General features: G+C 63.7%; 53 protein-coding genes, 1 tRNA gene and 1 pseudogene (2 of these 55 running past the window's edge). 39 read left to right on the forward strand and 16 right to left on the reverse strand.

Annotated features, from left to right (window positions below):
• The 4 genes from BM031_RS00510 to glmS form a co-directional block, all read right to left on the reverse strand.
• Positions 1-1,145: the 5' portion of a DUF7125 family protein gene (locus BM031_RS00510; protein ID WP_091869618.1), read on the reverse strand. The gene continues 409 nt to the left of window position 1, outside the view; only the first 1,145 of its 1,554 coding nucleotides appear in the window; it begins with the start codon at positions 1,143-1,145; the stop codon falls past the left edge of the window.
• Positions 1,146-1,183: 38 nt separating this feature from the next.
• Positions 1,184-2,863 (reverse strand): response regulator, encoded by a 1,680-nt coding sequence (locus BM031_RS00515; protein ID WP_177207606.1) that lies wholly within the window; start codon positions 2,861-2,863, stop codon positions 1,184-1,186.
• Between the two features lie 13 nt (positions 2,864-2,876).
• The gene (locus BM031_RS00520; protein ID WP_091869624.1) at positions 2,877-4,322 is read right to left on the reverse strand and encodes an ATPase domain-containing protein; all 1,446 of its coding nucleotides are present in this window, start codon (positions 4,320-4,322) and stop codon (positions 2,877-2,879) included.
• Between the two features lie 252 nt (positions 4,323-4,574).
• Positions 4,575-6,404 (reverse strand): glutamine--fructose-6-phosphate transaminase (isomerizing), encoded by a 1,830-nt coding sequence (glmS, locus tag BM031_RS00525; RefSeq protein WP_091869627.1) that lies wholly within the window; start codon positions 6,402-6,404, stop codon positions 4,575-4,577.
• Between the two features lie 160 nt (positions 6,405-6,564).
• Here glmS and BM031_RS00530 point away from each other — a divergent pair, with 160 nt between their 5' ends.
• Complete coding sequence (locus BM031_RS00530) at positions 6,565-7,035, forward strand: Lrp/AsnC family transcriptional regulator (RefSeq protein WP_091870351.1); 471 nt, start codon at positions 6,565-6,567, stop codon at positions 7,033-7,035.
• 123 nt (positions 7,036-7,158) lie between these two features.
• Here the strand turns inward: BM031_RS00530 and glmU are convergent, their stop codons facing one another.
• A complete protein-coding gene (glmU, locus tag BM031_RS00535) occupies positions 7,159-8,535 on the reverse strand; it encodes a bifunctional UDP-N-acetylglucosamine diphosphorylase/glucosamine-1-phosphate N-acetyltransferase GlmU (RefSeq protein ID WP_091869629.1) in 1,377 nt (458 codons plus the stop codon).
• Positions 8,536-8,560: 25 nt separating this feature from the next.
• Here glmU and BM031_RS00540 point away from each other — a divergent pair, with 25 nt between their 5' ends.
• The 5 genes from BM031_RS00540 (at position 8,561) to BM031_RS00560 (ending at position 11,752) form a co-directional block, all read left to right on the forward strand.
• Positions 8,561-9,454: a DUF6279 family lipoprotein gene (locus BM031_RS00540; protein WP_091869632.1), complete on the forward strand. Its 894-nt coding sequence runs from the start codon at positions 8,561-8,563 to the stop codon at positions 9,452-9,454.
• Between the two features lie 54 nt (positions 9,455-9,508).
• Entirely contained in the window at positions 9,509-10,174 is a 666-nt protein-coding gene (rsmD, locus tag BM031_RS00545; RefSeq protein WP_091869634.1) for a 16S rRNA (guanine(966)-N(2))-methyltransferase RsmD, read from the forward strand.
• A gap of 121 nt (positions 10,175-10,295) precedes the next feature.
• The gene (gene coaD, locus BM031_RS00550) at positions 10,296-10,796 is read left to right on the forward strand and encodes a pantetheine-phosphate adenylyltransferase (protein WP_091869638.1); all 501 of its coding nucleotides are present in this window, start codon (positions 10,296-10,298) and stop codon (positions 10,794-10,796) included.
• A gap of 24 nt (positions 10,797-10,820) precedes the next feature.
• Positions 10,821-11,081, forward strand: a complete 261-nt coding sequence (locus BM031_RS00555; RefSeq protein ID WP_091869641.1) for a YfhL family 4Fe-4S dicluster ferredoxin — start codon at positions 10,821-10,823, stop codon at positions 11,079-11,081.
• Between the two features lie 119 nt (positions 11,082-11,200).
• Positions 11,201-11,752 carry a DUF1003 domain-containing protein gene (locus BM031_RS00560; RefSeq protein ID WP_091869644.1) on the forward strand — a complete coding sequence of 184 codons (552 nt, stop codon included), beginning with the start codon at positions 11,201-11,203 and terminating at the stop codon, positions 11,750-11,752.
• Positions 11,753-12,219: 467 nt separating this feature from the next.
• Here the strand turns inward: BM031_RS00560 and BM031_RS00565 are convergent, their stop codons facing one another.
• Positions 12,220-12,420 carry a hypothetical protein gene (locus BM031_RS00565; protein ID WP_091869647.1) on the reverse strand — a complete coding sequence of 67 codons (201 nt, stop codon included), beginning with the start codon at positions 12,418-12,420 and terminating at the stop codon, positions 12,220-12,222.
• Between the two features lie 140 nt (positions 12,421-12,560).
• Between BM031_RS00565 and BM031_RS00570 the strand changes: the two genes are divergently transcribed.
• Complete coding sequence (locus BM031_RS00570; protein WP_091869650.1) at positions 12,561-13,517, forward strand: LysR family transcriptional regulator; 957 nt, start codon at positions 12,561-12,563, stop codon at positions 13,515-13,517.
• Positions 13,518-13,521: 4 nt separating this feature from the next.
• Here the strand turns inward: BM031_RS00570 and BM031_RS00575 are convergent, their stop codons facing one another.
• On the reverse strand, positions 13,522-13,977 hold the full coding sequence (locus BM031_RS00575) for an Lrp/AsnC ligand binding domain-containing protein (RefSeq protein ID WP_005664065.1): 456 nt from the start codon (positions 13,975-13,977) through the stop codon (positions 13,522-13,524).
• A gap of 218 nt (positions 13,978-14,195) precedes the next feature.
• On the opposite strand from BM031_RS00575, the gene putA reads away from it, so the two are divergent.
• Positions 14,196-17,852 (forward strand): trifunctional transcriptional regulator/proline dehydrogenase/L-glutamate gamma-semialdehyde dehydrogenase, encoded by a 3,657-nt coding sequence (putA, locus tag BM031_RS00580; RefSeq protein ID WP_091869653.1) that lies wholly within the window; start codon positions 14,196-14,198, stop codon positions 17,850-17,852.
• A gap of 127 nt (positions 17,853-17,979) precedes the next feature.
• Positions 17,980-19,095 (forward strand): alanine dehydrogenase, encoded by a 1,116-nt coding sequence (gene ald / locus BM031_RS00585; RefSeq protein ID WP_091869656.1) that lies wholly within the window; start codon positions 17,980-17,982, stop codon positions 19,093-19,095.
• On the opposite strand, the gene BM031_RS00590 is transcribed toward ald, so the two are convergent.
• Positions 19,065-19,859: a 5'-methylthioadenosine/adenosylhomocysteine nucleosidase gene (locus tag BM031_RS00590; protein WP_091869660.1), complete on the reverse strand. Its 795-nt coding sequence runs from the start codon at positions 19,857-19,859 to the stop codon at positions 19,065-19,067. The two genes, ald and BM031_RS00590, sit on opposite strands and share 31 nt — an antisense overlap.
• 1,600 nt (positions 19,860-21,459) lie before the next feature.
• On the opposite strand from BM031_RS00590, the gene BM031_RS00595 reads away from it, so the two are divergent.
• The 7 genes from BM031_RS00595 (at position 21,460) to BM031_RS00625 (ending at position 28,923) form a co-directional block, all read left to right on the forward strand.
• A complete protein-coding gene (locus BM031_RS00595; RefSeq protein WP_091869663.1) occupies positions 21,460-23,085 on the forward strand; it encodes a GMC family oxidoreductase in 1,626 nt (541 codons plus the stop codon).
• A 159-nt stretch (positions 23,086-23,244) separates the two neighbouring features.
• Positions 23,245-24,018, forward strand: a complete 774-nt coding sequence (locus BM031_RS00600) for an ABC transporter ATP-binding protein (protein ID WP_091869666.1) — start codon at positions 23,245-23,247, stop codon at positions 24,016-24,018.
• Positions 24,015-24,722: an ABC transporter ATP-binding protein gene (locus tag BM031_RS00605; RefSeq protein ID WP_091869669.1), complete on the forward strand. Its 708-nt coding sequence runs from the start codon at positions 24,015-24,017 to the stop codon at positions 24,720-24,722. Before BM031_RS00600 ends, BM031_RS00605 begins: the two co-directional genes overlap by 4 nt.
• 40 nt (positions 24,723-24,762) lie before the next feature.
• Positions 24,763-25,962 (forward strand): ABC transporter substrate-binding protein, encoded by a 1,200-nt coding sequence (locus BM031_RS00610; RefSeq protein WP_091869672.1) that lies wholly within the window; start codon positions 24,763-24,765, stop codon positions 25,960-25,962.
• 241 nt (positions 25,963-26,203) lie between these two features.
• Positions 26,204-27,088: a branched-chain amino acid ABC transporter permease gene (locus tag BM031_RS00615; RefSeq protein ID WP_091869675.1), complete on the forward strand. Its 885-nt coding sequence runs from the start codon at positions 26,204-26,206 to the stop codon at positions 27,086-27,088.
• 2 nt (positions 27,089-27,090) lie between these two features.
• Positions 27,091-28,068 carry a branched-chain amino acid ABC transporter permease gene (locus BM031_RS00620; protein ID WP_091869677.1) on the forward strand — a complete coding sequence of 326 codons (978 nt, stop codon included), beginning with the start codon at positions 27,091-27,093 and terminating at the stop codon, positions 28,066-28,068.
• A gap of 33 nt (positions 28,069-28,101) precedes the next feature.
• Positions 28,102-28,923, forward strand: coding sequence for an alpha/beta fold hydrolase (locus BM031_RS00625; protein WP_091869680.1), 822 nt, complete (start codon positions 28,102-28,104; stop codon positions 28,921-28,923).
• On the opposite strand, the pseudogene BM031_RS00630 reads toward BM031_RS00625, so the two are convergent.
• Positions 28,918-29,884, reverse strand: a pseudogene (locus BM031_RS00630) (iron-containing alcohol dehydrogenase). The gene BM031_RS00625 and the pseudogene BM031_RS00630 overlap by 6 nt on opposite strands.
• A 75-nt stretch (positions 29,885-29,959) precedes the next feature.
• Between BM031_RS00630 and BM031_RS00635 the strand changes: the two are divergent.
• From BM031_RS00635 to BM031_RS00715, 17 genes are all read left to right on the forward strand, one after another.
• Positions 29,960-30,730, forward strand: coding sequence for a sulfite exporter TauE/SafE family protein (locus BM031_RS00635; protein WP_091869683.1), 771 nt, complete (start codon positions 29,960-29,962; stop codon positions 30,728-30,730).
• Between the two features lie 188 nt (positions 30,731-30,918).
• Positions 30,919-32,862, forward strand: coding sequence for a tRNA uridine-5-carboxymethylaminomethyl(34) synthesis enzyme MnmG (mnmG, locus tag BM031_RS00640; RefSeq protein WP_091869686.1), 1,944 nt, complete (start codon positions 30,919-30,921; stop codon positions 32,860-32,862).
• Positions 32,859-33,506 (forward strand): 16S rRNA (guanine(527)-N(7))-methyltransferase RsmG, encoded by a 648-nt coding sequence (rsmG, locus tag BM031_RS00645; RefSeq protein ID WP_091869689.1) that lies wholly within the window; start codon positions 32,859-32,861, stop codon positions 33,504-33,506. Before mnmG ends, rsmG begins: the two co-directional genes overlap by 4 nt.
• 127 nt (positions 33,507-33,633) lie before the next feature.
• Positions 33,634-34,404, forward strand: coding sequence for a ParA family protein (locus tag BM031_RS00650; RefSeq protein ID WP_091869691.1), 771 nt, complete (start codon positions 33,634-33,636; stop codon positions 34,402-34,404).
• Positions 34,405-34,425: 21 nt separating this feature from the next.
• Positions 34,426-35,298 carry a ParB/RepB/Spo0J family partition protein gene (locus BM031_RS00655; RefSeq protein WP_091869694.1) on the forward strand — a complete coding sequence of 291 codons (873 nt, stop codon included), beginning with the start codon at positions 34,426-34,428 and terminating at the stop codon, positions 35,296-35,298.
• A 328-nt stretch (positions 35,299-35,626) separates the two neighbouring features.
• Entirely contained in the window at positions 35,627-35,965 is a 339-nt protein-coding gene (locus BM031_RS00660) for an ATP synthase subunit I (protein ID WP_091869697.1), read from the forward strand.
• A 1-nt stretch (position 35,966) separates the two neighbouring features.
• Positions 35,967-36,815 (forward strand): F0F1 ATP synthase subunit A, encoded by an 849-nt coding sequence (gene atpB, locus BM031_RS00665; protein ID WP_091869700.1) that lies wholly within the window; start codon positions 35,967-35,969, stop codon positions 36,813-36,815.
• 86 nt (positions 36,816-36,901) lie between these two features.
• Complete coding sequence (atpE, locus tag BM031_RS00670) at positions 36,902-37,141, forward strand: F0F1 ATP synthase subunit C (RefSeq protein WP_091869703.1); 240 nt, start codon at positions 36,902-36,904, stop codon at positions 37,139-37,141.
• 71 nt (positions 37,142-37,212) lie between these two features.
• Positions 37,213-37,683 carry a F0F1 ATP synthase subunit B gene (locus BM031_RS00675; protein ID WP_091869706.1) on the forward strand — a complete coding sequence of 157 codons (471 nt, stop codon included), beginning with the start codon at positions 37,213-37,215 and terminating at the stop codon, positions 37,681-37,683.
• Between the two features lie 2 nt (positions 37,684-37,685).
• Positions 37,686-38,219 carry a F0F1 ATP synthase subunit delta gene (locus BM031_RS00680; RefSeq protein WP_091869709.1) on the forward strand — a complete coding sequence of 178 codons (534 nt, stop codon included), beginning with the start codon at positions 37,686-37,688 and terminating at the stop codon, positions 38,217-38,219.
• A 72-nt stretch (positions 38,220-38,291) separates the two neighbouring features.
• Positions 38,292-39,833: a F0F1 ATP synthase subunit alpha gene (atpA, locus tag BM031_RS00685; protein ID WP_091869712.1), complete on the forward strand. Its 1,542-nt coding sequence runs from the start codon at positions 38,292-38,294 to the stop codon at positions 39,831-39,833.
• Positions 39,834-39,889: 56 nt separating this feature from the next.
• Positions 39,890-40,765, forward strand: coding sequence for a F0F1 ATP synthase subunit gamma (gene atpG / locus BM031_RS00690; RefSeq protein ID WP_091869715.1), 876 nt, complete (start codon positions 39,890-39,892; stop codon positions 40,763-40,765).
• Between the two features lie 47 nt (positions 40,766-40,812).
• The gene (gene atpD / locus BM031_RS00695; RefSeq protein WP_091869718.1) at positions 40,813-42,219 is read left to right on the forward strand and encodes a F0F1 ATP synthase subunit beta; all 1,407 of its coding nucleotides are present in this window, start codon (positions 40,813-40,815) and stop codon (positions 42,217-42,219) included.
• Between the two features lie 27 nt (positions 42,220-42,246).
• Positions 42,247-42,669 (forward strand): F0F1 ATP synthase subunit epsilon, encoded by a 423-nt coding sequence (locus BM031_RS00700; RefSeq protein WP_091869721.1) that lies wholly within the window; start codon positions 42,247-42,249, stop codon positions 42,667-42,669.
• A 331-nt stretch (positions 42,670-43,000) separates the two neighbouring features.
• Complete coding sequence (locus BM031_RS00705) at positions 43,001-43,297, forward strand: hypothetical protein (RefSeq protein WP_091869724.1); 297 nt, start codon at positions 43,001-43,003, stop codon at positions 43,295-43,297.
• A 141-nt stretch (positions 43,298-43,438) separates the two neighbouring features.
• Positions 43,439-45,100 (forward strand): serine hydrolase, encoded by a 1,662-nt coding sequence (locus BM031_RS00710; RefSeq protein ID WP_177207607.1) that lies wholly within the window; start codon positions 43,439-43,441, stop codon positions 45,098-45,100.
• Between the two features lie 103 nt (positions 45,101-45,203).
• Complete coding sequence (locus BM031_RS00715; RefSeq protein WP_091869730.1) at positions 45,204-46,865, forward strand: serine hydrolase; 1,662 nt, start codon at positions 45,204-45,206, stop codon at positions 46,863-46,865.
• Between the two features lie 8 nt (positions 46,866-46,873).
• On the opposite strand, the gene BM031_RS00720 is transcribed toward BM031_RS00715, so the two are convergent.
• The gene (locus BM031_RS00720) at positions 46,874-47,485 is read right to left on the reverse strand and encodes a peptidoglycan recognition protein family protein (RefSeq protein WP_091869733.1); all 612 of its coding nucleotides are present in this window, start codon (positions 47,483-47,485) and stop codon (positions 46,874-46,876) included.
• 121 nt (positions 47,486-47,606) lie between these two features.
• Here BM031_RS00720 and BM031_RS00725 point away from each other — a divergent pair, with 121 nt between their 5' ends.
• Both BM031_RS00725 and BM031_RS00730 read left to right on the forward strand, forming a co-directional pair.
• Positions 47,607-48,029: a CoA-binding protein gene (locus BM031_RS00725; protein ID WP_091869735.1), complete on the forward strand. Its 423-nt coding sequence runs from the start codon at positions 47,607-47,609 to the stop codon at positions 48,027-48,029.
• Between the two features lie 78 nt (positions 48,030-48,107).
• A complete protein-coding gene (locus BM031_RS00730; protein WP_091869738.1) occupies positions 48,108-48,698 on the forward strand; it encodes a glutathione peroxidase in 591 nt (196 codons plus the stop codon).
• On the opposite strand, the gene BM031_RS00735 is transcribed toward BM031_RS00730, so the two are convergent.
• The 3 genes from BM031_RS00735 to BM031_RS00745 are packed head-to-tail and all read right to left on the reverse strand — an operon-like array spanning position 48,699 to position 51,894.
• Positions 48,699-50,543, reverse strand: a complete 1,845-nt coding sequence (locus BM031_RS00735) for a chorismate-binding protein (protein WP_091869740.1) — start codon at positions 50,541-50,543, stop codon at positions 48,699-48,701.
• Between the two features lie 18 nt (positions 50,544-50,561).
• A complete protein-coding gene (gene slmA, locus BM031_RS00740; protein WP_091869743.1) occupies positions 50,562-51,140 on the reverse strand; it encodes a nucleoid occlusion factor SlmA in 579 nt (192 codons plus the stop codon).
• Between the two features lie 25 nt (positions 51,141-51,165).
• Entirely contained in the window at positions 51,166-51,894 is a 729-nt protein-coding gene (locus BM031_RS00745; RefSeq protein ID WP_229408341.1) for an HAD-IA family hydrolase, read from the reverse strand.
• Between the two features lie 28 nt (positions 51,895-51,922).
• Between BM031_RS00745 and BM031_RS00750 the strand changes: the two genes are divergently transcribed.
• Positions 51,923-52,819, forward strand: a complete 897-nt coding sequence (locus tag BM031_RS00750) for a TraB/GumN family protein (RefSeq protein WP_229408342.1) — start codon at positions 51,923-51,925, stop codon at positions 52,817-52,819.
• Between the two features lie 26 nt (positions 52,820-52,845).
• Here the strand turns inward: BM031_RS00750 and BM031_RS00755 are convergent.
• Positions 52,846-52,920: transfer RNA gene (locus tag BM031_RS00755), tRNA-Thr, on the reverse strand.
• A 61-nt stretch (positions 52,921-52,981) separates the two neighbouring features.
• Positions 52,982-53,911 carry an acetylglutamate kinase gene (gene argB, locus BM031_RS00760; protein WP_091869748.1) on the reverse strand — a complete coding sequence of 310 codons (930 nt, stop codon included), beginning with the start codon at positions 53,909-53,911 and terminating at the stop codon, positions 52,982-52,984.
• Between the two features lie 139 nt (positions 53,912-54,050).
• Here argB and BM031_RS00765 point away from each other — a divergent pair, with 139 nt between their 5' ends.
• A complete protein-coding gene (locus BM031_RS00765) occupies positions 54,051-54,233 on the forward strand; it encodes a cysteine-rich CWC family protein (RefSeq protein ID WP_091869751.1) in 183 nt (60 codons plus the stop codon).
• 8 nt (positions 54,234-54,241) lie between these two features.
• Here the strand turns inward: BM031_RS00765 and BM031_RS00770 are convergent, their stop codons facing one another.
• Positions 54,242-55,288 (reverse strand): extracellular catalytic domain type 1 short-chain-length polyhydroxyalkanoate depolymerase, encoded by a 1,047-nt coding sequence (locus tag BM031_RS00770; protein ID WP_091869754.1) that lies wholly within the window; start codon positions 55,286-55,288, stop codon positions 54,242-54,244.
• Positions 55,289-55,409: 121 nt separating this feature from the next.
• On the opposite strand from BM031_RS00770, the gene BM031_RS00775 reads away from it, so the two are divergent.
• Positions 55,410-55,856, forward strand: a complete 447-nt coding sequence (locus BM031_RS00775) for a thioesterase family protein (RefSeq protein WP_091869758.1) — start codon at positions 55,410-55,412, stop codon at positions 55,854-55,856.
• Between the two features lie 52 nt (positions 55,857-55,908).
• Positions 55,909-56,347, forward strand: the 5' end (the start) of a protein-coding gene (locus tag BM031_RS00780) for a UbiA family prenyltransferase (RefSeq protein WP_091869761.1). It continues 1,031 nt past the right edge of the window; 439 of the gene's 1,470 nt are visible here — the first part of the coding sequence; the start codon lies at positions 55,909-55,911; the stop codon falls past the right edge of the window.

Genomic DNA, 56,347 nt, shown 5'->3' on the forward strand with positions numbered 1-56,347 from the left:
CTGGCCAATGCATACAGGTAATCGGCGATCTCTTCGCGGCTGGTCATTTCGTAGACGGCGATCGAGTCGAAGACCACGCAATCGATCCCTTCTTCCTCGACCAGCTTGACGATGCGGTCGAAGTGCACGTCGAGTTCGAGTTCCAGCGGCGACTCATAATGGATGAACAAGTCTTTGGCGTCGACCAGCGACTGCAGGTCGAAACCGAGCGACTTGGCGTTGCGGATCAGCTGGCGGGGATGTTCGTCCAGGCTCACCAGGAGCGTCTTGCGGCCGGTCTTGATGGCGTTGGTCAGGAACTGCACCGAGAGCACGGTCTTGCCGGTGCCGGAAATGCCGCTCACCAGGGTGACCGAGCCCTTGTAGATGCCGCCGTCCATCATGCGGTCGATGGCGGGCGAGCCGGTCGACAGGCGTTCTTCCGAGGTTGGCTGGTCGGGGGATGCGACCGGGCGCGACTGGGCGCGGCGATACACGTGCACGCCCACCTGCGGCTCGATGCGCATGGTGTGGCTGCCGCCGATGAAATCCTGGCCACGCGACTTCATCACGTTCAGGCGGCGGCTCACACGGCGCCGGTGCTCCTCGCGGGTGAGCGAAATGATGGTGTCGAACACGAAGCGCTCGTGCGCGAACACACCGCCCAGCGTCTCGTCTTTTTCAGCGGTGACCATGGTGGTCACACCCAGGCGCGTCAAGCCTTCGATCAGCAGGTGCACGTCTTCGCGGAAGGGCATGTCGTTGGCCTCGGCGTACAGGCGCAGCGGCGTCAAGCCGTCGATCAGGAGGCGCTTGGCGCCCATCGCCACCAGCGCGGCGGCGAAGGCGCCATCGTCGCTGCGGAACTCGCTCAGCAGCACGGCCGGGCTGGTCTGGATGATCTTGATCTTGCCGGCATCGATCTTGCCCTGCAGGTCCCAGTCGAAACCGGCGGCGTCGCGCAGCAGTTTGGCGGGATCGAGTTCGAACGAGACGATGGCGCCCGGCTCGTCATGGTCGACGGCGCCGTGGTAGATGAAACCCAGCCCGAGGGTGGTCTTGCCCGAGCCGGGAGGCCCTTCCACGATCAGGTTGTTATTGCGGGGAATCCCACCGTGCAGTACTTCATCGAGGCCGGCAATACCGGTCTTCACCAACTCGTTCATCGCCCCACCCTTTTCAAATGTGTGTCCAGCTTAACATGCTAATCCGCAACAGTTCTGCGCGACCCTCTCCAGGCTCGCCAGATTGCTTCCCTGATCTCTTGCAGCGTATACGGTTTACGGATGAATTCCAGCGCCAGTCCCTGCAGCCTTTCCGGCTCCAGCACATAGCCGCTGGCCAGCACCACGGGCAGCCCCGGATCGCGCGCGCGCAGCGCTGCGGCCAGGCCGATACCGTCGAGCGAACCCGGCATCATCACGTCCGACAGCACCACGTCGATGGCGCTGCTGTCCAGCGCCAGCGCGGCGTCGCCGGTGGCGGCCTCCACCACCTCGCAGCCGATCGCCCGCAGCAGCGCCACGGCCTGCTCGCGCACCATTGCATCGTCTTCGACGCACAGGACGCGCAGCCCTGGCGGCAGCGCGGCGACCGGATCGGCCTCCTCAGCGGCAACAGGTGCCGCTGCGTCGTCCCGGGCGCGCGGCAGCAGGATGCCAACCGCCAGGCCGCGAGGCCTGTGGGCCAGCCAGGCATGGCCACCGCTCTGGCGCGCGAAGCCCTGCACCTGGGACAGGCCCAGACCGGTACCCTGGCCAACTGGCTTGGTAGTGAAAAAGGGTTCGAAAGCACTGGCCGCGGTTTCAGCACTCATGCCGCCGCCTTCGTCGGCCAGTTCCAGGGACACATACTGGCCGGGCGCCAGCGCGGCATCCGGGTGGCGCGGGTCGGGCAGGGTGCGGTTGTCCAGCGTGAGGGTCGCCGTTCCTCCTTCCGGCATGGCGTCGCGCGCATTGATCACCAGGTTCAGCAGGGCCACTTCCAGCTGGGTCGGATCGGCGCGCATGGGCCATAGATCGCTGTCGACGTGAATCTCGAGCGTGATCGCACTGCCCAGGGAATGGCGCAGCAGGTCGCCCAGTTCACCGACCTGGCTGCGCAGGTCGATGACGGTCGTGGCCAGGGTCTGGCGGCGGCCGTAGGCCAGGAGCTGCTGGGTCAGCTTGGAGCCCTTGTCCGTGGCGCGGCCGATGCTGTTGAGCGCGCGCTCGATACGTGCATCGCCGCCGCTTCGGGTGAGCATGCGCAGCAGTTCCACCGCGCCCGAGACCACCTGCAGCAGGTTGTTGAAATCATGCGCGACGCCGCCCGTCAGGCGTCCCAGCGACTCCATGCGGCGGGCCTCGAGCAGGGCCGCTTCAGCTCGCTTGCGCTCCTCGATTTCCCTGGCCAGGGCCTTGCTGCGCTCGTCGACGCGCTGCTCCAGTTCTTCGGCATGGACGGCCAGGGCGGCCAGCTGGTCGCGCACCTGGTATTGCAGGGAGCGGGCGCGGCGGGCCGCGCCGAAGGCCATGCGCAGCGCCTCGCGCGACAAGGGCCGGTGGATCATCGTGACATTCCCCAATTCGGCCAGCGCGGCCAGGCGGCTGCCGGCACTGGGCACGCCCTTGCTGCCGGTCAGTGCGATGATAGGGATGTCGGACCACAGGGGCTGGCTGCGCAGGCGTGCGCCGAGATCGGCGTTGCTGCAGGCCGCCAGGCCCTCTTCGGTAATCACCAGCAGCAAGGCGTGTTCGTCGATGCGCGCATACAGCTCGGCCGCGCTGGCGCACACCTTGCTGGCCACCCCATCCTCGTCGAGCACCGAGCGCACGGCGTCGGCGTCGGCGCCGAACGGCGCCAGTACCGGCACCGTGTAGGGCCCCGTGGATACGAAAGACAAGCCAGCCATGGGATCAGACGGCGCCAATCACGCCGGCCATCAGGTTATGCACCGACGTGATCTTGTCGCCGACTTCCACGCCGGCCTCGGTCAGGCGGAATTCGCAGATGTGGTGGCTGTGCTCGCCATGACGCTTCTTGAGCACGGCGATGGCCTTGCGCACGTCGCCGTGGCGCTCGTAGAAACGCAGCGAGATCATATTGTCGGTCATCAGGCTCAAGGCATCGGGCTCGCGCGAGGTGTCCAGGTTGGCCGAATGGGCGCCGATGACGATCGACATCACGCCCATGTTGGCCAGGTAGGAGAACAGCTCGTTCATCTGCAGCAGCATGGCGCGCTCTTCGCGAATCACATCCAGGTAGGAATTGATACTGTCGATGATGACCAGGCGCACCCCATGGTCTTCCACGTGGCGCCGCACCTTCCAAATGAAGGCGCCGGGAGAAATCCGTGAAGGGTTGATGCGGTTGATCAGGAAACCGGGCGGATCCTCCAGGCCCTGGTCGCTGCCCATGTGGTTGATCATGCGCGAGCGCAAGGTCATTTCGGTTTCATCGAAGGTGAAGTAGGCCGCCTTTCCGCCGGAGTCGATCATCGACATTGCGTACTGCAGCGCCAGCGTCGACTTTCCCACGCCGGACGGGCCGACGATCATGGTCGAGGTGCCCGACACCAGGCCGCCGCCGAGCAGCGCATCGAGCCCAGGGGCGCGGCTGAGCAATTCGGTCCGCTCGTGGGGCTGGGAGTGCTCTTCGGCGATCAGGCTCGGAAAGACCAGTATTTCGCCCGCGGTGATGGCGAAGTCGTGCCATCCGCTCTGGAAGTCGCCGCCGCGCAGCTTGGTCACCCGCAGGGTGCGTCGCGCCGACCCGAAGGTGCGCTCGCGCACTTCCAGGCACAGGGCGCCATGGACCGCACTTTGCAGCTCGTATTCGCGCCCTTCCGAGGTCAGGTCGTCGAGTAGCAGGATGGTGGCATCCAGGGTCGACAGCTGGTGGCGCAGCTGGATGATCTGGCGCCGGTAGTGCGAGCTGTCCTGGGCCAGCAGGCGGATTTCCGCCATGGAATCGATGACCACCCGGTCGGGACGGTGCTCGCGCACGGTGCCGGCGATCGCATCGACCAGCTTCGACAGTTCGCTGTCGGTAGGTAGCAGCACGCTCTGCTCGCGGCCCGGTGCATCGTCGACCGGCATGCGTTCGCTGATATGGACGCCGTCGAGCGACCAGTGATGGTTGCGTGCCGTTGAAAGCAGCTCCTGGCGCGTCTCCGACAAGGTGATGTACAGGCTTTTCTGGCCCGCCTTGACGCCTTCGATCAGGTAGCGCAGGCCGATGGTCGTCTTGCCTGTACCGGGACGGCCTTCCACCAGGTGAATCCGGCCGGGAAGCAGGCCTCCGCGCAGTACGGCGTCGAGCTCGGGAATGCCGGTAGGCAGGCGGGTAACGCATTGATCCATAGCTTGCCTCGATGAACTTTCCTGCAAACAGGCTCTGCTTGCAATTGGATGGACGCTTCAGCGTCAATATGTATCTGATTGTATCCCTATGCACGTTGAATTGTTGACACGATTGAAACATCACGTTCAGCACAAGGCGCCCGCACCGGACGCTCCCGTGGCCGTTGCTGACTCAAAAAGAAAACGACCCGAAGGGTCGTTTTCTGGAGCACTTGCGCTCTGACATACGCGGCGGCGTGGCGCCACCCGTATTTATTCCACCGTCACCGATTTCGCCAGGTTGCGCGGCTTGTCCACATCGGTGCCGCGGGCCAGCGCGGTGTGGTAAGCGAGCAGTTGCAGCGCGGCCACGTGCAGGATCGGCGACAGGTCGCCATAGTGCTCCGGCAGGCGGATCACATGCACGCCGTCACCCGAAGTGATGCGCGAGTCAACGTCGGCGAAGACGTAGAGCTGGCCGCCGCGGGCGCGCACTTCCTGCATGTTCGACTTCAGCTTTTCCAGCAGCGCATCGTTCGGGGCGATCGTGACCACCGGCATCTCTTCCGTCACCAGCGCCAGCGGGCCGTGCTTCAGCTCGCCTGCCGGATAGGCTTCGGCGTGGATGTACGAGATTTCCTTGAGCTTCAGCGCGCCCTCCAGCGCGATCGGGTAGTGCATGCCGCGGCCCAGGAACAGCGCGTTTTCCTTGCGGGCGAATTCTTCGGCCCAGGCGATGATCTGCGGCTCCAGCGCCAGCACCGAGCTCAGCGCGACCGGCAGGTGGCGCATCTGCTTGAGGTGGGCGGCTTCTTCTTCTTCGGTGAGGCGGCCATTGACTTGCGCCAGCGTCAGCGTGAGCAGGAACAGCGCGGCCAGCTGGGTGGTGAAGGCCTTGGTGGAAGCCACGCCCACTTCGACGCCGGCGCGGGTGATGTAGGCCAGCTTGCACTCGCGCACCATGGCGCTGGTGGACACGTTGCAGATGGTGAGCGTATGCGGCATGCCGAGGCTGCGCGCGTGCTTGAGCGCGGCCAGGGTGTCGGCCGTTTCGCCGCTCTGGGTGATGGTGACGACCAGAGTTTGCGGGTTGGGCACGCTGTCGCGGTAGCGGTATTCGCTCGCGATCTCGACGCTGACCGGGACCTTGGCGATCGATTCGATCCAGTATTTCGCGGTCAGGCCGGCGTAGTAGCTGGTGCCGCAGGCCAGGATCAGCACGCGGTCGATTTCCTTGAACACGCCATAGGCGCCGTCGCCGAACAGTTCCGGCATGATGCCTGTCACGCCCTCGAGGGTGTCGCCGATGACGCGCGGCTGCTCGAAGATTTCCTTTTGCATGTAGTGGCGGTACGGGCCGAGCTCGGCCGCGCCGGTGTGGGCGTGCACGGTCTTCACTTCGCGCTCGGCCGGACGGCCTTCGGCATCGACGATCCAGTAGCGCGCCAGCTGCAGGTCAACGACGTCGCCTTCTTCCAGGTAGATGATCTGGTTGGTGGTGCCGGCCAGCGCCATCGCGTCCGAGGCGACGAAATTCTCGCCTTCGCCCACGCCGAGGATCAGCGGCGAGCCCTGGCGGGCCGCGACGACGCGGTGCGGCTCTTCGCGCGCGAACACGGCGATGGCGTAGGCGCCATGCAGGCGCTTGACGGCTTGCTGGACGGTCTCGAACAGGTCGCCCGTATACATGTGGTCGACCAGGTGGGCGATGACTTCGGTATCGGTCTGGCTGGTGAACACGTAGCCGAGGCCTTTCAGCTCGGCGCGCAGCTCGTCGTGGTTTTCGATGATGCCGTTGTGGACAAGTGCGATGCGGGCATTGTCTTCGGTGGGCGAGAAGTGCGGGTGGGCATTGTGCGAGGCCGGGGCGCCGTGGGTGGCCCAGCGGGTGTGGGCGATGCCGGTGAAGCCGTCCAGGCGCGCTTCGCGCACCTGCGATTCGAGGTCGGTCACGCGCGAGGTGCTGCGCGAGCGGGTCAGTTTGCCATCGAGGTGCACGGCGACGCCGCAGGAGTCATAACCACGGTATTCGAGGCGTTTGAGGCCTTCGATCAGGACTGGGGTGATGTTGCGCTTGGCGACTGCACCGACGATACCGCACATAGTAGACCTCGTTTAAAGTTTGACAATAAATACTATCCTAGAGCAACTAGCGTGAAATAAGCTTTCATTTTCACGCAGTTTTTGTTAGATTATTTCATTGATTACGAGTGATGAAATATTCTTTCATATAGAGCGATTTTATTAACTATTATTTCATATGATGTCAGAACAACCATCCCTTGACGACCTCGATCGTCGCATCCTGAATGTATTGCAGGCTGATGCATCGCATACGAATACCGAATTGGCCGAGCTGGTCCATGTCTCGCCGCCCACCTGTTTGCGCCGGGTGAAACAGCTCACGGACAATGGCGTGATCGAACGCCAGGTCGCCATCGTGGCGCCCGACAAGGTCGGGGCCGGCCTGAGCGCCATCGTGGAGATCACGCTGGACGTGCAGGCCGCCGAGCGCATGGAGGAGTTCGAGCGCCTGGTAGCCACCGAAGCGGCCGCCCTGCAGTGCTACCGCGTGACCCCTGGGCCGGATTTCGTGCTGGTGGTACAGGTGGCGGACATGCCCGCCTACCACGCGCTCGCCCACCGCCTGTTCACCGCGCATGCGAATGTGCGCAACGTGAAAGCCTACTTTTCCACGCACCGCTCCAAATTCGATACGCGGATCGCCGTCTAGCCGACCCGCGGCAGCTGTGGATAACTTTGTGGATGAGCACTGGAAGAAGCACAGGACAAGCACGGTATTACCCTGTGGTTTTCTTGTGTTCTTCCTGTGATTAGCCTGTCAGTATCCAGTGGATTACTTTTTCACTTTCACTGGGCGGGTCCAGCCATCGAGGGTCATTTGCTTCGGACGCGAGATGGTCAGCTTGCCGGCCGGCGCGTCCTTGGTGAGGGTCGTGCCCGCACCCAGGGTCGCACCCTTGCCGACGGTCACCGGCGCCACCAGCTGGCTGTCGCTGCCGATGAAGGCGTCGTCTTCGATCACGGTGCGGAATTTATTGGCGCCATCGTAGTTGCAGGTAATGGTGCCTGCGCCAATGTTGACGCGTGAGCCGATGGTAGCGTCGCCAATATAGGCCAGGTGGTTGGCCTTGCTGTGCGCGGCCACCGTGGCGTTCTTGATTTCCACAAAGTTACCCACATGGACGTCTTCGCCCAGTTCGGTGCCCGGACGCAGGCGCGCATACGGGCCGATCTGCGACTTGTCGCCCACTACTGCGTCTTCGATATGGCAGAACGGCTTGATGGTGGCGCCGGCGCCAACCGTCGCATTGACCAGCACGCAGTGCGGCCCGACCGTCACGCCGTCGGCCAGCTCGACCCGGCCTTCGAACACGCAGCCGACGTCGATCACGACATCGCGCCCGCAAACCAGCTCGCCGCGCACATCGATGCGGGCCGGGTCCATCAGGGTCACGCCGCGTTCCAGCAGGGCGTGGGCGATGTTCAGCTGGTGGCGGCGTTCCAGTTCGGCCAGCTGCACCTTGCTGTTGACGCCAGCCACTTCCCATTCGGCCGAGGGCTGGGCCGACACCACCGGCACGCCATCGGCGACCGCCTGGGCCACGATGTCGGTCAGGTAGTACTCGCCCTGCGCGTTATTGTTCGACAGGGCCGCCAGCCACTTTTTCAGGTGAACGGTCGGCACGACCATGATGCCGCTGTTGATTTCGCGGATCGCGCGCTCGGCTTCGCTCGCATCTTTCTCTTCGACGATGCGCACGATGCTGCCGTTCTCGCGCACGATGCGGCCCAGGCCGAATGGGTTGGCCTGCTCGACGGTGAGGATGGCCAGCTTGTCGCTACCGGCGGCCTCGACCAGGCGGGCCAGCGAGGCGGCGGTGGTCAGCGGCACGTCGCCGTACAGCACCAGGGTCGGCACGCCTTCATCGAGCTGGGGCACGCCCTGCATCACCGCGTGGCCGGTGCCGAGCTGCGGCTGCTGCAGCGCGGTCTCGATCGCGACGCCGGTTTCCAGCGTCAACTTGCCGACCATCTCAGGCACCGCTGCGCCCCCGTGTCCGTAAATCACGCATAATTTACTCGGCGATAAGCTGCGGGCGGTATCGATGACGTGCCGCAGCAGCGGTTTCCCCGCCAACGGATGCAAGACTTTCGGCAATGCAGACTGCATGCGCTTTCCCATGCCGGCGGCGAGGATCACAACGTTCATAAGCCGTTCTCAAAAAGTTGATAATATGAAAAAGTTTAACACGCCAAGTAACGTTTTCCAGCGCACTATTGCGCTCTTCATGGTGCTGGTGCTGGCGCTCGCCGCTGGCTGCAGCTCGGTACGTTTCACGTACAACCAGGGCGATACCTTGCTGTACTGGTGGTTGGATTCCTATGCCGACCTGGAAGGTTCCCAAGCCGACATCGCCAAGCGCGACATCGACAAACTGTTCCGCTGGCACCGCCAGACCCAGCTGCGCGACTATGCGGCGCTGCTCGGCAACATGCAGCGCCAGCTGGCGGGCAACCCCACCCAGGCCGACCTGATCAACACCTACAAGGAAATCCGCGTGCGCGGCGAGCGCCTGGCTGCCCATGCCGTGCCGGAGTTGACCACGCTGGCACTGTCCATCAAACCAGACCAGATTGCCGATATCGAAAGCAAATTTAATTCAAAAAACGCCGACTACCGCAAAAAATTCCTCGATGGCTCGCTTGAAAAGCGCCAGAAAGCCCGTTTCAAGAAGTCGATGGATCAGTTCGAACTCTGGTTCGGCAATTTCAGCAGCGAACAGGAAACCACCCTGCGCCGCGCCTCGGATGCGCGCCCGCTCGACAACGATGCCTGGCTGGAAGAGCGGGTCTGGCGCCAGCGCCGCATCCTGGCCCTGCTGCGCAAGTTCCAGCAGGAAAAGCCGAACCGCGAACAGGCGGCGGCGCAGATCCAGGCCATGCAGCGCGAGCTGTTCGGCCGCATGGAATCGCCCGAGCGCAAGGCTTTCTATGACAGCAGCGTCGACCAGACCACGAAGTACATCATGACCGCCATCCGCATCGCCACCCCGGCGCAGAAGAAGCACGCGCAAGACCGCATGCAGGGCTGGATCAACGACTTCCAGACCCTGGCGACCGGTAAATAACGAGGGCAGGGCGGCCCCCATAATGATGCAAATGCCCATGCTATAGTGCCGCCCATGCAAAAGAAGTCCTCCTCATTCCAGCCCAACCGGACGCCAAATAAGCCGTCCCACGGCACTCCCCGCCTGGCCCCGCGCCAGGTCCGCATCATCGGCGGCGCCTGGAAGCGCATGCTGCTGCCGGTCCTCGACGCCGAAGGCCTGCGCCCCACCCCCGACCGCGTGCGCGAGACCGTGTTCAACTGGATCAACCACCAGCTCGGCAGCGACTGGGCCGGCGCCCATTTCCTCGACCTGTTCGCCGGTTCCGGCGCCCTCGGCTTCGAAGCGGCCAGCCGCGGCGCCGCGTCGGTCACCATGGTGGACAACCACGGCCCCGCGGCACGCCAGCTCGAGGACAACCGCGAGAAGCTCAAGGCCGGCAACGTCAAGGTGCTGCGCGCCGACGCCCTGGCCCTGGTGCGCGACCTGGCCGCGCGTGGCCAGCGTTTCGACCTGATCTTCCTCGACCCGCCCTACCAGCTGGGCCTGCTCAGCCAGATCCTGCCGCTGTGTCCGGCCGTCCTGAACGACGGCGGCCTGGTCTATGCCGAGACCGGCGAGCCGCTGCCCGCCCAGGGTGATGAGGTCCCCGACTGGCTGTCCGGCTGGGATGCGATCCGCGAAGACAAGGCAGGCATGGTCTATTACTACCTGCTGAAACCGCACACGGACGGTGCTTGACCCGTCCAGGCCCATCGAAGCTGCACAAAGATTGGGCAAGAAGCGCCCCTTACTGGGGCGGCTGCCGGATTTTCAGGCATAATGCGCGTTCTGACAGGGTGATTTCTCCAAGGGAGCCGCAATGGTTGTAGCCGTTTATCCAGGTACTTTCGATCCGCTTACGCGTGGCCACGAGGATCTCGTCCGCCGTGCTTCGGGCCTGTTCGACCGCCTGGTAGTGGGTGTAGCCGACAGCAAGAACAAGAAACCCTTCTTCTCGCTCGAAGATCGCCTGGAAATCGCCAACGAAGTGCTGGGCCATTACCCGAACGTGCAAGTCGAGAGTTTCTCCGGCCTGCTCAAGGATTTCGTGCGCAAGCACGATGCGCGCGTGATCGTGCGCGGCCTGCGCGCCGTCTCCGATTTCGAATACGAGTTCCAGATGGCCGGCATGAACCGCTATTTGCTCCCGGATGTCGAAACCCTGTTCCTGACCCCGTCCGACCAGTACCAGTTCATTTCCGGCACCATCGTGCGCGAGATCGCTATGCTGGGCGGCGACGTATCGAAATTTGTCTTCCCGTCGGTGGACCGCTGGCTGCAAAAGAAAATCGCAGCCAACAAAGCGGCGCCGGCGGCGTAACAGCAGCAAGGAACGAGTCCGGCCATGGCACTGATGATTACCGACGATTGCATCAACTGCGACGTCTGCGAACCCGAATGCCCGAACGACGCCATCTACATGGGCGCCGAGATCTACGAGATCAACCCGAGCAAGTGCACCGAATGCGTCGGCCATTTCGAAGAGCCGACCTGCGCCGTGCTGTGCCCGGTTTCCTGCATTCCGCTCGATCCGGCCTGGCGCGAATCGCGCGAACAGCTGCAGGCGAAGTACGAACGCCTCACTGCGGAAAAGGCAAACGCCTGACCTGATCCACCAACCGGCTCCCAGGCCGGTTTTTTTTCGCCTTCATCCGGCAGCGCGGACGTCCCGCATGTGTGTGCGCCCGCGCATAACGCGCATTTTCAGCGTGCTATCCTGAATTCATGGATGCGGCAGACGACCCGAAAGAAGCCATTCCCTCCGCCATGCACGAGCACCTCGGCATGGTGTCGGAATTCTATGCGCGCCATAACGAAGAAGTCACGCCTGCCCAGCGCGCGGTCGAACAAATCAGCCTGTTCCTCGGCAGTCCCGGCTATGTTGTCGGCAATCTGATCTTCGTCGTGACCTGGATCGCCCTCAATCTGCTGGCGCCGAGCCTCGATTTGCCGCAATGGGACGAGCCGCCATTCTTCTGGCTACAGGGCATCATCGCGCTGAATGCCTTCGTGATCTCTACCACCGTGCTCATCCGCCAAAACCGGATGTCCACACTCTCCACCCAGCATGCCCATCTCGACTTGCAGGTCAACCTGCTCGCCGAGGAAAAGAGCAGCAAGATCATCCAGATGCTGGAAGACCTGCGGCGCGACCTGCCCAATGTCCGGGACAAGATCGACCATGAGGCGGAAGAGTTGTCGAAACCGACCGATACCGAAGCGGTCCTGTCCCTCATCGAAGCGTCGTCCGAACAGCTCAACTGCGAGCGCAAGTAATTCACTGCAGAGGGCTCCGGAAACCTCCGTTGGCAAACTCATGGCCTTGCTTTGCCCCTCGTTCTACCAATAATCACGAACGACACATAATAGAACGTAAATTATGTGAAACAGATCGTATAACCCATCAATATGCGCGATTTTTCCATCAAATGCGTGTTAAGTACATTTGTCCGCATAAAACCCGGGAGTAACGGCGGCCAGGAACAACTGCCGATATCAACGCTTTACTGCACTTTTTACTGACTCAACAGTTCGTATCATGTCGTCTTCTGGAAATCCGGCAAACAGGGGCGTGCAGCATTCAATGTAACTCTTCGTGAACATTGTTAAATCAAGGTGGCGAGAAAAGCCGGATGACGAAGAGTCACCAACCTGAAGCAGCGCATTGGTCTCAAACGGGAAGGACGGACGAAAAAAAACGCGGCGTCCAGGTCGGAGGCCGCGTTCAATGGAAGAGGAAAGAATCAGTGGCGTTCAGCCAGGCGCTGGGCCTTCGGTGGGCGTGGGCGCACGGTCAGGACGGCGGCGCGGCCAATGCCGACCAGCAGCGGGCGGAAGAACAGGCCGAGACCGCCCAGCAGCGCAAGGCCGGTGGCGGTACGAAGGACTTGGCCGAGCGAAATGGCGTCGGCGGCGGTCTGGAGGAGGGTCAGCGTGGTAGACATGGCGTGGGAAATGTTCAGTTGTTCACAATATAGTGCGATGCAACATATAAATCTAATTCCGTTCACTGATAGCGCTTATGCATTCTGTGAATAGTTGATGTACACTCATAGCAATCCTGCACTGCCATTCGACCGTTCCCATGAGCTTCCTGACGCTTGACCTGAACCTGCTGCGCGTCTTCGACGCAGTGATGACCGAGCAAAACCTCACCCGCGCCGCCGGTCATCTCGCGATGACCCAGCCGGCCGTCTCGAACGCGATCAAGCGCCTGCGCGAAAGCCTGGGCGACGAACTCCTGATCCGCACCGCCTACGGCGTGAAGCCAACGCCACGCGCCGAGGCGCTGTGGCCGGCCGTGCGCCAGGCGCTGGCGGCGCTGGAAGCGGCGGTGATGCCGGAAACCTTCGATGTGTCGAAGGCGCAGGCGACCTTCCGCATGGCGATGGCCGACGCGACCGCCGCCTTGTGGCTGCCCTCGCTGATGCGCTCGATCGAACGCGAAGCGCCGGGCGTGAACATCCGCATGGTGCCGCTCACCACGCGCGAACCGCGGCCGATGCTGCTGCGCGGCGATATCGACCTGGCGGTCGGTTTCTTCCCGGGCGTGGCGGCGCAGTTATCGTATGAAACGGGTTCACCGATCCGCCACGAGCGCCTGTATTCGGGGGTGTATGTGTGCGTGATGCGCAAGGACCATCCGCTGGCCAAGGAAAAGCTCGACCTCGATACCTATTGCAAGGCCAATCACCTGCTGGTGAGCTTCTCCGGCCGCGCCCACGGCCTGGTCGACGAGGCGCTGGGCCAGATCGGGCGCGAACGGCGCATCCTGCTGACGGTGAACCAGTTCTTCACGGCGGGGCGGGTGGTGGCGAATTCGGACCTGATCACGGTGCTGCCGAAGCACCTGATCGCCTCGACCGGCTCGACCGATGCGCTGATCTGGCGCGAGCTGCCGTTCCAGCTGCCGGCCGTCCACCTCGACATGCTCTGGCACGAGCGCGATGGCCGCAGCCCGGCGCACCGCTGGCTGCGCAACAACCTCGAAGGCATGGCCGAAAGCGCGTCGCCGAAGGCCGGCGCGCGCAAGGTGGTGTGACGCGCTAGCGGATCGGCAGCTTGGTCGTGTTCTTGACCTCTTCCATCACCGCATAGGTGTGCGTCTCGCGCACGCCTTTCTGCAGCAGGGTCTTGCCAAGGAATTCGCGGTAGGCCGCCATGTCTTTCACGCGCGCCTTGACCAGGTAGTCGAAGCCGCCCGCCACCATATGGCATTCGAGCACTTCCGGAATCATCTGGACGCTCTGCTTGAATGCATCGAAGACCTCGGGAGTGGTACGATCGAGCACCACCTCGATAAAGACGAGCAGCGAGACGTCGAGCAACTGGGGATTGAGCTGGGCCGTATAGCCCATGATGTAGCCGGATTCGTGCAGCTTGCGCACGCGCTCCAGGCAGGCTGCAGGAGAAAGGTTGACTCGCGCCGCAAGCTCGACGTTGCTGATGCGCCCGTCGTTCTGCAGTTCCGCCAGGATTTTCTTGCTGATCTTGTCGAGCATGCTCTGCCTCCCGCGATGTAAATATTATTTGGTCAGATTGTCTCACCAAAAACTATCTATTGCTAGTCTGTCGTAAAAACAGAATTAATCCAGAAGATTTCCTTCTACAATCGAATCATTCCATCGTGTCCCCGGAGCACGCCGGCCGCCTCGTTCGCGGTGCGGCGTTTTGTGCTGCGTGGCGGCCGATGCCTGTATTCCTTTTTAGAAGAGTCACCATGCAGATTGCCGCCGCCCCGAGCTCCACCACGGCCACCCCCTTCGTTGCTTTCGATGCGCTCGCGCTCGAGGTCAAGCGCGAGCAGTCGCCGCTGCGCGCCGCCATCACCAGCGCCTACCGCCGCGAAGAAACCGAAGCCGTGCAATGGCTGCTGGCGCAGGGCGCCAGCGCCAACGGCGACGCCTACATGCTGGCCCACCGCCTGGTCTCGAGCGTGCGCGAAAAGCGCACCCGCGCCTCGGGCGTGGACGCGCTGATGCACGAATTCTCGCTGTCGTCGGAAGAAGGCGTGGCGCTCATGTGCCTGGCCGAAGCGCTGCTGCGCATCCCGGACAGCGAAACCGCCGACCGCCTCATCGCCGACAAGATCAGCAAGGGCGACTGGCGCAAGCACCTGGGCGAGTCGCCGTCGATGTTCGTCAACGCCGCGACCTGGGGCCTGCTCATTACCGGCAAGCTGGTTTCGACCAACAGCGAAAAGAACCTGGGCTCGGCCATCACGCGCCTGATCGCCAAGGGCGGCGAACCCCTGATCCGCAAGGGCGTCGACATGGCGATGCGCATGCTGGGCAACCAGTTCGTCACCGGCCAGACCATCGATGAAGCGCTGAAAAACAGCCGCGAGAACGAAACCCGCGGCTACCGCTACTCCTACGACATGCTGGGCGAAGCCGCGCTGACCGAGAGCGACGCCAAGAACTACTACGCCTCCTACGAGACCGCGATCCACGCGATCGGCCGCGCCTCGAACGGCCGCGGCATCAAGGACGGTCCGGGGATCTCGATCAAGCTGTCGGCCCTGCACCCGCGCTACAGCCGCGCACAATACGCCCGCGTGATGGGCGAACTGCTGCCGCGCGTGCGCAGCCTGGTCCTGCTGGCGAAAAGCTACAACATCGGCATCAACATCGACGCCGAAGAAGCGGACCGCCTCGAGATCTCGCTCGACATGCTCGAAGCGCTGGCCTTCGACCCGGAACTGAGCGGCTTCGAAGGTATCGGCCTGGTGGTGCAGGCCTATCAAAAACGCTGCCCGTTCGTGATCGACTACCTGGTCGACCTGGCCAAGCGCAGCGGCCAGAAGTTCATGGTGCGCCTGGTGAAGGGCGCCTACTGGGACGCCGAGATCAAGCGCGCCCAGGTTGAAGGCATGCCCGGCTATCCGGTCTACACCCGCAAGGTGTACACGGATGTGTCGTACCTCACCTGCGCACGCAAGCTGCTGGCCGCGGCCGACACCCTGTACCCGCAATTCGCCACCCACAACGCGCACTCGCTGTCGGTGATCTACACCTGGGCCAAGGCCGACGGCGTCACCAACTACGAATTCCAGTGCCTGCACGGCATGGGCGAAACCCTGTACGACCAGGTGGTCGGCGCGGACAAGCTGGGCAAGGCCTGCCGCATCTATGCGCCGGTCGGCTCGCACGAAACCCTGCTGGCCTACCTGGTACGGCGCCTGCTGGAAAACGGCGCCAACTCGTCCTTCGTGAACCAGATCGTCGACGAGAACGTCGCCATCGACACCCTGCTGTCCGACCCGTTCGACCAGGCGCGCGCGGCCGGCGGCAAGCCGCACCCGGCGATCGCCCTGCCGCTGCAGATGTTCGGCGCCGAGCGCAAGAATTCCGCGGGCCTGGACCTGGTCAATGAAGACGTCCTGTGCGCCACCCTGGATGGACTGAAGGAGCAGCGCCAGCATGTTGCTGCGCCGCTGATCGCCGGCGCGGTGGAAGCGAGTGTAGCGGCCAACATCGTCAACCCGGCGCAGTCGGGCGACGTGGTGGGCCAGGTCATGGAAGCCACGCGTGCCGACGTCGACACCGCCCTGGCCAGCGCCGCCGCCTTTGCCGCCGAGTGGGAACGCACCGGCGTCGAAACCCGCGCCAACATGCTCGAGCGGACCGCCGACCTGTTCGAACAGAATGGCCTCGAATTGATGGCCCTGGCCGTGCGCGAAGCCGGCAAGTCGCTGCCGAACGCGATCGCCGAACTGCGCGAAGCGGTCGACTTCCTGCGCTACTACGCGGTCGAGATCCGCGCGGCGAAAGCGGATGGCGCACTTGGGCCGGTCACCTGCATCAGCCCCTGGAACTTCCCGCTGGCGATCTTCACCGGCCAGGTGGCGGCCGCCCTCGCCGCCGGCAACGTGGTGCTGGCCAAGCCGGCCGAACAAACTCCCTTGATCGCGCACCGCGCGGTGGAACTGTTCCACGAAGCGGGCGTGCCGCTTGCAGCGCTGCAGCTGCTGCCGGGCCGCGGCGAAGTGGTGGGCGCCGCCCTCACGTCGGACTCGCGCGTGAAAGGCGTGATCTTCACCGGCTCCACCGAAGTGGCGCAGCTGATCAACCGCACCCTGGCCACGCGCGCCGAACAGGAAGGCATCGATATCCCGCTGGTGGCCGAAACCGGCGGCCAGAATGCGCTGATCGTCGATTCGTCGGCGCTGCCGGAGCAGGTGGTGTCGGACGCGCTGTCCTCGGCCTTCGACTCGGCCGGCCAGCGCTGCTCGGCGCTGCGCGTGCTGTTCCTGCAGGAAGACATCGCCGACAAGACCATCACCATGCTCAAGGGCGCGATGCAGGAACTGGTGGTGGGCAGCCCGGACCGCCTGGCCACCGACATCGGCCCGGTCATCGATGCGCAAGCCCAGCGCAACCTGCTGGCCCACATCGAGCGCATGCGCGCCACCGCGCGCAGCCACTTCGCGCTCGCGCTGCCGGCCGGCGTGGCGGCGAGCGGCACCTTCGTGCCGCCGACGGTACTGGAAATCGGCTCGCTGGCGGAACTCAAGCATGAAGTCTTCGGCCCGGTGCTGCACATCGTGCGCTACCGCCGCGCCGATTTGCCGAAGGTGATCGACAGCATCAACGCCACCGGCTACGGCCTGACCCTGGGCGTGCATTCGCGCATCGATGAGACCATCGACTTCATCGTGCGCAGGGCGCATGTGGGCAACATCTACGTGAACCGCAACATCGTCGGCGCCGTCGTCGGCGTGCAGCCTTTCGGTGGCGAAGGCAAGTCCGGCACCGGCCCGAAGGCCGGCGGCCCGCTCTACCTCAAGCGCCTGCAACGCCAGGCCGCGCCGCTGCTGGAGCACAGCCGCGTGTTCGACGCCGGCCTGGACGCCCTGCTGGGCTGGATGCGCACCCACGGCCATGCCGAACTGGCAAGCCTGGCCCAGGGCTATGGCCGCAGCGCGCTCACCGGCATCGAGATCGCCTTGCCGGGTCCGACCGGCGAGCGCAATACGCTGGCCTTCACCTCGCGCGGCACCGTGCTGTGCGCGCCGAAAACGGCGGCCGGCCTGCTCAACCAGGTGGCGGCCGCCCTGGCCACCGGCAACCGCGCGCTGGTGCTGGCGGCGCAAGGCCTGATCCCGGCCGAGCTGCCGGCGCTGGTCAAGGGGCGCGTGCGCTTCATTGGCGACGATGAAATCGGTGCGGAAGAATTCCAGGTCGCGCTGGTGGATGCCGGCCTGCCTGGATCGCTGCGCACGAAACTGGCGGCGCGCTCCGGCGCGATTGTCGGCATCGTCGATACCGACGCTGCGGCCCCCGTGGCCCTGTGGCGCCTGGTGGCCGAACGCGCGGTCTGCGTCAACACGACCGCGGCTGGCGGCAACGCAAGCCTGATGACGCTCGGGGTGTAATCATCGTGGGGTGGCCGGCTATGCCGGCCGCGCGTTCAACCAGCGTCAATTCACCAACCACATCATCGTAGTAGGAGTACCGTAGTAGCCGTAGCAGGAGACTTATTCTTATAAATTGGAGGCAGACATGCTAGTTGGCGTACCAAAAGAGATTAAGAATCACGAGTACCGTGTGGGGCTCACGCCGCCGTCCGTGCGCGAGCTGGCCTTGCGCGGGCACGAGGTGATCGTGCAGCAGGGCGCCGGTGAGCAAATCGGTTTGTCGGACGAGCAGTACGTGGCGGCCGGCGCCACCATCGTGGACACGGCGAAGGACATCTTCGCCCGTGCCGACATGGTGGTCAAGGTCAAGGAACCGCAGCCGGCAGAATGCGCGATGCTGCGCGAAGGGCAGGTGCTCTACACCTACCTGCACCTGGCGCCCGATCCCGAGCAAACGGCGGCGCTGGTGAAATCCGGGGCGGTCTGCATCGCCTACGAAACCATCACCGGCCCCGGTGGCGGCCTGCCGCTGCTGGCGCCCATGAGCGAAGTGGCCGGCCGCATGGCGATCCAGGCCGGCGCCGCCCACCTCGAGAAATCCAAGGGCGGCATGGGCCTGCTGCTGGGCGGCGTGCCGGGCGTGGCGGCTGGCCACGTGGTCATCATCGGCGCCGGCGTGGTCGGCACCAATGCGCTGCAGATGGCGGTGGGTACCGGTGCGCGCGTCACGGTGCTGGATAAAAACATCGACCGCCTGCGCCAGCTCGATCTCGTCTTCGGCAACCGCATCACCACCATGTACTCGAACGCGCATGCGATCGAAGAAGCGGTGGTCTCAAGCGATCTGGTGATCGGCGGCGTGCTGGTGCCGGGCGCCGCGGCGCCCAAGCTGGTCACCCGCGACATGATCTCGCGCATGCAAAAGGGCGCGGTGGTGGTGGACGTGGCGATCGACCAGGGCGGCTGCTTCGAAACCTCGCACGCCACCACCCATGCCGATCCTACCTTCGTCGTCGACGGCGTGATCCACTACTGCGTGGCGAACATGCCGGGCGCGGTGGCGCGTACCTCCACCTTTGCGCTCAACAACGCCACCATCGGCCACGCCGTGGCGCTGGCCACCAAGGGCTGGCGCCAGGCACTGCGCGACGACGTCCACCTGCGCAATGGCTTGAATGTCTGCCAAGGCAAGGTCACCTACGAAGCCGTGGCGCGCGACCTCCAGTACGACTACGTGCCGGCCGAAACGCTGCTGGGCTGAAGCGGCGCTTCCTTCAACTCCCGGCACACGCGCCGGGTGATGTGGAAAGCATACTGCGCGGCCACTGATTTCACGAATCTCATGAAATCAGTGGCCGCGTTTTCATTGGCGTTGTCGGAAATCGTGCGCAGGACGGCGCAGGGCACGCCGAGCTCGTAGCACACCTGGGCCACTGCCGCCCCCTCCATTTCGACCGCCACGAGCCCCGGAAGGGCTTTGTTGAGCCCATCCAGGCGCTCGCGGTCATCCATGAACTGGTCGCCGCTCGCCACCAGGCCGCGGTGCACCCGTGGCTGGGCCAGGCGGAAAGTATGGCGTTCGCCCTCGGAAATCGCATCCAGGAAATCCAGCTCGAGGAAGTCATGGGCCGCGCGCGACAGGCGCAGCGACAATTGCTGGTCGGGCTGGAAGTGGCTCAAGCCGGTGAGCGGCACCTCGAAACGGGGAAACAAGGGGCTGGCATCCATGTCGTGCTGGACCAGCGCTTCGGCCACCACGATATCGCCCACCCGCACCGTTTTGTCTCCCGCGCCGGCCACACCGGTGAACAGGATGTGGGTAACTCCGAACTTTTCCACAAGCGTCGTGGCTGTCATGGCAGCCGCAACCTTCCCAATTCGCGACAGGACGCACACAGCGTCGATTTCCCACAGGCTTCCTGCCCAGTACTCGCGCATGCCATGGATGAGCTTGGCGGGCCCTCTCATGGCCTCCACGAGCCCCTGCTGTTCTTCGTACAAGGCGCTGATGATCCCCAATCGCATGTTTTTCCTGTGTTTTTGTTATGAAGGCAGCTTGCGGCCTCGCCCTCCAGCACTCGATGCATGGCGTGGCTGGCGACCTGTTCCCGCGTGTGGCAGGGCGATGGACTGTGCATAAAGGCCGGGTTGTCCACACAGCTCCAGCACGATCTGCAAGCTGCAAAGCCATGCGCAGCTGCAGCCAGCCGGCTTGTTCGGCACTTGTGCACGGTTTGATCGAGCTCATTGATGGGCAGATTCAAACGGATGAGTTCCCATTTTGCTTGTCTTACCGGCGAGAGGCCAGCAAAAGCCGCGCGAATTTTCCGTTTTCGGGCTTCGACGCTTTCCAGTCTTTTAGTTAACTAAGATATATATAAAAACTAGTAGTAGATAGTAAACGCGCGCTCTTCTGTTGATAACTCATGTTTACTCCACAGTATCAACGACTTGCATGCACTTTTTTTCGCTGTACAAATCCTGTGCCTGGCTTGAACGGAACGGGGACAGATTTGGCGCCAGGCGGTTTACGAGCGGTTCTGCACAATCCGTCCCTGTGGATATACAGCGACTTTTCCACAGTCGGGTAGCTTGCAGTTGGCGAAATTTGGTTGAAAACGGCTTGCAAATGCGTCAGTCGTGGCTGTCGAGGCAGTTTGGTGGCTTGCACATGCTTGCTCAGCGCGTGGCGTTCAGGGTTTGGTGATGCTGTTTGCCTGCAGCCTGGATGGATGCTGTGGGCCCTGAACCGGTTTTGTTGTTGTAGTAAACAAGCTTGTATACAAACTGGTAGTAATAGTAAACGCGGCTTTATTTGTGGATAAGTACTATTTTCTCCACAACGTCAGTGGTTTACGTGTGTTTTAAGGTGCTGGGCAAGGCTTGTTTCTGGCGTGTAAGAAACTTGGACAGATTTTTAAACAGTGCGTTAAGCGCTGCTTCTGCACATTCATTCCTGTGGATATCCCAACTGTTTTCCACAGGTAGAAGTGCTTGCTCAGGTTTTGGCGGTTTGCAGGTGGTTCGCCGATGCGTGGTGGCATTGCAGGCCTGGACTGCGTGCGAAGTCGGTGTGCGTGTCGGAATCGGACGATCGCCAGAAATGTGGGATCGCGTTTTTGCCGGCAGGTTTTGGAGCCGGCAGTCGGCTTGTCGGATGCGGACGACGAAGCCAGGGGGAAGGCCGGCACGGCAAGAAAAAAAAATTCTAGCGGCGTTTCATAGGTTTACAACCAAGGTATGTATACAAAATAGTAGTAATTGTTAACGGTACCCCCTTTCTGTGGACAAGGTGGTTAACCAGATTGGAATCAAGCGCTTAGCGTCTGCATAAGGCGGTGCAGCGAGTGCGTGTGGAAGCGGAGCGTAAACTGGACAAGTTTACGCAGGCTGGAAAACGCATCGGTTTTGCACAAACGGTACCTGTGGATATCAAGAACCTTATCCACAGGTGGGCTCTGGACATCCGTTTACGATCTGGTAAGCTTGCCTCATCGAATCACGAAACGGAGGGGTTGTGGATCTTGCCGCGCTGCTTCACAGGCCCGAATACCGTGCTCTCAAGGGAAGACTGCGCCTGTGCGCTTCCCGTGGCAGGTCCAGTTTCGTCCAGGAGCGCTAGCCAGTGGAGTCGGCTGGCGAGTACGACTACATCATCGTCGGGGCCGGTACATCCGGCTGCGTGCTGGCCAACCGGCTGACGCGCAATCGCGACGTCAATGTCCTGCTGCTGGAAGCCGGCGGCAGGGACGATTATCTGTGGATCCATATCCCGGTCGGCTACCTGCATTGCATCGGCAATCCGCGCACCGACTGGCTGTTTCGCACCGAAGCCGATCCCGGCCTGAACGGACGGGCGCTGATCTACCCCCGGGGCAAGGTACTGGGAGGCAGTTCCTCGATCAATGGCATGATCTACATGCGTGGCCAGCCGGCCGATTACGAGCGCTGGGCCGACCTGTCGGGCGACGATTCCTGGCGCTGGGACCAGGTTTTACCGCTCTTCAAGCGCAGTGAAGACCACTACGCCGGCGCCTCCGAACTGCATGGAGCGGGCGGCGAATGGCGGGTGGAAAAGCAGCGGCTGTCGTGGAAGATCCTGGACGCCTTCCGTGAGGCTGCGGCCGAGACCGGCATCCCGAAACTGGCTGACCTGAACGCCGGCCTGGGCGAAGGCTCCGGCTATTTCGACGTCAACCAGCGCCGCGGCATCCGCCTCAATACCGCGAAAGCATTCCTCAAACCGGTGGCCAACCGGCCCAACCTGACCATCATGACCGGCTGCCACGTCGAGCGCCTGCTGTTCGAGGACACGGACCAGGGGAAAACCTGTACCGGCGTGCAGTTCACCGGCGGCGGCGTCGCCTACACGGCGCGCGCCGAGCGGGAAACCTTGCTGGCGGCGGGGGCGGTGGGTTCGCCCCAGATCCTCCAGCTCTCCGGTATCGGCGCGGCAGCAGAACTGCAGCGCCACGGCATCGTTCCCGTGCGCGACCTGCCGGGCGTCGGCGACAACCTGCAAGACCACCTGCAGCTGCGGATGATCTTCAAGGTCGCCGGCGTCACCACCCTGAATACGCGCGCCACCAACTGGTTCGGCAAGACCCTGATCGGCCTGGAATACGCGTTGTTCCGCAGCGGGCCGATGTCGATGGCGCCGTCCCAGCTCGGCGCCTTTGCCCGTTCGTCGAAGGACCTGGCGGCGCCCAACCTGCAATACCATGTGCAGCCGCTGTCGCTGGACAAGTTCGGCGACCCGCTGCACCGCTTCCCGGCCTTTACGGCCAGCGTGTGCAACCTGCAGCCGAGTTCGCGCGGGCACGTCCGCATCGCTTCAAGCGACAGTTATGCACCGCCCAGGATTACCCCGAACTACCTGAGCACGGAGGCCGACCGCAAGACCGCCGCCGCGGCGCTGGCGCTGACGCGCCGCATCGTCGCCGCGCCGGCGCTGGCGAAATACCGCCCGGAAGAGTTCATGCCCGGGCTTCAATACCAGAGCGAAGAAGAACTTGCCCAGGCGGCCGGCCTGGTCGGCACCACGATTTTCCATCCGGTCGGCACCTGCCGCATGGGGCGGGACGACGATCCGATGGCGGTCGTCGATAGCCGCCTGCGCGTGCGCGGCGTGGCCCGGCTGCGGGTCGTCGATGCCTCGATCATGCCCTTCATCACGTCGGGCAATACCAATGCCCCGACCATCATGATTGCAGAAAAAGCGGCCCGGGACCTGGTCGCCGAGTACGGCTAGGCAGTACGCCGGCGTGCAATTTTGCACAAGGGGCGTGCGGCCAGGCAGGGGATGCGCACCCCACACGCCAGCCCGGCCGTATTGTGAGGCCGGGGTCTTGTATGTATGATCAGGCAAGTAGTGTCCTCTTTGATTGCAGCACCACGTGGTGGAGATTCAATGGCGGATGTCATCCTGGAGACGAGGCAGCTCACCAAGGAGTTCAAGGGATTCACGGCGGTCAGCGAAGTCAGCCTGCAGGTCGAACGGGGCCATATCCACGCGCTGATCGGCCCGAATGGCGCCGGCAAGACCACCTGCTTCAACCTGCTCACCAAGTTCCTGGTCCCGACCGCAGGCCACATCCTCTTCAACGGCCGCGACATCACCGCCGCCCGGCCGGCCCAGGTTGCCCGCATGGGCATCATCCGCTCCTTCCAGATTTCCGCCGTGTTTCCCCATCTGACCGTGCTCGAGAACGTGCGCATCGGCCTGCAGCGCCAGCTCGGCACCAGCTTTCACTTCTGGCGCAGCAGCAGTTCGCTTCGTCTTCTGGACGAACGCGCGCTGGCGCTGCTGGCCGAGGTCGGCCTGGAAGGCCTGGCGGGCACCCTCTCCGCGGACCTGCCCTACGGGCGCAAGCGCGCACTGGAAATCGCCACGACCCTGGCGATGGAACCGGAACTGATGCTGCTGGACGAGCCGACCCAGGGCATGGGCCATGAAGATGTCCACAGGGTGACGGAACTGATCAAGAAAGTCTCGGCCGGCCGCACCATCCTGATGGTCGAGCACAATATGAACGTCGTGGCCGGCATCTGCGACCGCATCTCGGTCCTGCAGCGCGGCGCCGTGCTGGCCGAAGGCAGCTACGCCGAGGTGTCGCGCAACCCGCAGGTGATGGAAGCGTACATGGGCACCAGCGACGGCGCACTGGCGGGAGCGCAGCATTGAGCCCGGCACTCGAGATCACCGGCCTGGACGCCTGGTATGGCGAATCGCACATCCTGCACGGCCTCAGCCTGACGGTCCAGCCCGGCGAAGTGGTGACCCTGCTGGGGCGCAACGGTGCGGGACGGACCACGACGCTGCGCGCCATCATGGGCCTGACCGGCCGCCGCACCGGCTCGATCCGGGTCGGCGGCGTCGAGGCGATCGGCTTGCCGACGCACCGCATCGCCCATCTCGGGATCGGCTATTGCCCGGAAGAGCGCGGCATTTTCGCGTCCCTGTCGGCCGAGGAAAACCTGATGCTGCCGCCGCAGCTAAAGGGGGCAGGGGCGGGCATGACGCTGGACGAGATCTATGCGATGTTCCCTAACCTGTACGAGCGCCGCAACAGCCAGGGCACGCGCCTGTCCGGCGGCGAGCAGCAGATGCTGGCGCTCGCCCGCATCCTGCGCACCGGCGCGCGCCTGCTGCTGCTCGACGAGATGTCGGAAGGGCTGGCGCCGGTGATCGTGCAGGGCCTGGCCCGGATGATCATGACGCTCAAGGCCAAGGGCTATACGATCGTCATGGTCGAACAGAACTTCCGCTTCGCCGCGCCGCTCGCGGACCGCTTCTACGTGGTCGAACACGGCCAGGTCGTCGAGACCATCGCGGCCGCGGAACTGGAAAGCAGGATGCCGGTGCTCACCGAGCTGCTCGGCGTCTGACAATGTGCCACACACCCGCCAACCTGAAAACGGAGACCCCATGAAACGCACTGCCATCGCCCTTGCCGCCGCCGCCACCGTCTTTGCCATGCCTGCCCAGGCCCAGGTCTCGGGCGACGTCATCAAGATCGGCTTCATCACCGACCTGTCCGGCGTATATTCGGATGTGGACGGCAATGGCGGGGCGGAAGCGATCCGCATGGCCATCGCCGACATGGGCGGCGCCATCAACGGCAAGAAAATCCAGCTGGTGGTGGCCGACCACCAGAACAAGCCCGACATCGCCGCCTCCAAGGCGCGCGAATGGTTCGACCAGCAGGGCGTCGACCTGCTGATCGGCGGCACCAATTCGGGCGCCAGCCTGGCCATGGCCAAGGTGGCCGCGGAAAAGAAAAAGGTCTTCATCGCGATCGGCTCCGGCACCGCGCAACTGACCAACGAACAGTGCACGCCCTACACCGTGCATTACGCCTACGACACGGTGGCACTGGCGCGCGGCACCGGCTCCACCATGATCAAGCAGGGCGGCAAGTCCTGGTACTTCCTCACCGCCGACTACGCCTTCGGCCAGTCGCTCGAGAAAGACACGGCCGACGTCGTCAAGGCCAATGGCGGCACCGTGGTGGGCAGCGTCAAGCACCCGCTGTCGGCTTCGGACTTCTCGTCCTTCCTGCTGCAGGCGCAAGCGTCCAAGGCGCAGGTGCTGGGTATGGCCAACGCGGGCGGCGACCTGATCAATGCAGTAAAAGCCGCCAACGAGTTCGGCCTGAACAAGAAAATGAAGATCGCCGGCCTGCTGGTGTTCATCAACGACATCCACACGCTGGGCCTGAACACGACCCAGGGCATGTACCTCACCGAAGGCTGGTACTGGGACCGCACCCCGGAAAGCCGCGCCTGGGCCAAGCGCTATTTCGCCAAGATGAACAAGCAGCCGTCGATGGTGCAGGCGGGCGACTACTCGGCCGCAACCCAGTTCCTGAACGCGGTAAAAGCCACCGGCACCGACAATGCCGAGCAGGTCATGGCCCACCTGAAGAAAACCCCGGTCAACGACATGTTCGCCAAGAACGGCGTGATTCGTGCGGATGGCCGCATGGTGTACGACATGTACCTGATGCAGGTGAAGACGCCGAAGGAGTCGAAGGGGGCGTGGGATTACTACAAGGTGGTGGCGACGATTCCGGGGGACCAGGCGTATACGAAAAAGGCGGAGACCAAGTGTGCGTTGTGGAAGTGAGTGCCTCTTTTAGTCGCAGCTCAGTCACCGCCGTACCACTCTGAGTTACACGTAAGACCGTCATCCCGGCGCAGGCGGAAACAATGCCGCAGGCATTGTTTTCTCCAAGTTTGCATGCGCTGACGGTACGCAACAAACTTGGGCACCGGCCTTCGCCGGTGCGACGGTTTTACGGCGAGCGGCAAGCGCAGACGCCAGCGCACTGCGCACTGCACGCAATCCAACATCGAAAACCGAGCCCATGGAAATCTTCGGCATCCCCCTCCAAGCCCTGATGAGCCAGCTCCTGCTGGGCCTGGTCAATGGCTCCTTCTACGCCATGCTCTCGCTCGGCCTGGCCGTCATCTTTGGCCTGCTCAACGTCATTAATTTCTCCCACGGCGCCCTGTACATGGTCGGCGCCTTCGCCGCCTACATCGGCGTGAGCAGCTTTGGCCTGAACTACTGGACCATGCTGGTGCTGGCCCCGCTGCTGGTCGGCCTGCTGGGCATCCTGATCGAGCGGTCCATGCTGCGCTGGCTGTACCAGCTCGACCACCTCTATGGACTGCTCCTCACCTTCGGCATCACGCTGCTGCTGGAAGGCGTGTTCCGTTCCTTCTTCGGGGTCTCCGGCCAGACCCTGGACGTGCCGGAACAGCTGCAGGGCGCTACCGACCTTGGCTTCATGATCCTGCCCAACTACCGCGCCTGGGTGGTCGCCGCCTCGCTCGTGGTCTGCCTGTCGACCTGGTTCGTGATCGAGAAAACCCGCCTCGGCGCCTACCTGCGCGCCGGCACCGAGAACCCGAAACTGGTCGAAGCCTTCGGCATCAACGTGCCGCTGATGGTCACGCTCACCTACGGCTTCGGCGTGGCGCTGGCTGGCTTTGCCGGCGTGCTGGCGGCGCCGGTGATCAATGTCACGCCACTGATGGGCTCGAACCTGATCATCGTCGTGTTCGCCGTGGTCGTGATCGGCGGCATGGGGTCGATCCTCGGCTCCATTGTCACCGGCCTGGGCCTGGGCGTCATCGAGGGACTGACCCGGGTGTTCTATCCGGAAGGCTCGGAAGTGGTGGTGTTCGTCGTGATGGTGATCGTCCTGCTGCTGCGTCCGGCCGGACTGTTTGGCAAGGAAAAATAGGCATGAATAAAAAGATCGCTTACGTGCTGGCGCTGGCGCTATTCCTGGCGGCGCCCTTCTACGCCTATCCGGTGTTCCTGATGAAGCTGCTGTGCTTCGCCCTGTTCGCCTGTGCCTTCAACCTCCTGATCGGTTTCACCGGCCTGCTCTCGTTCGGACATGCCGCTTTTTTTGGCAGCGCCGGCTACGTCACGGGCTACCTGCTGACCAGCATGGGCCTGCCGACCGAGCTCGGCATCGTGCTGGGCGTGGCTGCTTCCAGCCTGCTGGGGCTGGTGATTGGCGCGCTGGCGATCCGCCGCCAGGGCATCTATTTTTCGATGATCACCCTGGCGCTGGCGCAAATGGTGTATTTCGCGGCGCTGCGTTCGCCGTTCACGCATGGGGAAGACGGGCTGCAGGGCGTGCCGCGCGGCCGGCTGTTCGGCATGCTCGACCTGTCGAGCGATGTCAACATGTACTACGTGGTGCTGGCCATCGCCGTCGCCGGCTTCGCACTGATCCACCGCACCGTGCACTCGCCGTTCGGACAGGTGCTCAAGGCCATCAAGGAGAACGAGCCGCGCGCCATGTCGCTCGGTTACGAGGTTGACCGCTACAAGCTGCTGGCCTTCGTCCTGTCGGCCGCGCTGGCAGGGCTCGCAGGCGCCACCAAAACGGTCGTGCTGGGCTTCGAGACCCTCACCGACGTCCACTGGACCATGTCGGGCCTGGTGGTCCTGATGACGCTGGTAGGGGGCATGGGGACGATGGCCGGGCCGATCATTGGCGCCTTCCTCGTCATCGCGCTGGAAAACAAGCTGGGCGAGCTTGGCGCCTGGCTGGCCGAACAGCTTGGCATCGCCTGGTTTTCGACCCTGGGCGAGTCGGTCGGCATGGTCACGGGCCTGATCTTTATTGTCTGTGTTCTATTGTTCCGTCGTGGTATTGTTGGGGAGATAGGTGCGCTGCTCGAGCGCGGCCGCAAACTCGCCGCCTGAGCCCGGGCGGCTGCACGCGCCAAGCGAGCCAACATGAACCTGGAATCCCACTACGTCGATCTGCACGGCCTGCGCAAGTTCTATGTCAGCGCCGGCAGCGGCCCGGCCGTCATCCTGCTGCACGGTTTTCCCGATACCCACGAGATCTGGCGCCTTCAGCTGCCGGCGCTGGTCGCCAATGGCTACCGCGTCATTGCACCGGACATGCGCGGTTACGGCCGCACCGATGCGCCGGCCAGCGCGGGCGCCTACGCGATCGAATTCCTGTGCGCCGACATCCTGGGCCTGATGGATCACCTCGGCCTGGCCACGGCTTCTCTGGTCGGCCATGACTGGGGCGGGCTGGTCGGCTGGCAGCTGTGCATGAATGCGCCGCAGCGCTTCGATCGGTTCGCCGCCTTGTCCACCGGCCACCCGGCGGCGATCGCGGCGGCGGGCGTGGCCCAGCAGATGCGCTTCTGGTATGTGCTGGGTTTCCTGATGCCGGTGGTGGCGGAACATGCGATCCGCGCCAACGACTGGTTCTTCCTGCGCCAGATGACCCGGCGCCCGGACCAGCTGGCGAGCTGGCGCGCGGCGCTGGAACCGGAAGGGCGCCTGACCGCGGCGCTGAACTATTACCGCGCCAACCTCAAGCTGGGCCGGCCGCACAACTGGCGTCCGGTGCAGGTGCCGGTGATGGGCGTCTGGAGCGACCGCGACCCGGCGCTGGGCGAAAAGCAGATGCTCGATTCACTCCACCATTGCCGCAAGGGCTTCCGCTACGAGCGCCTGGCAGGGGCGGGGCACTGGATGCAGCTGTCCGCCACCGACCGCCTCAATGCGCTGCTGCTCGACTTCCTGCGCCCTTCATAGTGCCGCCGCATAGATCGTGCGTGCGTCGGCGCGCGTGACGTCGCGCGGGTTGTTCCCCAGCAGCCTGGTCTGCAGCATGGCATCGTCGGCCAGGCGATCGAGGTCTGCTTCCTGGATGCCGACCTGCTGCAGGGTCGTTTCGATGCCCGTGATCCTGGCGGTTTGTTGCATTGCACCAATGAGCGCTGCGGCCCGCGCCTCGTCGCTTCCGCTCGCAAGCGGCGCCACGATGCCTGCCAGTTCCGCGTACCAGGTTGCCACCCTCTTCGCAAGCCCGGATCAGGTTGCGCGACAGCGACAGCGCCTCGCGCGCCAGCGCGTCCGACAAGAGATTCTTCTTGTGCCTGCTCGTAGAGGCTTCGATCGCATGCACCATCGCATCGATGCCGGTGGCCGCCGTCACCAAGGGCGGCAAGCCCAGGGTCAGCGCCGCATCGAGGATGGCCAGGTCCGCATACAGTTGCGACGCGACCACACCCGTCTTGCTGGTGGCGCCGGTCGTGACGATGGCGATGTTCGTGACTTCGGACCCAGTGCCGGCGGTGGTCGGGATCTGCGCAAGAGGCAGGCGCTTGCCCGCCACTTTGCCGATGCCGTACATGTCCGCCAGCGGCTGGCGGGTCCCGGCCAGCACGGCGACCAGCTTTGCCACGTCCATCGAGCTGCCACCGAAACCAATCACCAGGTCGGCGTCATGGCGGCGCGCGGCGTCGGCGGCGTCGCGCACCACGGCTTCAGGCGGATCGGCGACCACGCCGGAGAAGACCGCCGGGGCCATGCCGGCCTGCTGCAGGCTGAGCAGCGGCAGTTCGAGAAGGCCGGTGCGCAGGAAGCCGGCATCGGTCACGATGAACGGCCGCCGCGCCCCAGGGAAGCGTTCCACCAGCACGTCGCCCAGGCGCTTGGTAACGCCGGCTTCGGACAGGATGCTGGCAACGGTGCTGAAAGCGAAAGCGGTCATGCGGTGTCTCCTTGTTTTTTAGCGACAAGCTTACCGTACAATGCAGCCTCTGCATTCCTCCCAATGTTTTCTCCCATGATTGATTTTGCTTGGCTCGGCGTCGCCGCCTTCACGGCCGGCCTGGTCGATGCCGTCGTCGGCGGCGGTGGCCTGATCCAGATTCCCGCGATCTTTTCCGTGTTGCCCAAGGAGGTGCCGGCGACCCTGCTCGGTACCAACAAGTTTGCCAGCATCTTCGGCACCAGCGCTGCGGCCGTGAACTACGCGCGCCGGGTAAGGGTGGCCTGGAGTACCGCGGCGCCGGCAGCCGCCGCGGCGTTTATCCTGTCCTTCGCTGGCGCCTGGACCGTGACCCGGGTGCCGGCCGACTTTGTACGTACGCTGCTGCCGATCGTCCTGGTGGCGGTCGCCGTGTACACCTTCCGCAAGAAGGACCTGGGTGCCGTACATGCGCCGGTGCATAGCGGCCTCGCCGAGCGCTACTGGGCCATCGGAATCGGCGCCGCCATCGGTTTCTATGACGGCTTCTTTGGGCCGGGTACCGGCAGCTTCCTGATCTTCCTGTTCGTGCGCTTCTTCGGCTTCGATTTCCTCAGTGCGTCGGCCGCGGCCAAGATCGTGAACGTTGCGTGCAACTTCTCGGCCCTGATGTGGTTCGGCTACAGCGGTCACCTGTTGTGGCAACTGGGCCTGATGATGGCGGTGTGCCAGGTGGGCGGTTCGCTGATCGGCACCAGGCTGGCGCTGAAACACGGCAGTGGTTTCGTACGTAAGCTATTCCTGGTGGTGGTGTCCGGCTTGATCCTCAAGACTGCCTACGATGCCTTCACCAAGATCGGTTGGTGATTGTTCCACGTGAAACAATGAAGCCGGGCTTGCCCGGCTTTTGTTTTTGTTCCACGTGAAACAATCGTCGAACAGTCGAGCTAACTGTTCCACGTGAAACAAAAAATGTCGTTTTAGGCGCCTTGCAGAGTCCTGCAAGAAAAAAGAATCTATAATCGCGCATTAGTCTCCTCGCCTCACTCCCAATCATGCTATTTCCAACTGAATTCGACGTCATCGTCGTCGGCGGCGGCCATGCCGGTACCGAGGCTGCACTCGCGTCTGCACGCACTGGTCAGAAGACCCTGCTGCTGACCCACAACATCGAAACACTGGGCGCGATGTCCTGCAACCCGTCCATTGGCGGCATCGGCAAGGGCCATCTGGTCAAGGAAGTCGATGCCCTCGGGGGCGCGATGGCCATCGCAACCGACGAGTCCGGTATCCAGTTCCGCATCCTGAACTCGTCCAAGGGTCCGGCCGTGCGCGCCACCCGCGCCCAGGCCGACCGCATCCTGTACAAGCAGGCCATCCGCTCGCGCCTGGAAAACCAGCCGAACCTGTGGCTGTTCCAGCAAGCCGTGGAAGACTTGATGGTGGAGGGCGACCGCGTAGTCGGCGCCGTCACCCAGGTCGGACTGAGCTTCCGCGCCCGCGCCGTGGTCCTCACCGCCGGCACCTTCCTGGATGGGAAGATCCACGTCGGCCTGCAGAACTATTCCGGCGGCCGCGCCGGCGACCCGCCCGCCGTATCGCTGTCGGCGCGCCTGAAAGAGCTGAAACTGCCGCAGGGCCGCCTGAAAACCGGCACGCCGCCCCGTATCGACGGCCGCAGCATCGACTTTTCCGTGCTGGCCGAACAACCGGGCGACCTCGATCCGGTACCGGTGTTCTCGGTCATGGGCAATGCCGCCATGCACCCGCGCCAGGTGCCGTGCTGGGTGACGCACACCAACGAACGTACCCACGACATCATCCGCAACGGTCTCGACCGCAGTCCGATGTACACCGGCGTCATCGAAGGCATGGGTCCGCGTTATTGTCCATCGATCGAAGACAAGATCCACCGCTTCGCGTCGAAAGAATCGCACCAGATTTTCCTGGAGCCGGAAGGCCTCACCACCAACGAGTTCTACCCGAACGGGATCTCGACCAGCCTGCCGTTCGACGTGCAGCTGGCGCTGGTGCGCTCGATGAAGGGCATGGAAAACGCTTTTATTTTGCGTCCCGGCTATGCGATCGAATACGACTATTTCGACCCGCGTGGCCTGAAGGCCTCGCTGGAAACCAAGGCGATCAAGGGCCTGTTCTTCGCCGGCCAGATCAACGGCACCACCGGCTACGAAGAAGCGGCGGCGCAAGGCTTGCTCGCCGGCCTGAACGCCGCACTGCAGACCAAGGGCGAGGAAGCCTGGACCCCGGGCCGTTCCGAAGCCTACCTGGGCGTGCTGGTCGACGACCTTACCACCCAGGGCGTGGCCGAGCCTTACCGCATGTTCACCAGCCGCGCCGAGTACAGGCTGTCGCTGCGCGAAGACAATGCCGACATGCGCCTGACTGAAATCGGCCGCAAGCTCGGCATTGTGGGCGACGCCCAGTGGGCCGCCTTCGAGACCAAGCGCGAGTCGGTGGCGCGCGAGCTCGAGCGCCTGCGCGCCACCTGGGTCAATCCGCGCATCCTGGCAGCCGCCGAATCCGAGCGCGTGGTGGGGCAGGCGATCGAGCGCGAGTACAACCTGGCGGACCTGCTGCGCCGGCCGAACGTGCAGTACGATACCCTGATGAGCATGACCGGCATCGAAGGCCAGCCGCTGGCGGGTCCCGGGGTCGAGGACCCGGCCGTGCGCGAACAGGTGGAAATCCAGCTGAAATACGCCGGCTACATCGACCGCCAGGCGCGCGAAGTGGAGCGCCACGACCACTACGAAAACCTGAAGCTGCCCGAGAACCTGGATTACCTGGAGATCGGCGCGCTGTCCTTCGAGGTGCGCCAGAAGCTCGACAAGCAGCGTCCGGAAACCCTGGGCCAGGCATCGCGCATCTCGGGCGTGACCCCGGCAGCGATCTCGCTGCTGCTGGTGCACCTGAAAAAGCGCGGCGCCAAGGGCTTTACCAACCCCGATACCAATAACAATACGGAGCTGGCGCAATGAAGTATTTCGACCGCGCCGCGCTGGCGCAAGTGCTGGCGGACGGCGTCAAGGAAATGGCTCTTGCGGTCACGCCGGCGCAGCAGGAGCAGCTGCTCGACTACCTGGCGCTGATGAACAAATGGAACAGCGTCTATAACCTGACCTCGCTGCGCGACCCGATGCAGATGGTGACCCACCACCTGCTCGATTCGCTGGCCGCGGTACCGGCCTTCGCCGGCGCGCAGAACGTACTGGATGTCGGGGCAGGGGGCGGATTGCCCGGGATCGTGCTGGCGATCAGCCGGCCGGACATGAAAGTGGCCATGATCGACACCGTGCACAAGAAGACCGCCTTCCTCAAGCAGGTGAAGGCGGAGCTGGAACTGTCCAACGTCACCGTGCACACGATGAAGGTGCAGGACCTGCAGGTGAGCGACAAATTCGACGTGATTACCTCGCGCGCTTTTGCCGACCTGTCCGATTTCCTGGAATGGTCGGGTCACCTGTTGGCGGAGGGCGGCAAATTCATCGCCCTGAAAGGCACGGCGCCACCGGAAGAGCAGGAGCGGATTCCGGCCCCATGGAAAGTGACCGGATTACAGCCATTGCAGGTGCCAAGGCTGGAAGCGGAGCGCCACCTGGTTTTCGTCGAGCGATCCAAGTAAACAAAATAAACCGTATAAATCGTTTATACCGTTTATACAATACGAACCGTTAAAATGGTTTGTACGGTATGAACGGTATAGAGTCTTGCTCACTGCAGCGTAGCATTGCACCCACGGATAACAACAGATGGCGAAGATTTTTTGCGTAGCGAACCAGAAGGGCGGAGTCGGCAAGACCACCACCAGCGTCAACCTGTCGGCGGGCCTGGCCAAGCTTGACCAGCGCGTGCTGCTGGTCGACCTCGACCCACAGGGCAATGCCACCATGGGCGCGGGCATCAACAAGGCCTCGCTCCAGTCCTCGATCTACCAGGTGCTGCTGGGCGAGGCCGACGTGTCCACCGCGCGCCTGCGCTCGGAAGCGGGGCGCTTCGACGTGCTGCCCGCCAACCGCGAGCTGGCCGGCGCCGAAGTGGAGATGGTCTCGCTCGAAAACCGCGAGCGCCTGCTCAAGGACGCGCTGGCCGCGGTGGACCAGGACTACGACTTCATCCTGATCGATTGCCCGCCGGCGCTGTCGCTGCTCACCCTCAACGGCTTGTGCTCGGCGCACGGCGTGATCATCCCGATGCAGTGCGAGTACTACGCGCTCGAGGGCCTGTCCGACCTGGTCAACACGATCAAGAAGGTGCACGCCAACCTCAATACCGACCTGAAGATCATCGGCCTGCTGCGGGTGATGTTCGATCCGCGCATGACGCTGTCGCAGCAGGTATCGGGCCAGCTCGAGCAGCACTTCGGCGACAAGGTGTTCAAGACCATCATCCCGCGCAACGTGCGCCTGGCCGAAGCGCCGTCCTACGGCATTCCCGGCGTCGTGTTCGACCCGTCGTCCAAGGGCGCCCAGGCGTACATCGCCTTCGGCGCCGAAATGGTCGAGCGCATCAAGACCATGTAATTACAGAAAGCTGACACAGAAATGGCAACCAAAAAACTGAAAGGCCTCGGCCGCGGACTCGACGCACTGCTTGGCGGCGACAGCGAGCCGGCGCAAGCCAAGGCGCCCTCGTCGCTGGCGATCACCCAGATCCAGGCCGGCAAGTACCAGCCGCGTACCCGCATGGACGAAACCTCGCTGAGCGAACTGGCCGCGTCGATCAAGACCCAGGGCATCATGCAACCGGTGCTGGTGCGTCCGCTGGCGGCGGGCTCGCCGGTACCTTACGAGATCATCGCCGGCGAACGGCGCTTCCGCGCGGCGCAAATGGCCGGGCTGGACGAGATTCCGGTGCTGGTGCGCGACGTCGACGACCAGTCCGCCGCCGCGATGGCCCTGATCGAGAACATCCAGCGCGAAGACCTGAATCCGCTGGAAGAAGCGCAAGGCATCCAGCGCCTGATCAACGATTTTCAGTTTACCCACGAACAGGCGGCGGCCGCCGTCGGCCGCTCGCGCAGCGCGGTGTCGAACCTGCTGCGCCTGATCAACCTGGCCTCGCCCGTGCAAACCATGCTGATGGCCGGCGACATCGACATGGGCCACGCCCGCGCCCTGCTGGCGGTGGACAGCGCCCAGCAGATCACGCTGGCCAACCAGGTCATCGCCAAGCGCCTGTCGGTGCGCGAAACCGAGAAGCTCGTCGCACGGGCGATCGAAGACCAGGCCAGCCCGGCAGCAGCGTCGCGCGCCAAGGACAAGCCGGGCGACATCGTGCGCCTGGAAGAAGAATTGTCGGATAAGCTCGCCACCCCGGTGATGTTCAAGATGGGGACGAAGGGCAAGGGGCAGCTGATCATCGACTTCGCCGACCTGGATATCCTGGATGGGGTCCTGGCCCGCTTGCGTGCGTGAATCGTAGGGTGGTCGGGTCCTCCCGGCCGCGCGTCCGGCAGGTGTATGCATGCCACAACCCAGGCCATGCCGGCACCGGTTGAACGCGCGGTCGGCGTAGCCGACCACCCTACGAACAACACCCGGCTCACATGCATATGTGACGGTTAAGTTACTGAAAAGATAGGCTTTTCACCCGCTCGGGTGTTGCTTTCTGCGCATCTTTACGGGGCAGTTATAAGCTCGGAATCGTTTGACTCGCGTCCGTATAACCACTTATAATCCCGCTGATTCGTGTAATTACCACACCGTAACTCGTCCCAATGCGCTAGCGCGGAATAACAAGAACATGCTGCGCATCGTTTCCCTGCAATTGTTGGCAACGGTAGTCGTCGGCCTCATCGCCGCGCTGCTGGGGGGACTGGCTGCGATGTTTTCGGCAATATTGGGTGGTTTGTGCTGTGTTGTGCCCAACGCGATCATGGCAGCGCGCCTGTTCGCCGGCACCAAGACGCCGGGCGGGGCGAATCCTGCGACATTCTTCATCTGGGAATTTGTAAAGATTGCATTGACGGTCGCGCTCCTGTTCGCAACCGCCACGCTGTACCACGATCTGAACTGGCTGGCGCTGATCGCCGGGTTCATCGTGGCGCTGAAAAGTTACATCATCTTATTATTTAGGCACTGACATGACGAGTCCAACCGTAGAAGGCGCAGCAGCAGCATCGCATGCGGCCCCGACCCCATCAGAGTACATCACCCACCACCTGGGTCACTTGACGAACAAGCACCAGGATTTCGTGGTGGACTTCAGTGTCTTCAACTACGACACGATCTTCTGGTCGATCTTTGCCGGCGTGCTGGGCAGCTTCGTCATGTGGCTGGCCGCGCGCAAGGCCACCTCGGGCGTGCCGGGCCGTTTCCAGGCCGCTGTGGAAATGCTGGTTGAAATGGTCGAAGACCAGTCGAAATCGATCGTGCACGGCGACCGCAGCTTCATCGCGCCGCTGGCCCTGACCGTGTTCGTCTGGGTCGCCATCATGAACTCGCTCGACTTCCTGCCAGTCGACATGTTCGCCGCCCTGTTCAACGTGCTGGGCGTGGAAAACATGTTCCCGTATCACCGCGTGGTCCCGACCGCCGACCTGAACGGCACCCTGGGCATTTCGCTTGGCGTGCTGGCACTGATGCTGTACTACAGCGTCAAGATCAAGGGCCTGGGCGGCTTCATCCACGAACTGTTCGCCGCACCGTTCGGCATCTGGATGGCGCCGTTCAACCTGCTCCTGAATATCATCGAATATGCAGCAAAAACCGTGTCGCTGGGTATGCGACTGTTCGGCAACATGTACGCCGGTGAGCTGCTGTTCCTCTTGATTGCTCTGCTCGGCTCTATGGCCACTGCATTCGGTGTGATTGGTCACATCATTGCAGGTTCGATCTGGGCGATCTTCCACATCCTGATCGTGTTCCTGCAGGCATTCATTTTCATGATGCTGACGCTGGTGTATATCGGTCAGGCCCATGAAGGCCACTGATCGGCGCCGCAAGCATCGAACAGATAGTGGTTGTAAAGAAGTTGTAGCTTTTAATCTAGTTTTTAATTTAACTTTTGGAGTAACTCATGACTGACCTTTCTTTTGTTGCACTGGCTTGCGGTTTGATCATCGGCCTGGGTGCTATCGGTGCTTGCATCGGCATCGCCATCATGGGCGGTAAATTCCTCGAAGCTTCTGCACGTCAGCCAGAACTGATGAACACCCTGCAGACCAAGATGTTCCTGCTGGCCGGCCTGATCGACGCTGCATTCCTGATCGGTGTTGGTATCGCCATGCTGTTCGTCTTCGCACGTCCATTCAGCTAATCAAGCACGTTTTGATCTGAAGAGCCGAACCCTCCCGGTTCGGCATCCGTTTTTGTGAGAAGGAATTTAACGTGAACTTGAACGCAACTTTGTATGTCCAGTTCGCAGTCTTCTTCATCCTCGCGATCTTCACGATGAAATTCGTGTGGCCGCCGCTGATGAAAGCACTCGACGAGCGTGCTGAGAGGATCGCGAACGGCCTGGCCGCTGCAGACCGCGGCAAGGCCGACCTGGCCGCCGCCGAAAAACGCGTGCAGGCCGAAATGGCTGGCGCCCGTGACGAAGTGCAGAAGCGCATCGTCGAAGCCGAGAAGCGCGCTGCCCAGATCATCGACGCAGCCAAGCAGTCCGCCGTGGAAGAAGCAGCACGCATCGTCGCTGCCGCCAAGGCTGACGCCGAGCAGCAAGTAACCCGTGCACGCGAAGAACTGCGTGGCCAGGTTGCCAGCCTGGCAGTGCAAGGCGCCGAGCAGATCCTGAAGCGTGAAGTGAACGCAGCGGCCCACGCCGACCTGCTGTCGAAACTGTCGACCGAGCTCTGATCATGGCAGAAATCGCAACCGTCGCCCGCCCTTACGCCGAAGCGCTGTTCCGTGTTGCCCAGTCGGGCGACATGGCCGCCTGGTCGACCGTCGCATCGGAACTGGGCCAGATCGGCACCAATGCCGATGTGCAGGCTTTCGCCAGCAACCCGAAAGTCACCCACGCACAGCTGGCCGACACGATTGCGTCCCTGGTCAAGTCGCCGCTGAACGCCGAAGCGAAGAACTTTATCGCGATGCTGGCCGAAAACGGCCGCGTCACCCTGCTGCCCGAGATCGCCGCCCAGTTCGCGGCATTGAAGAACGCCAACGAAGGCGCCGCCGATGCGGACGTCTTCAGCGCCTTCGAGATCTCGGGTGACCAGCTGGCCCAGCTGGTCGCTGTGCTGGAAAAGAAATTTGGCCGCAAGCTGAACCCAACGGTAACAGTGGATCCTTCGCTGATCGGTGGTGTGCGCGTGGTCGTCGGCGACGAAGTGCTCGATACCTCGGTCCGCGCCAAGCTGCAACAGATGCATGTTGCGCTGGCGTCCTGAGCACCTATCTAGCAGCACGCGCCGGCTTCACGCCCTTGCCCTACGCATCAAAAACATTAGGAGTTAGCACTCATGCAACTTAATTCTTCTGAAATCAGCGAACTGATCAAGAGCCGCATCCAGGGCCTTGAAGCTTCGGCTGACGTTCGCAATCAAGGCACGGTGATCTCCGTCGCCGACGGTATCTGCCGCATCCATGGTCTGTCGGACGTGATGCAGGGTGAGATGCTGGAATTCCCGGGCAACACCTTCGGCCTGGCGATGAACCTCGAGCGCGACTCGGTCGGCTCGGTCATCCTGGGTTCGTACGAGCACATCTCGGAAGGCGACATCGTCAAGACGACCGGCCGCATCCTGGAAGTGCCGATCGGTCCTGAACTGCGTGGCCGCGTGGTCAACGCACTGGGCCAGCCGATCGACGGCAAGGGTCCTGTCAATGCACAGCTGACCGCCCCGATCGAAAAGATCGCCCCAGGCGTGATCGCCCGTGAATCCGTGTCGCAGCCTATGCAGACCGGCATCAAGTCGATCGACGCAATGGTGCCGATCGGCCGTGGCCAGCGCGAGCTGATCATTGGCGACCGCCAGACCGGTAAATCGGCCGTGGCAGTCGACGCGATCATCAACCAGAAGGGCCAGGGCGTCACTTGCGTGTACGTCGCAATCGGCCAGAAAGCGTCGACCATCAAGAACATCGTGCGTTCGCTGGAACAGCACGGCGCGATGGAATACACCATTGTGGTTGCAGCATCGGCGTCGGAATCGGCCGCCATGCAATACATCTCGGCCTACTCGGGCTGCGCAATGGGCGAATACTTCCGCGACCGCGGCGAAGACGCACTGATCGTCTATGACGATCTGTCGAAGCAAGCTGTTGCGTATCGCCAGATCTCGCTGCTGCTGCGCCGCCCACCAGGCCGCGAAGCTTATCCAGGCGACGTGTTCTACCTGCACAGCCGCCTGCTCGAGCGCGCAGCACGCGTGAACGCCGACTACGTGACCAAGTTCACCAACGGCGCCGTCACCGGCAAGACCGGTTCGCTGACCGCACTGCCGATCATCGAAACCCAGGCGGGCGACGTCTCGGCCTTCGTGCCGACCAACGTGATTTCGATTACCGACGGCCAGATCTTCCTGGAGACCTCGCTCTTCAACGCCGGTATCCGTCCTGCGATCAACGCCGGTATCTCGGTGTCGCGCGTCGGTGGCGCCGCCCAGACCAAGGTCATCAAAAACCTGTCGGGCGGTATCCGTACCGACCTGGCGCAGTACCGTGAGCTGGCTGCGTTCGCGCAGTTCGCATCGGACCTGGACGAATCGACCCGCAAGCAGCTGGACCGCGGCGCGCGCGTGACCGAACTGCTGAAGCAGCCGCAGTTCTCGCCTCTGTCGACCTCGCTGATGGCCGCATCGCTGTTCGCCGTCAACAAAGGCTACCTGGACGATATCGAAGTCAAGAAAGTGCTGCCGTTCGAACATGGCCTGCACAGCTTCCTGAAGTCGGGCCACGCTGCCCTGCTGTCGAAGATCGACGAAACCAAGCAACTGGACAAGGACGGCGAAGCTGCGCTGGCCGCCGCCATTGCTGATTTCAAAAAATCCGGCGCATATTAATCAATGGGCCGGCGTCGCCTGAAGGCGGCGCCGGTGCGCGGAAGGAGTAAGGACTCATGGCAGCAGGCAAAGAGATTCGTGGCAAGATCAAGAGCGTAGAGAATACGAAGAAGATCACCAAGGCGATGGAAATGGTCGCCGCATCGAAAATGCGCAAGGCGCAGGATCGCATGCGCGCCGCCCGTCCCTATAGTGAGAAAGTTCGTAACATCACCGCCAATCTGGCCACTGCAAACCCGGAGTATACGCACCCGTTCATGGCGCAAGCCAAGCACGTGAAAGCGAAGGCCGTGGGCTTCATCGTCGTCACGACCGACAAGGGTCTGTGCGGCGGCATGAACACCAACGTGCTGCGTCTGGTAACGCAAAAAGCGCGCGAGCAGGAACAGGCGGGCAACCGCGTCGAGGCAGTTGCCATCGGCAACAAGGGCCTCGGTTTCCTGAACCGCATGGGCATGCAGCTCGTGTCGCAAGCCACCCAGCTCGGCGATACGCCGCACCTGGAGAAGCTGATCGGCCCGGTCAAAGTGATGCTGGACGCGTACCAGGAAGGCAAGCTCGACGCTGTCTACCTGTGCTACACCAAGTTCATCAACACGATGAAGCAGGAAGCAATGGTCGAGCAGCTGCTGCCGCTGTCGCCCAAGCACCTGGCGACCGAAGCGGGCGCCCACAGCTGGGACTACCTCTACGAACCGGAACCGCAAGTCGTCATCGACGAACTGCTGGTGCGTTACGTGGAAGCGCTGGTCTACCAGGCGGTGGCGGAAAACCTGGCGTCCGAGCAATCGGCGCGCATGGTTGCGATGAAGGCCGCGAGCGATAACGCCGGCAGTGTCATCAGCGACCTCAAGCTGGTCTACAACAAGACCCGCCAGGCTGCGATTACCAAAGAACTCTCCGAGATCGTTTCCGGCGCAGCTGCCGTTTAACTGATCAACTAGTACAAGAATTTAACTATATATCTGAAGGAACGAACATGGCTGATGGCAAAATCGTTCAGTGTATCGGCGCAGTGGTTGACGTGGAATTTCCACGTAACGCCATGCCGAAAGTGTACGACGCACTGAAAATGGAAGGCTCGGATCTGACCCTGGAAGTCCAGCAACAGCTGGGCGACGGCGTGGTCCGTACCATTGCTCTGGGCAGCTCGGACGGCATGCGTCGCGGCATGATCATCCAGAACACCGGCAAGCCAATCATGGTCCCGGTCGGTACCCCGACCCTGGGTCGCATCATGGACGTGCTGGGCAACCCGATCGACGAATGCGGTCCGGTCAGCCACGAACGCATGGCCTCGATCCACCGCGATGCGCCGGCCTACGACGAACTGTCGCCATCGACCGACCTGCTGGAAACCGGCATCAAGGTCATCGACCTGGTCTGCCCGTTCGCCAAAGGCGGTAAAGTCGGCCTGTTCGGCGGCGCCGGCGTCGGCAAGACCGTCAACATGATGGAACTGATCAACAACATCGCCAAGGCACACTCGGGTCTGTCCGTGTTCGCCGGCGTGGGTGAGCGTACCCGTGAAGGTAACGACTTCTACCACGAGATGGCCGATGCCAAAGTCGTCGACCTGGAAAACCCTGCCAACTCGAAAGTGGCAATGGTCTACGGTCAGATGAACGAACCACCAGGCAACCGCCTGCGCGTCGCGCTGACCGGCCTGACCATGGCCGAAGCTTTCCGTGACGAAGGCAAGGACGTGCTGTTCTTCGTCGACAACATCTACCGCTACACCCTGGCCGGTACCGAAGTCTCGGCACTGCTGGGCCGTATGCCATCGGCAGTGGGCTACCAGCCTACCCTGGCCGAAGAGATGGGCCGCCTGCAAGAGCGCATCACCTCGACCAAGACCGGTTCGATCACCTCGATCCAGGCCGTCTACGTCCCTGCGGATGACTTGACCGACCCGTCGCCAGCTACCACCTTCGCCCACCTTGACTCGACCGTCGTCCTGTCGCGTGACATCGCTTCGCTGGGTATCTACCCTGCGGTCGACCCACTCGATTCGACCTCGCGCCAGCTGGACCCGCTGGTCGTCGGTGAAGAGCACTACGCCACCGCGCGCGCCGTGCAGAACACCCTGCAGCGCTACAAGGAACTGCGTGACATCATCGCGATTCTGGGCATGGACGAACTGGCCCCGGAAGACAAGCTGGTCGTCGCACGCGCTCGTAAGATGCAGCGTTTCCTGTCGCAGCCTTTCCACGTCGCTGAAGTCTTCACCGGCGCACCAGGCAAGTACGTTTCGCTGAAAGACACGATCAAGGGCTTCAAGATGATCGCATCGGGCGAACTGGACCACCTGCCGGAGCAGGCCTTCTACATGGTCGGCACGATCGAGGAAGCTATCGAGAAAGCCAAGAAACTGGCTGCTGGCTAAGCTGGTTTTTCAACCTGAAGGACAGACATGGCAAACACTATGCAAGTGGACGTGGTCTCGGCCGAAGAGCAGATCTTCTCCGGCCTGGCCGAATTCGTCGCGCTGCCGGGTGAAGCGGGTGAGCTGGGTATCTATCCGAAGCACACCCCCTTGATCACCCGCATCAGGCCAGGTGCTGTACGGATCCAGGTAGCCGGCGGTGGCGAAGAGTTCGTCTTCGTCGCCGGCGGTATCCTCGAAGTGCAGCCGAATGGCGTGACCGTTCTGGCCGACACCGCAATCCGCGGTGGCGACCTGGACGAAGCGAAGGCACTGGAAGCAAAGAAGCAGGCCGAAGAGCTGATGCTGAACAAGGAATCGAAGATCGACTACGCGAAAGCCCAGGCCGAGATGGCCGCGGCGATCGCGCAGCTGGCGGCGATCCAGAAGCTGCGTTCGAAAGGACGCTGAGCAGCATCCGTCTCAAGCGGATAAGCAAGAAAAGCTGTGGCTTAATACTGTTTAATTAAGTTGCAACATGCACGTCGTTCCGGCGCAGGCCGGAACCCAAGTTTTGCTAGCGCTATCAAAACGCTTGCAGACTTAGGTTCCGGCCTTCGCCGGAACGACGTTTTTACGTTAACAAAAGAATTTCCGTGCCCTGAAGTAAGATTGCGCGGCGTGTTGGTGCCGCCCGGCGTTTCGACTTAGTATGGTTCGGCCCAGTACCACACTCATCGAGTCGATCATGGCCAATGCTCCACAACATGATAAAGAGCAAGAACCCTCGTTTCGCCGGACCTTGTACCGCTTCCTCTTCTTCGACTGGCTGTTCCGCGACGTGAGCGCCGCGCGCGACCTGTTCGAGCGCCACGCCGCGCGCGAACACAATCGTCGCATGAGCCGCTACCTGCCGGTCTATATGGGGCGCTGGTCGGTGCTGGCCACCTTCGACTTCGCGCTCGGTTTCCTGTTCGAGCGGGTCCTGTCCGCCACCATGCTCTCGGCCCTGTTCTTCACCGGTTCCTGCGTGACCATCACCGGCCTGGTCGTCATGACCGTAACCTGGCTGTTCCTCACCTACGCCAAGCTGTCCTGAGCCGCCCCCGGCGGCCTTCCGTTCGCCCCCGCATAGTCACCGCTTGACCCATTCGGACGACCACTTGTCGGGGATCGATTGCGACTCCCTGCGCGGAAAACATACAGTCGCGGCACACCAAAACCAGAAAGGATGCCGACCATGTTGACCCGTACCGCCATCTGCGCCGCCGCGCTGCTTCTGTGCCAGCCGCACGCCGCCTTCGCCCAGGACAAGGCCCCCGTCAGCCGCGAGGCCCAGGACCTCGCCGGCCGCCTCGACGCCACCATCGCGCCTTACTTCCAGCCGGACGCCCCGGGCGCCGCCATCCTCGTCGTCAAGGATGGCAAGACCGTGTTGCGCCGCGCCTACGGCATGGCCGATACCGCCAAAGGCGTGAAGATGTCGCCCGACATGGTGCTGCGCATCGGCTCGATGACCAAGCAGTTCACGGCCACCGCCATCCTGCTGCTGGCGGACGAAGGCAAGCTGGCGCTCTCGGACCCCAACACCAACTACCTGCCCGGCTACCCGACCCAGGGCAAGACCATCACCATCGAACACCTGCTGACCCACACCTCGGGCATCGTCAGCTACACCGGCAAGCCCGGCTTCCCGCAGCAGGCGCCGCAGGACATCACAGTGGCGGCCCAGATCGACTCGTTCAAGAACGACCCGCTGCAGTTCGAGCCGGGCAGCACCTGGCGCTACAACAATTCGGGCTACTACCTGCTTGGCGCGATCATCGAAAAAGTCTCCGGCCAGCCTTACCACGCCTTCCTCGAGCAGCGCATCTTCCTGCCGCTGGGGATGAGCCACACTGCCTACGAAGGCCACGAGCGCAGCAAGTGGCCGAGCGCCGCGGGCCACAGCCTCGCAGCCAACGGCTTCGGCCCGGCGCGCCAGCTCGGCAAGAACCAGTCCTATGCTGCGGGCGAGCTGGTATCGACCGTCGACGACCTGGCGAAATGGGAGGCGACCATCGCCGGCAAGAAACTGCTGAAACCCGCCACCTGGCAGCGCGCCTTCACGTCCTACCGCCTGCTCGATGGCAAGGACAGCAACTACGGCTACGGCTGGGAGATGACGCTGATCCAGGGCGAGCCGACCATCGGCCACAGCGGCTCGACCCGCGGCTTCCGCTCCTATGGCCTGCGGCTGCCGGCCAAGGGCGTGTATGTGGCGGTGCTGACCAACAGCGACTCCGGCACGGTGGTGCCGGACGTGGTGGCGCGCCGGGCAGCGGCGGTCGCCATCGGCAAGCCGCTGCCGGAATTCAGGGAAGTGGCGCTCAGTGCCGCGGCGCTGGACGCGGTGGCGGGCGAGTACACCCTCGACAAGGACGTGAAGCGCGTGTTCCGGCGCGACGGCGAGTATCTATCGATGCAGCGCAGCGGCCGTGGCCCGCTGCTGTTGAAAGCACTGTCGGCCAATACCTTCTTCGTGCCCGACACCGTGGACTGGTTCGTGTTCCAAGTGGACGCTGCCGGCAAGGCAACGGGCGTGACGTACAACCAGGACGGCAGGGCGCTGGTGCACCTGCGCAGTGGCGAGGCGCCGCCGCCGCGAATCGTGGCGAAGATTCCGGTTGCCGCCTTCGACGCTCACCTTGGGCGCTACGAGATGCAGCCCGGGATGGTGATGGAAATTATCCGCGAGGGCAGCCGCTACTTCGTGCAGCCGAACGGCCAGCGCCGGCTCGAGATCTTCCCCCTGAGCGAGAGCCGCTTCTTCGCCCGCGATGTGGATGCCGAGATCAGCTTCGACGACCAGGGCCTCACCTTCAAGCAGGGCGCCCGCAGCCACCTTGGCCGCAAGATTTGACGGGCTGGGGCGTCAATACTGCCGTCTGTCGCCCGGTCGTTGCCGCCGAAGCAAGCCGGGCCTATCCTTTCCGTACTAACCACCACGACTGAAAGGACCGACCATGCTGCTTCGTACCGCCATCTGCGCCGCCGTGCTGCTGCTGTGCCAGCCGCACGCGGCACTCGCCCAGGATGCCGCCAGGGCGACACTCGCCGAGCAGGACCTGGCCGGCCGCATCGACGCCGCGATCGCGCCCATGTTCCAGCCCGCGGCGCCGGGCGCCACCGTCATCGTGGTCAAGGATGGCAAGACGGTGCTGCGCCGCGCCTACGGCATGTCCGACACCGCCAAGGGCGTGAAGATGGCGCCGGAGATGGCGCTGCGCCTGGGCTCCATCACCAAGCAGTTCACCTCGACCGGCATCCTGATGCTGGCGGAAGAGGGCAAGCTGTCGGTGGACGACGACATCACGAAGCACCTGCCGGACTACCCGACGCGCGGCAAGAAGATCACGATCGCGCAGCTGCTCACGCATACCTCGGGCATCGCCAGCTATACGGCCAAGCCGGACTACCGCACCCGCATGACGCAGGACCTCACGGTGGCGCAGATGATCGACTCCTTCAAGGACGATCCGCTCGACTTCGAGCCGGGCAGCCAGTACCGCTACAACAATTCGGGCTACTTCCTGCTCGGCGCGATCATCGAGAAGATCTCGGGCCAGTCCTACGCGAGCTTCGTCGAGCAGCGCATCTTCGTCCCGCTCGGCATGAACGACACGTATTACGAAGGCCATGGCAGCAGCAAGGCGCCGGTGGCGGCCGGCCACATGCGCGTGGAGTCCGGATTCGGCCCGGCGCATCCCCTGAGCATGACCCAGCCCTACGCGGCCGGCTCGCTGGTTTCCACCGTGGACGACCTGGCGCGCTGGGACGCCGCCATTCGAGCAGGCCGCCTGCTCAAGCCGGCCAGCTGGCAGAAGGCGTTCACGCCCTACCGCCTGGCGGACGGCAAGGACATCAACTACGGCTATGGCTGGGAAGTGGCGACAGTGCAGGGCGCGCCGATGGTCGGCCACGGCGGCGGCATCAACGGCTTCTCGACCTATGCGCTGCGGCTGCCGGAACAGAAGGTCTACGTGGCGGTGCTGACCAACAGCGACAGCGGCCCGGTCAACCCGGGCGTGGTGGCGCGCAAGGCCGCCGGCATCGCGATCGGCAAGCCGCACCGCGAATTCCGGGAAGTCGCGCTGCAGCCGGCCGCGCTCAATGGCCTGGCTGGTGCTTTTGAGGTCGAGAAGGGCGTGCAGCGCGTGTTCCGCCGCCAGGGCGACAGCCTGGTGATGCAGCGCAGCGGCCGCCCGCCGGTGGTGGTCAAGCCGCTGTCGGCCAATGAGTTTTTCATCCCGGGCACGCTGGAGTACTTCGAGTTCCAGCGCAACGAGCAGGGCGTGGTCACCCAGGTGCTGCAGCACTACGACGGCGGCACGCTGGTGCAGCCGCGCGTTGGGGACGCCCCGGCCGGGCGCCGGGCGGTGAAGATCGCCGACGGCGCCTTCGATGCCCGCGTCGGCCGCTACGAGCTGCGCCCGGGCTTCGTGATGGAACTGAGCCGCGAGGGCGGGCGCTACTTCGCCCAGGCGACCGGGCAGGGCAAGCTGGAGATCTTCCCGATGAGCGAAACGGTGTTCTTCTCGAACGACGTCGATGCGGAAATCAGCTTCGAAGGGCAGGGCTTCGTGCTCAAGCAGGGCGGGCGCAATCTTCCGGCCCGCAAGCTGTAACGACGACCCTACCTGGCCTGTTCACCGGCCAGGCGCAGCGCCACCTTGTGCCGGAAGTAGTCCTCCTTCACGTAGCGGTACAGGTTGGCGCCCGGGCACACGGTCTTGTCCGAGTGGTCGCGGTGGCTCTTGATATCGTCCAGCGACACCTTGTATTTTGCCGCCAGCAGCGCCATCACGTTCACCACTGCGTCGAGCTGCTGCTGGTTAGGTTCCACTTCCTCGAAATTGCCGACCACCTCGATCAGGGCGTGGCCGGACGGGTCGTATTCGGTGTTGGTGTCGCCCGCGAAGTCGATGTTGCGAGCCTCGTAGACGCGGCCATCGAGGTCGATCACGTAGTGGTAGGGGATGTCGAGCCAGCCCTTGGTGGTGCGCGACCAGGTTTGCAGGCGCCGCAGGTAGGCCTGCGGGTCGGTGCCCGGCTTGAAGGCTTCGCCCTGGTGGTGCAGCGTGATCTGGGTGATGGTGTGGCGGCGCGCCTTGGTGGCGTCGGCCGGGGTCCCGCCCCAGCTGGCGACGGGCACGATGGCGCGTTCGACCGCGGCCAAAGGTTCGCCGGCGTGGGCGGGCAGCGCCAGGAGGGCGGCGAGGATACAGTAAAGGGCAGGCAGGCGCATGGCGGACTCGGAAACGAACGAGCCAGTATCTTTTCACGTTTGCGCCCGCTACGCCAGCGTACGCGCCCGAATGATGCAAACCTGATAAGCTGGTGCCGAGTCCAGAACCGAACCAGAGCCTATGCGAAGCATTTCCCAGATCCTCACCGACAGCAAGACCATCGCCATCGTCGGCCTGTCGAACAAGCCTGACCGCGCCAGCTTTGGCGTGGCCGAATACCTGCAGCAGAATGGCTACCGCATCGTGCCGGTCAACCCGAGCTACGCCGGCGACAGCATCCTCGGCGAAAAGGTCTACGCCAGCCTGCAGGAAGCGGCCGACGCCGTGGGCGCTACAGGCCAGCGGATCGACATCGTCGACTGCTTCCGCAAATCCGAAGACATTGCGCCGATCGCGCGCGAAGCGATCGCCGTGCGCGCCGGCTGCCTGTGGATGCAGCTCGACATTGAAAACCAGCCTGCCGCCGACCTCGCGCGCGCCGCCGGCCTGGACGTGGTCATGAACCACTGCATCAAGATCGAGCACCGCAGCCTGCAGGACTGAAGGTTTCGGCAAATCCGGCGATTTTTCGGTCAAGGCCTGCGTTACAATCATGGCATCGCCACCCAGGGAATCCCCGCCATGATCAAGACCACCGCCCTGCTGTTCGCAGCGCTCGCCGCCGCCAGCGCCGTCCAGCCCGTAGCAGCACAGACCGCTACCGCCCCGGCAGCCAGCCGCATGCCGGCCGCTTGCCCTGCCATCCTCAAGCAGAACTTCAAGCGCCTGCAGGACGAGGCGCCGCAGGACCTGTGCCAGTACGCCGGCAAGGTGGTGCTGGTGGTGAACACGGCCAGCTACTGCGGCTTCACCAAGCAGTATGAAGGGCTGGAGAAGCTGTACGCCAAGTACGGCGGCCGCGGCCTCGTGATCCTAGGCTTCCCGTCGAACGACTTCGGCAAGCAGGAGCCGGGCAACGCCAAAGAAATCGCCGACCTGTGCTTCAACACCTACGGCGTGAAGTTCCCGATGTTCGCCAAGAGCGTGGTCACCGGCCCGGACGCCAACCCGCTGCACGCCAGCCTCACCAAGGCCACCGGCCAGGCGCCCAAGTGGAACTTCACCAAGTACCTGATCGGCCGCGACGGCAAGGTGCTGGAGCACTTCCCGAGCAAGGTGACGCCGGAAGACCCGGCCCTGGTCGGCAAGGTCGAGCAGGCCCTCGCGATGTAGTCAAGCAGTGGGCGTGCCGTCCAGCAGGACGGCGCGCAGCGGCCCGCGCAGGGCATTGCAGACGACGATGTCGTCTGCCTCTTGCAGCATGGCGCGCGTGATCACGCGCTCGCTGGCGTGCCACGCCGGCGCGGCCAGCATCACGCCCCGCATCACGCCCGGCAGCAGCCCGCAGGACAGCGGCGGCGTGATCCACTCGCCGCCAAAGCGCACGAACACATTGCTGCGCCCCCCTTCCGTCAATTCCCCGCGCTCGTTGAAGAACAGGGCATCAAAAGCGCCCTGCGCCTCCGCATTGCGCCAGGCGGCGTCGTAGCGGCTCCGTACGGCCGTCTTGTGGCGCAGGAAGACGTCGCCCGAGTCGGTAGGCGCGTCGGCCAGCAGCAGGCCCACCGGCTCGCTCAGCGGCGCCAGCGGGCCCGCCTGCACCGCCAGTTGGCCGGACGGCGCGCAGGACAAGCGCAGGCGGTGCAGCCCATCCGGCGGCAGGGCCAGGCAGGCATCGTTCAGCAGCGCGCGCGCGGCGCCCAGGTCGAACGGGTAGCCAAAGTAGCGGCAGGAGCCGGCCAGGCGGTCGAGGTGCTGCTCGAGGTGGCGGCAGCCATGCTCGTAGGACGCGCGGATGGTCTCGAACAGGTCGAATTCGTTCGGCAGGCCGGTGAGGAAGCGCGCCTTCAATTGGCACTCGGCGAATTCGGACGCCGCATCGCTGTCATGCACGATGCCGGCGCCCACGCCCAGTTCCCCGCGCCGGGTGCCGCCCGTGGCCGCGCCCAGCGCCAGCGTGCGGATCGGGACCGACAGGCAAAAATTGCCGAAACCCGCGCCGCAGGCCTGACCGGCCTGCGGCGGGTCGAACCAGCCGATCGCGCCGGTATAGATGCCGCGCGCCGCCGGTTCCAGTTCGTGGATGATCTCCATGGTGCGGCGCTTGGGCGCCCCGGTGATCGAGCCGCAGGGGTAGAGCGCGGCGAACACCTGTTCCAGCGTCGTCCCTTGGCGCAGGCGCGCCTGCACGGTCGAGGTCATCTGCAGCACGCTGCCGTAGCGCTGCACGTCGAACAGCGCCGGCACCTCGACGCTGCCGGTATCGGCGATGCGGCCAAGGTCGTTGCGCAGCAGGTCGACGATCATCAGGTTTTCGGCGCGGTTCTTGCTGTCCTGGGCCAGCGCCTGCGCGCGTTGCGCATCGACGCCATCGTCGCCGCTGGCCGGGGCCGTGCCCTTCATCGGGCGCGCCAGCAGCACGCCGGCTTCATGGCGCACGAACAGCTCGGGCGAGAACGACAGCAGGGCGCCGCCGTCGGGCAGCGCCACCAGCGCGCCGTAGGGCACGCGCTGGCGCGCCCGCAGGCGCGCGTACAGGCCGACCAAGGGGCCGAAGGCGTCGAAGCGCAGGCGGTAGGTGTAGTTGACCTGGTAGGTGTCGCCGGCGGCGATGTAGTCGCGGATACGGTTGATCGCATCGGTGAACGCGGCCTCGTCGACGTTGGCGCCGATGCCGGCCACGCCGCAGACCGTGGGGCTGGCAGTGCGGGTAGCGATCCAGGCCTCGACCTGGGACCCGTCGAGGTGCTCGCACTGGGCGAACAGCAGCACCTGCGCCAGCGGCCCGTCGACCGCATGCGCGGGCAGTCCCTGCAGGTGCGCGCCCAGTTCATAGGTGAGCAGCGGCACGGCGTACAGGCCGCGCGCCAGCGCCTCCTGCATGTCCTGCAGCAGTTGCGGCCAGCCGGCCGCGTCCTGGCAGCGCAGCGTGCCCGCATGGCGGCTATACAGGCGCGAACGGGCCTCGCCGGCGGCGCCGGCGTCGTCGAGCAAGGCAAAGACTTCCTGCGTTTCCATGATGCGGCTGCAGATCCTCTATGCCGCCAGCAGCAGCGACAGCTGCAGGCTGGTGCCCTCGGCCGGGTTCTGCTTGAACCCGGTCTTGGCGAAACGGTGCCAGCGCCCGGTCACGTAGCTCACCATCAGGCTGGCGCGCGCCGCGACGTCGGCTTCGGTACCGTGGCCCTGGGTGACGGCGATGCGCAAGGCCTGCTTGAAGGCCATCTCGACCTTGTCGTAGAACCCGTTCATGCGCGCCTGCAGGCGCTCGTCCTCACCCACCAGGGCGTCGCCGATCAGCACCCGCGTCATGCCGGGGTTGTTGGCGGCAAAGGAGAGCAGCATCTGCAGGATGGCGTGGGCCTGATCGACGCCGACTTCCTCGCGCTCGGCGATCTGGTTGATCAGGCCGAACACGCTGGACTCGATGAATTCGATCAGGCCCTCGTACATTTGCGCCTTGCTGGCGAAGTGGCGGTACAGCGCCGCCTCCGACACCGACAGCCGCGCCGCCAGCGCCGCCGTGGTGATCTTCTCGCCCTTGGGCTGCTCGAGCATCGAGGCCAGGGCCTGGAGGATTTGCAGCTTGCGCTGGCCTGGCTTGGTGCTTGCCATGTGATCCCTAGAATAGTGTTGGTTGTTAGCGCAGACGGTGCAGGCGCGCGGGCAGCTGCCGCACGGATTTTACTTTGACATCGACGTAACCGGGGCGTTTCAGGGTCCGCGGCAGGGACGCTTTTCCGATCGGGTCGCTCATGCGCAGGTATTGCGTGACCCAGACGGTGCGCACCCCGAGCCGGCTGGCGCTTTTCAGGTTGGCCAGCGTGTCTTCGACCAAAATGCAGCGGCGCGCCGCCACGCCGTGCTTGCGCAGCAGGCGGCGCAGCATCAGGCTCGAAGGCTTGGGCCGCAGCTGGCGGTGCACGTGCATGTGTTCGATGGCGACGTGGTGCGAGAAATGGCGGCCCAGGCCCAGGTGGCGCATCACGTCGGTCGAATAGCGGGTCGGCGCGTTGGTGAGCAGGATCTTGCGGCCCGGGAGGCGGCGCAGCAGCGCGCCCAGGCCTTTTTCGGCGCGCACCAGCTTTTGCAGCTCCTGGAGGTCGTGGGTGACGTGCAGGAAGTCCTTGGGGCACACCTGGTGATGGCGGATCATCCCGAGCAGGGTGGCGCCGTAGCGCTTCCAGTAGCCCAGGCGCGCGGCATCGACCACGTCCTGGCTGGCGGGCGTGGCGCCGTCGCCCAGCACGCGTGCGATATACGTGTTCATGTTGGCGCTGATCGCCGGGAAGATCGCGTGCGAGGCGTCGTGCAGGGTGTTATCAAGGTCGAACAGCCAGACGGGGGAGGGCGAGGTATGATTTGGCACGATGGGCGAACCCGACAGGAGAGAATGGATGCGACGTTCGATTATAGTGGTGTTCCTGAGCTTCTTCCTGCTGGCGGCACAGGCCTTCGCCGCCGAACGCGGCGCGCTGTTCAAGGTGAGCGGCAACGGCCACGTGCTGCACCTGTACGGCACCATCCACGTCGGCCGCCCCGACTACTATCCGCTCGAGCCGCGCATCCGCCAGGCGCTGGCCGCGGCGCCCACGCTGGCGCTGGAAATCGACGCCCGGCGCGACCCGGCGGCGATCGCCGAAGCCTTCCGCCTGCACGGCATGTTCCAGGCCGGCAGCCCTGGTGCGGCGAGCCTGCAGCCGGAGCGCCGCCAGCGCATCGAGGCGGCCCTGAAAAAGCAGGGCCTCGATCCGGGCGCGGTGGCGCAGTTCAAGCCATGGGTGCTGGTGACGATGCTGGCGGTGATCGACGCCACCAAACTGGGCTACTCCCCGGCCCTGGGCGTGGACGACCACCTGTCGCAGCTGGCGCAGGCCAACAAGGCGCGCAAGACGCGGGTAGCCGAACTCGAGACCATGCACTACCAGGCCGGGCTGCTCAACCGCCTGCCGGACGAAGCGCAGTGGCGCCTGCTGGAAGAAACGCTGGAGAACATGGAATCGGGCCAGCAGCTGCGCGAGACGCGCGAACTGTTCGAGGCCTACGAGCGCGCCGACCAGAAAGCGCTGGACGCGATCGCACGCCGCATCGAAGACGACGACACCCTCACCGGCAAGACCACGCGCGAATTGCTGCTGGACGAGCGCAACGGACCGATGGCGGACAAGGTGGCCGCGCTGCTGGCGCGCGAGAACAACACGGTGGTGGCGGTGGGCTTGCTGCACCTGCTCGGCAAAGGCGGCTTGCCGGAGCTGCTGCGCAAGCGCGGCATCAGGGTGGAGCGGGTGTACTAAGGGGGATACTGCAGGGGGAGAATTCGTGGTGCCCTTGACGTGGATTGAACACGTGGCCTCTCCCTTACCAAGGGAGTGCTCTACCACTGAGCTACAAGGGCTGGTAGAAATGCTCGGCGGGCAGTGCCCGCCGGGTCAACGACACCGCTTGCGCAGTGACGTTTAGTGGGAACGGATCATAGTGCCAAAAGCCTGTTCAGTCAAGACTTCGAGCAATAAAGAGTGTTCGATGCGGCCGTCGATGATGTGAACCGTATTGACGCCCGACTTCGCCGCGTCCAGTGCCGACGAGATTTTTGGCAGCATGCCGCCCGAAATCGTGCCGTCTTCGAACATCTCGTCGATCTCGCGCGCCGACAAGTCGGTGACCAGGTTGCCCGCCTTGTCCTGCACGCCGGCGATATTGGTCATCATGATGAGTTTTTCGGCTTTCAGGATCTCGGCGATCTTGCCGGCGACGACGTCGGCATTGATGTTGTACGCCTGGCCATCCTGGCCGAAGCCGATCGGCGAGATGATCGGAATGAACGCGTCGTCCTGCAGCGCTTTCACGACAGCCGGGTTGATGGCGTCGATCTCGCCGACGAAACCGATGTCCAGGAACTCGCCCGGTTTTTCCTTGTCAGGCATGCTCATGCGGCGCGCGCGGATCAGGCCGCCGTCCTTGCCGGTGAGGCCCACGGCCTGGCCGCCGTAGTGGTTGATCAGCATGACAATGTCCTGCTGCACTTCGCCGCCCAGCACCCACTCGACCACTTCCATGGTCTCTTCGTCGGTGATGCGCATGCCCTGCACGAAAGTGCCCTGCTTGCCGATTTTCTTCAGCGCGTTGTCGATCTGCGGACCGCCGCCATGCACCACGACCGGGTTCATGCCCACCAGTTTGAGCAGGATGACGTCGCGCGCGAAGCCGTGTTTCAGGCGCTCGTCGGTCATGGCGTTGCCGCCGTACTTGATGACGATCGTCTTGCCGTGGAAATTACGGATGTAGGGGAGCGCCTCGGCCAGGATCTGCGCCTTGATCTGCGGAGAAACCTTCGTCAGGTCATTGGGTTGCTCGTCGGGATTCAGGCTGCTCACGTTAGCGTTCATGGAGGGTCCAAAATAAATGTCGCAAGATTTTAAGGCAACAAGGTAGTGCTTGTGCTGATTATATGGCGTCTTGTTGTATTTTACGGGCATTGTGCCCATCGTACGGAACCATGTCTTTCTACCAACCCAGGAATACCGCATGAGCACCTGCACACTGTGCGGCGCCGAATTCGGCTGCGCCATGGCCGACGGCAGCCTCGAGCCCTGCTGGTGCACCGCGCTGCCTCCCGCCGTGCCGGTGCCGCAGGACGCGGCCGGCTGCTGGTGCCCGGCCTGCCTGCGCGCCCATATCGAAGCGGAACAGGCAAAACGCCAGGATTGAAGCCTGCCTCAGCGCTGGGTACGGAAAAACCGCAGCATTTCGCGGCTCGCATCCGGCCCGCGCCCGTCGGTGTAGGTCCCGCGCGACGTGCCGCCCGACCAGGCGTGGCCGGCGCCATGGATCAGCCAGTGTTCCGCATGCACCGTGCCGTCGTCGCGCTGGTGCACGGTGCGGGTATAGGCATGGCCATCCGGCACCCGCCCCGGTTCCACGGCCGGGTCGGCCATCGCATGGCGCGCGCCCTGCGCGATCAGCTCGTCGCCATTGGCCGGGTGCACGGTCGTGTCCTGGTCGCCGTGGAACACGATGATGGGCAAGGCGCGCCCGGGCGTGCTGGCGCGCTGGAACTCGCCCTTCATGGCGGCCAGCGCCGAAGGCAGGTCGTGCGCCGACGCGAAAGGCAGCCCGGAATGCACGCCCACGGCCGCGTACAGGTCCGGATACAGCGTGCCCATGATGGTGGCCATGGCGCCACCCGCCGACAGGCCGGCGACGTATACCTGGTCCGGGTCGACTGGATACAGCTCCATGACCGCCTGCGTCATGCCGGCGATGATCGAGGGCTCGCCCTGGCCGCGCTGCTGGTCGATCGCATTGAACCAGTTCCAGCAGCGCGACGGGTTGGCCGCCTTGCTTTGCGCCGGATACAGCACCAGGCAAGCCATTTCCTCGGCCAGTTCGTTCATCCCGGTGCCATTGGCGAAATCTTCCGGGTCCTGGGTACAACCGTGCAGCATCACCACCAGCGGCGCCGCGTTACCGACGAGGCTGGCGGGGACGTAGAGCTTGTAGTCGCGGCTGCCCGCAGCCGTCGCGTGGCTGCCGTCGGTGAACTTTCCCGGCAGCTTGACGCCCAGCTCCGCTTCGAACGGGTCGCTGGCGTTCAGTGGGGCGCCCACGCCGATGCCGCGCATCTGGCGCTGGGTGGCGCGCTGCAGGGTCGATGCGTTTTTCAAGGCCGCCTGCACCGCCACCTTGGCGCTGGCCGGTCCCTTGCGCCAGAAGGAGCGTGATACGGCCCGCATCTGCGCCATCAAATTCTTGTTCAGCTTCATAGGCTCTCCTGTTGGTGCGCTGGTACCCAATCTCCTTGCGCATGCTTACAGCAGCCTTGCAGTGTTTCGCATCTGCCGCGGCTGCTGCGGATGCGCACGATAAATGCGCTAAGCTTGCCGCATGCATCCAACATTCCAGCCCGGCCTTCGTTTCGAATGGCAGTACACGGTTCCCGCGCGCGCCACCGTGCCCCAGCTGTACCACGATACGCCTTTTTGCCGCGACATGCCCGATGTGCTCGCGACAGGCTACCTGGTCGGCATGATGGAGCTTGCCTGCTTGCATGGAATGATGCCCCATGTCGATTGGCCGCGCGAACAGAGCCTGGGCACGATGGTGAGCTTCCATCACCTGGCGCCGACGCCGCCAGGCATGCGGCTGACCATCCGCGGCGAAGTGCTGGAAGTCGAGGGCCGCCGGGTGCGTTTCCAGCTCGAGGCGTGGGATGAGGTTGAGAAAGTATGTGAGGGAATACACGAGCGTCACCTGATCGATCCCGTGCGCTTCGCGGACAAGATGGCGCGCAAGCAGGCGCAATGGCAGCGGCCGCCTGCCGATGAGCGATAATGCGCGCTTGCAGCTCTACCCTTGAATCTTGATGACTTCGGCTGAACCCTCCATGCTGGATCCCCGACAGGCACCGCGCTCGTCCGCGCCGCTTACCTTGGTGGTGGATCTCGACGGCACTCTGACCCCGACCGACACGCTGGTCGAGTCCGTGCTCCTGCTGGCCAGGCAGGCGCCGCTGGCCCTGTTCAAGCTGCCGCTGTGGCTGGCGCGCGGGCGCGAAGTCATGAAGACGGAGATTGCGCGCCGCATCACGCTGGCGCCCGAGCAGCTGCCCTGGCGCGAAGACCTGCTCGACTACCTGCGCGCGCAAAAAGCGGCCGGGCGCCGGCTGGTGCTGGCCACCGCCGCGCACCAGTCGATCGCCGACGGCGTCGCCCGCCACCTCGGCCTGTTCGATGCGGTGCTGGCCACCGACGGCACGCGCAACCTGAAGGGCGGCAACAAGCTCGCCGCCATCCGCGCGGCCGTCGGCCCGGACTTTACGTATG

This window comes from Massilia yuzhufengensis (assembly GCF_900112225.1).
GTDB lineage: Bacteria > Pseudomonadota > Gammaproteobacteria > Burkholderiales > Burkholderiaceae_D > Telluria > Telluria yuzhufengensis.

Coding starts and splice junctions, on each gene's coding strand:
- BM031_RS00600 (WP_091869666.1), top strand. CDS start 23,245: ATGGCGGATGTCATCCTGGAGACGAGGCAGCTCACCAAGGAGTTCAAG.
- BM031_RS00660 (WP_091869697.1), top strand. CDS start 35,627: ATGCTGCGCATCGTTTCCCTGCAATTGTTGGCAACGGTAGTCGTCGGC.
- BM031_RS00575 (WP_005664065.1), bottom strand. CDS start 13,977: ATGCTCGACAAGATCAGCAAGAAAATCCTGGCGGAACTGCAGAACGAC.
- BM031_RS00650 (WP_091869691.1), top strand. CDS start 33,634: ATGGCGAAGATTTTTTGCGTAGCGAACCAGAAGGGCGGAGTCGGCAAG.
- BM031_RS00520 (WP_091869624.1), bottom strand. CDS start 4,322: ATGGATCAATGCGTTACCCGCCTGCCTACCGGCATTCCCGAGCTCGAC.
- BM031_RS00635 (WP_091869683.1), top strand. CDS start 29,960: ATGATTGATTTTGCTTGGCTCGGCGTCGCCGCCTTCACGGCCGGCCTG.
- BM031_RS00770 (WP_091869754.1), bottom strand. CDS start 55,288: ATGAAGCTGAACAAGAATTTGATGGCGCAGATGCGGGCCGTATCACGC.
- BM031_RS00570 (WP_091869650.1), top strand. CDS start 12,561: ATGAGCTTCCTGACGCTTGACCTGAACCTGCTGCGCGTCTTCGACGCA.
- BM031_RS00555 (WP_091869641.1), top strand. CDS start 10,821: ATGGCACTGATGATTACCGACGATTGCATCAACTGCGACGTCTGCGAA.
- glmU (WP_091869629.1), bottom strand. CDS start 8,535: ATGAACGTTGTGATCCTCGCCGCCGGCATGGGAAAGCGCATGCAGTCT.
- ald (WP_091869656.1), top strand. CDS start 17,980: ATGCTAGTTGGCGTACCAAAAGAGATTAAGAATCACGAGTACCGTGTG.
- glmS (WP_091869627.1), bottom strand. CDS start 6,404: ATGTGCGGTATCGTCGGTGCAGTCGCCAAGCGCAACATCACCCCAGTC.
- atpE (WP_091869703.1), top strand. CDS start 36,902: ATGACTGACCTTTCTTTTGTTGCACTGGCTTGCGGTTTGATCATCGGC.
- atpB (WP_091869700.1), top strand. CDS start 35,967: ATGACGAGTCCAACCGTAGAAGGCGCAGCAGCAGCATCGCATGCGGCC.
- argB (WP_091869748.1), bottom strand. CDS start 53,911: ATGAACGCTAACGTGAGCAGCCTGAATCCCGACGAGCAACCCAATGAC.
- BM031_RS00775 (WP_091869758.1), top strand. CDS start 55,410: ATGCATCCAACATTCCAGCCCGGCCTTCGTTTCGAATGGCAGTACACG.
- atpA (WP_091869712.1), top strand. CDS start 38,292: ATGCAACTTAATTCTTCTGAAATCAGCGAACTGATCAAGAGCCGCATC.
- BM031_RS00620 (WP_091869677.1), top strand. CDS start 27,091: ATGAATAAAAAGATCGCTTACGTGCTGGCGCTGGCGCTATTCCTGGCG.
- BM031_RS00720 (WP_091869733.1), bottom strand. CDS start 47,485: ATGCGCCTGCCTGCCCTTTACTGTATCCTCGCCGCCCTCCTGGCGCTG.
- BM031_RS00700 (WP_091869721.1), top strand. CDS start 42,247: ATGGCAAACACTATGCAAGTGGACGTGGTCTCGGCCGAAGAGCAGATC.
- BM031_RS00590 (WP_091869660.1), bottom strand. CDS start 19,859: ATGCGATTGGGGATCATCAGCGCCTTGTACGAAGAACAGCAGGGGCTC.
- BM031_RS00680 (WP_091869709.1), top strand. CDS start 37,686: ATGGCAGAAATCGCAACCGTCGCCCGCCCTTACGCCGAAGCGCTGTTC.
- BM031_RS00540 (WP_091869632.1), top strand. CDS start 8,561: ATGAAAAAGTTTAACACGCCAAGTAACGTTTTCCAGCGCACTATTGCG.
- BM031_RS00615 (WP_091869675.1), top strand. CDS start 26,204: ATGGAAATCTTCGGCATCCCCCTCCAAGCCCTGATGAGCCAGCTCCTG.
- BM031_RS00765 (WP_091869751.1), top strand. CDS start 54,051: ATGAGCACCTGCACACTGTGCGGCGCCGAATTCGGCTGCGCCATGGCC.
- atpD (WP_091869718.1), top strand. CDS start 40,813: ATGGCTGATGGCAAAATCGTTCAGTGTATCGGCGCAGTGGTTGACGTG.
- rsmD (WP_091869634.1), top strand. CDS start 9,509: ATGCAAAAGAAGTCCTCCTCATTCCAGCCCAACCGGACGCCAAATAAG.
- BM031_RS00725 (WP_091869735.1), top strand. CDS start 47,607: ATGCGAAGCATTTCCCAGATCCTCACCGACAGCAAGACCATCGCCATC.
- rsmG (WP_091869689.1), top strand. CDS start 32,859: ATGAAGTATTTCGACCGCGCCGCGCTGGCGCAAGTGCTGGCGGACGGC.
- putA (WP_091869653.1), top strand. CDS start 14,196: ATGCAGATTGCCGCCGCCCCGAGCTCCACCACGGCCACCCCCTTCGTT.
- BM031_RS00730 (WP_091869738.1), top strand. CDS start 48,108: ATGATCAAGACCACCGCCCTGCTGTTCGCAGCGCTCGCCGCCGCCAGC.
- BM031_RS00710 (WP_177207607.1), top strand. CDS start 43,439: ATGTTGACCCGTACCGCCATCTGCGCCGCCGCGCTGCTTCTGTGCCAG.
- BM031_RS00625 (WP_091869680.1), top strand. CDS start 28,102: ATGAACCTGGAATCCCACTACGTCGATCTGCACGGCCTGCGCAAGTTC.
- BM031_RS00750 (WP_229408342.1), top strand. CDS start 51,923: ATGCGACGTTCGATTATAGTGGTGTTCCTGAGCTTCTTCCTGCTGGCG.
- coaD (WP_091869638.1), top strand. CDS start 10,296: ATGGTTGTAGCCGTTTATCCAGGTACTTTCGATCCGCTTACGCGTGGC.
- BM031_RS00715 (WP_091869730.1), top strand. CDS start 45,204: ATGCTGCTTCGTACCGCCATCTGCGCCGCCGTGCTGCTGCTGTGCCAG.
- atpG (WP_091869715.1), top strand. CDS start 39,890: ATGGCAGCAGGCAAAGAGATTCGTGGCAAGATCAAGAGCGTAGAGAAT.
- BM031_RS00735 (WP_091869740.1), bottom strand. CDS start 50,543: ATGGAAACGCAGGAAGTCTTTGCCTTGCTCGACGACGCCGGCGCCGCC.
- slmA (WP_091869743.1), bottom strand. CDS start 51,140: ATGGCAAGCACCAAGCCAGGCCAGCGCAAGCTGCAAATCCTCCAGGCC.
- BM031_RS00565 (WP_091869647.1), bottom strand. CDS start 12,420: ATGTCTACCACGCTGACCCTCCTCCAGACCGCCGCCGACGCCATTTCG.
- BM031_RS00655 (WP_091869694.1), top strand. CDS start 34,426: ATGGCAACCAAAAAACTGAAAGGCCTCGGCCGCGGACTCGACGCACTG.
- BM031_RS00530 (WP_091870351.1), top strand. CDS start 6,565: ATGTCAGAACAACCATCCCTTGACGACCTCGATCGTCGCATCCTGAAT.
- BM031_RS00610 (WP_091869672.1), top strand. CDS start 24,763: ATGAAACGCACTGCCATCGCCCTTGCCGCCGCCGCCACCGTCTTTGCC.
- BM031_RS00560 (WP_091869644.1), top strand. CDS start 11,201: ATGGATGCGGCAGACGACCCGAAAGAAGCCATTCCCTCCGCCATGCAC.
- mnmG (WP_091869686.1), top strand. CDS start 30,919: ATGCTATTTCCAACTGAATTCGACGTCATCGTCGTCGGCGGCGGCCAT.